The sequence below is a fragment of the Rhizobium sp. CSW-27 genome (assembly GCF_018760785.1).
GTDB lineage: Bacteria > Pseudomonadota > Alphaproteobacteria > Rhizobiales > Rhizobiaceae > Neorhizobium.
The window spans coordinates 56,062-112,952 of record NZ_JAHHZO010000012.1 but is presented as its reverse complement, the minus strand read 5'-3'; the positions used below and the strand labels follow the sequence as shown (position 1 = coordinate 112,952).

Genomic DNA, 56,891 nt, shown 5'->3' with positions numbered 1-56,891 from the left:
GATGAGCACCAGCGCGATCAGCGGGCCGCGAAAGGCCCAGTCGCGGGCGGCGCGGCTGGAGAGGAGGGCGGTGGTCATGCTTTCTCCTTGCTGATGCGAAGCTGGATGGCGGTCAGCACCAGCAGGATCAGGAACAGGACGGCCGATTGCGCGGCGGCGACACCGGCCTGGTTCGCCTTGGTGAAGGCGGTCTCGTAGATCGTCTGGATCAGGTAGACCGTGGAGCGGCCTGGGCCGCCGCCGGTCAGCGACACGACGAGTTCATAGACCTTGAAGGCCTCGACGGAGGAGAGGATGACGACCAGCGAGATGCTGGGCTTCAGAAGCGGCAGCGTGATGCGGGTGAAGATGCGCCAGGTGCTGGCGGCATCGACGCGGGCAGCCTCGTAGAGATCCTCGGAAATGGTGGTCAGACCGGCAATGAAGATCATCATGTAGAAGCCGGCGCTGGCCCAGACCCAGACGATGACGACGGCGATCTGCGCCATGGTGCCGTTGTCGAGCCACGGAACCGGTGCCACGTCGATCAGCGAGAGCAGATAGTTCATCAGGCCGGAATTGAGGCCGAACAGCCATTTCCACACCACGCCGGTAATCAGCAGGCTGATCATCGAGGGGAAGAAGACGATGGCGCGCACGGCGCCGACGCCGAAGAAGCGGTTCTTCAGAAGGATGGCAAGCCCGAGCGACACGGCGGTGACGGCCGGAACCGCGATCACCACGAAGCCGACGGTCTTTGCCAGCGTGTTGAAGAATTCGGGATCGTTGAACAGGCGGATATAGTTGTCGATGCCGACGAATTTCGGCCAGGTGGCCGGCGCCCGCTCCACGACGACGATGCCGCGCTTGAAGAAGGACATCCACAGGCCCTGGACCAGCGGATAGAGCGTGAAGATCGCCAGCAGGCCGACCGTCGGCGTCAGCAGCAGATAGGGAAACAGCCGCTTCGTCCAGGGCGTGTTGCCGGCAGCCTTGCCGGTGGACGCCGGGATTGCTCCCGGCGTCGCCTCGATGGTGGATTGGATGCTGCTCACTGTCCCGCTTCCGTCAAGGAGTCCTGTGCCGTCTTGATGATCTGGTCGATCGCCTGGCTGCTGGTGATCTGGCCGGTGGTGGCCTGGAACAGCGTCTGGCGCATCGGACCCCAGACATACTGCATGGCCGGGTTCGCCTGGTCGGTGGCGGCGTAGTTGGGGCTGGCGGCCAGCTCTTCCTTGAAGGCCTGCAGCGCGGCGGATGCCTTGGCGTTGCCGTAGTCGATCGGCGGCACCTTCAGGTTGGCCGGAATGTACATCAGCGGCTTGGTGTAAAGCTCCTGCGCCTTCGGATCGGTGGTCAGCCACTTGATGAAGGCATTGGCCTCATCGACATGCTCGCTGGTGTTGAAGCCGATCACGTAATCGCCGCCGACCATGCTGGACTTGACGGTGCCATAGGGGGTGGGGCCTGCCTGCCAGTCGAAGCTCGCATTCTGTGCAAGACCGCCGGCCTGCCAGTTGCCGGACATCCAGGCAACCGCCTGGCCGCTGGTGAACAGCTGCTTCGGATTGTCGGAGCTGGAACCGGACCACAGGCCCGGCGGCATGTGCGTCTTGGTCATGCCGATGAACTTGTCGAGGACGGCGGTGGCCTTGTCATGGTCGAAGACGACCTTGTAGGGCTCTTCTTCCGAGTAGATGTGGTTGCCGTACTGGAATTCCATGGTCAGCCAGCGGCTCTGGGACACGTCCCAGACAAGCGGATAGCGCACGCCGGCCTTTTCCGCCACTTCCTTGGTCTTGGCCAGGAACTCGTCCCAGGTCCAGGAAGTCTTGATGTCGGGAATGGCAATGCCGGCCTTTTCGAAGGCGGACTTGTTGATCAGCATGCCGGTCGCCGTCACCTGCAGGGGCGCTGCGATGATCTGGTCGCCGAGCTTGGCGCCGGCAGCCCAGCCGGGCACGAAGTCGTTCAGGTAGTCCTTGCCGAAGACCGGCGCGAAATCCGTCAGGTACGGGCGGATGAACGGGCGCATCGAGGAGGTCTTCGACAGATCCGGCAGCGTGCCTGCGGCGGCAAGCTGGGCGAAGCGGTTGTCGATGTCGTCATAGGGAACGATCTGCAGGTTGAAGGTCGTTTCCGGGTGCAGCTTGGTATAGGCGGCGAGCACATCCTTGATCGCCTGCTCCTCGGCATCCGTGCCGAGATACCACATGATCTTCAGCTCGGCGGCATGCGCGGGCGCGCCGGCGAGCAGGCCGGCTGCGATGAGCGAGCCGTACACAAACCTTTTCATTTCGGTCTTCCTTCTCTGGAGTTGGCATTTCTTGTCGTTCGCGGCCTGTCCTGGGAGGAGTGCAGGCGTTTTCCATCGGGCGCCAGCGGCCCGGGAAACGGGGGTGCCGCAAGGGCCAGGGGCCGGCGGCGCAGCAAGCGCTGCGGCGAGGACGCGCGGGACGGCCGGGCAGGCGGCGGCAGGCTGTCGCAAAGCCTTCTGCGCGCGTGCCTCTGTCGGCCTCTCCATGCCTCTCTCCACGCTCTCGTCCTCGTCCGGCGGAACCTGCGCCTAATTTGTTCGGCAACTTGACGAAGTATGGATTCGGAGATCGGATCTTGTCAAGGCCGCTGTGGGCCGGGCGGTACGCAGTCCCTGCGATAAGGACGGCCGGAGGCGCGGAGCGGGAAGGGCCAGGGGAGGGGCAAGGCGAGGGCCAAGGGGAGGGCCAGGGAGGGCCAGCTGATCGTCAGGGGAGGCGGACGCGGAGCGGCCAGGCGGCGGAACGCCGAAAGCGGTGCCGCAATCGCGACCGGTTTCAGAAGGCACGGTGCGTCGGCTCAGGACGCCGGAGCGTCACGAAAGCAGGGCAGGCGGATTTCGGCGCGCGCCCCGCCGCCGGGGGCATCGAGCAATCGCAGGCTGCCGCCATGCGCTTCCGCCAGCGTGCGCGCCACCGCCAGGCCAAGCCCGGCGCCGCCGGTCTTGCGCGCCCTTGAGGTTTCCAGCCGCACGAAGGGTTCCAGCAACAGTTCGCGCTGGTCTGGCGCAATGCCGGGTCCTTCGTCATCGATGGTGACGGTCAGGTGGTCGGTATCGCGGGTCAGGGTCACATGCGCCGTTTTTCCGTAGCAAAGCGCATTGTCGATAAGATTGGCGAAGATGCGTCTGAGCGCCAGGCGGTCACCGATCACTGGCGCGGCCTGATCGCCGCCGGCCGGCGGCGGTGCCGGGGCGGGGTCGCCGTAGGCGCGGGAAAACGAAACGGGCGCGCCTGCGCCATGGCGGTCGGCCACCTCCTGTTCGAGAAGCTCGGCAAGATCGAGCAGTTCCTCGTCGAGCGCGCCGACGCCGGCGCGGCCGGACAGAAGCGCATTGTCGAGAAGCTCGATCATGTCGGTGATGTCGGCCACCGCCTTCTCCCGCACCGCCTCGTCGGGAATGTGCTCGAGCCGCAGCCGCAGCCGCGTGGCGAAGGTGCGCACATCGTGCTGGATGCCGCCGATCAGCGCAAGCCTTGCCCTCAGGATGGCATGAAGCCGGCCCTGCAGCCGCTCGAAGGCCGTGACCAGCGCCCGGGTTTCCGGCGCCGCCCCCTTGAGGACCGGCAGCGGCACCGGCGCTCCGGTCGGGTCGATGCGGTCGACCGCCTCCGCCAGCCGGATCAGCGGGCGCACCTCGCGATGCAGAAGCACCAGCGCCACCACGCCGAACAGCGTGCCGAGCAGGCCGGCGCCGAAGCCTGCCGGCAGGCCGAGGCCGTTGAAGATGACGGGCGAGCGCGTCTCGATCACCAGCACCCGGCCGGGCTGCAGCTGCAGGCGGAACTGCACCGGGTTGCGCGCCCCCATATAGGGCCTCAGCCAGCGCCGGCCGCGATCGGGCGCGAGCAGGCGCACGGACAGAAGCTGCTCGCCCAGCATCCGGCGATAGGCGCCATAGTCGTCGAGCCCTTCCAGGTCGGTTGTGTTCCGCGGCGGCGGCCCTTCCGGGGTCACGCGCAGTGTAAGATAGGGCGTGGCCAGCGCATCGATCAGAAGCGGCCAGTCCTCCTCCGCCTGCTGGCGGAACAGCATGGCGATCGACAGGATCTGCCCCGGCGCCGGATCGACGCTGGCGCGGCTGTAGCCGTTGGCGAGATAGTAGAAGCCGAGCAGGCACAGCCACAGGGCCAGCAGGCTGGCGCCGCCAATGGCCAGCAGCCGGCGGGACAGACCGAGCGAGGCCATCACGTCACCGGCCGCACCGGCGCCGTCAGCAGATAGCCGCCATTGCGCACGGTGCTGATCAGATGGCTGTCCGGGCTTGCCGTTTCCAGCTTGCGACGCAGCCGCGAGACCAGCAGATCCACGGTCCTGTCGAAGGGATCGGCGCTGCGGCCATGCGTCCAGTCGAGGATCTGGTCGCGCGAGAGCACGCGGCGCGGACGCAGCACGAAGCAGGAGAGGAGATCGAACTCGCCGCTGGTCAGCCCCAGCAGGCCGGCGCCCTCCACCTCCACCTGCCGCGCATCGAGATCGACGACGAAACGGTCGAAGGCATAGCGGCGGCTCGGCGGGCGCTGCGTGCGCAGCGAGGCGCGGCGCAGCAGCGCCCGCACCCTTGCCAGAAGCTCGCGCGGGCCGAACGGCTTGACGAGATAGTCGTCCGCCCCCAGTTCCAGGCCGACGACGCGGTCCGTCTCGTCGCTCTTGGCCGTCAGCATCAGCAGCGGCAGGGCCGGCTGGCTGGCGCTGAGGCGCCGGCACACGGACAGGCCGTCCTCGCCCGGCATCATCAGGTCGAGGATGACGAGATCCGGCAGGTGGCGGGCCATGAGCAGATCCATGGCGGCGGCGTCCTCGGCGGTCTCGACCGCGTAACCCTCGCGCCGCAGCAGGTCGCCCACGAGCTGCCGGATCTCGGCATCGTCATCGACGACAAGAATGGTCTGCGAGGTGCGCTCCATGCGCGGACGATGGACAAGCCGGCCCGCGAAATCAAGCGCCCGCGGCGCGCCGATACAAATTGCTACAGACCGGCGACAAATCCCTGCACTTCGCGACATGCGCGACAAAGCCCGGCGACATGCGGGCGGCATTCTTCGTCCTGCGCCGGAGCCTCACCCCCGTCTGCGGCGTGCAACCTCAGATGCACAAGGATTATCCCCATGTTCAAGACCGTTTCCGCCGGCGCCTTCGCCGCCCTTCTGGCGCTTGCCGCCGGCGGCCAGGCCCAGGCCTTCAGCCGGCAGGGCAGCGTTTCCGGCCCGCATGGCACCGCCAGCCTGCATGCCGAGGGAGGCTGCAGCGCCGGCACCTGCGCCCGCTCCATCACCCGCACCGGGCCGGACGGTGCCACCCTGTCGCGCAGCGGCACGGCAAGCTGCGCGGATGGCCATTGCACCGGCAGCCGCACCACCACCGGCCCGCGCGGCCATTCCGTCACCCGCAGCGGCAGCCTTCAGCGCTATTGAGGAAAGGCAAGCGACCGATGCACGGATATCGCCTTCTCACGGCCGGCCTGCTGGCCGGCGGACTGATCAGCGGACTTGCGGGCGGACTGGCCGGCGAGGCAGCCGCCCAGATGCAGATGACGCCCGCCATGCGCGCCAAGGCAAAGACCATCGCCCGCGATTGCCGCACGGATATCGAGACGCTGTGCGCCCGTGTCGAGCCCGGCGAGGGGCGCATCGCCGCCTGCCTGCGCGACAACCGCGACAAGGTCTCGACGGCCTGCGACACCGCGCTCTCAAGCCTGATGCAGCGATAGGAGGCCGCCATGAGGATGATGGACCGGATGCTTTTTGCTGTGATGCTTGCGGCCCTACCGGCCGCGGCCCAGCCGGCTGCGGCAGCGACGACCCTGCGAGCGGTTTCGCTGGCGAGCGTCAACCTGAGGGCCGGCCCCTCGACCGTCTATCCGGTCGTCACCGTCATCCCGGCGGGCGTGGCGATCAGCCTCCATGGCTGTCATGCCGGCTACAGCTGGTGCGATGTCGCCTTCGGCGTCCATCGCGGCTGGGTCTCGGCCAGCTATGTGCAGGTGGTCCATGCCGGGGTGCCGGTGGTGCTGACGCCGGCGCTGGCGCCGAGCCTCGGCATCGTGGTCGTGGCCTATGACCGGACCTATTGGGAGCGTCACTATGTGCGCTATCCCTGGTATGCGCCCTGGCCCTATCGCCCGCCCTATGGCCGGCCTCCCTATCCGCCGCATCACCCGCCGGGACATCCGCCGCTGCCGCCGGGCACCAGCATCGAGCGCACGCAGCGCTGCGCCGACGGGGCCTGCACGACCGAACGGGTGGTGACCGGCCCCGCCGGCCGGCAGGCGAGCCGCGAAAGAACCTGCAGCCGGCCGGACCGCTCCTGCTCGCTGACCCGCACCGGCCCGCGCGGCAACAGCCACAGCCGCATCATCGAGCGCTGATGATCCCCTTTCCCTTCAACGAGGAGTTTTCGCATGGCATTTGCTTCCAGCCGGCCCTTTGTCCTGGCCACCCTTGTTCTGCTGTTCGCCACGACAACCGCCGGCGCCGGCGACAGCGGCTTCTATCTCGGCGCATCCGGCGCGCTGACCGGTGCCCGCACGGATTTTTCGCATGCCGGCGGCACCGACCAGGCGGAATACGACCTCGGTGCCGGTTTCTCGGGCTTTGCCGGTTACCGCTTCGAGAGCGGCCTGCGCACCGAGCTGGAGGTCGGCACGCGCCGCAACGACATTTCCAATATCGACACCTCGATCGCCGAAGCCGATGGCGGCAAGACGCGCGCCGAGACCGCCTTCATCAACGTGATCTACGATTTCGACAACAGCAGCCGCTTCACGCCCTATCTCGGCGGGGGCATCGGCGTTGCCCATGTCAGCCATGATCTCGTGCAGCGGGTGGCGGGCGATACGGTGCATGACGACGACACCATGCTTGCCGGCCAGGCGATTGCCGGCGTCCTGATGAAGATCGACGAGCGCTGGGATGCCTTTGCCGATTATCGCCATGTCTGGTCGGCCGACCAGTCGAGCGTCAATTCGGGCGGGGTTGCGGTGGAGGGCAGCTACAGCTCGCAGTCGGTCAATCTCGGCCTCAGGCGTCGCTTCTGACCCTTCCTCCGGCCGTCCGGCGGCGATGCGGCGCCGATGCCGCAAGCCTGCCGCAATTCTCGCATGGCTGTCTCTCTCTGCTGCGTCTGGCGCCTCCGCGATTGACTCAAGGGGCAGGCGGGATGCTATGGCGCAGGGCAGACGGGTTTGAACGGGCCGCAGGGTGCGGCCCGACGAGAAGGGAGCCGCCTTGCAGGGCGACATGGGTTTCGACAACAGCGGTGCGCCGGCCTCCGGGGGGATGTCGGCTGCCGAAAGGCGCGGGTCATGGCGCATAACAATGACAATGATGGTGGTGGTTGCTCTGGCGCTTGGCGCCTGCGGCCATCGCCCGGATGCGATGGTGCCGGTCGCCTTCGATCCGCCACCGGAAAAACGGGTGGACATGCTGGTGGCGACCACGCGTGCACCGTCCGACGATCCGGCCGTGCGCTACAGCGGCGAGCGCGGCGAGAGCTTGCGGCTCGACAATGTGGTCGTCTCCATCCCGCCGGTGCACGGGCGCGAGGTGGGCGCCATCGAACTGCCGCCCGAAAGGGGCAAGCCCGATCCGCAGAAATCCTTCGTGGTGACGCGGGTGCAGACGGTCGATGGCCCCGGCGCGCAGGCCTGGTTCAAGCGCACCGGCAACCGCTCGCGCCGCGTGCTGGTTTTCGTGCACGGCTTCAACAACAACTATACGGAAGCGGTGTTCCGCTTTGCGCAGATCGCCCATGACATCCGGGTGGATGCCGCGCCGGTGCTGTTCACCTGGCCCTCGCGCGCCAATGCGCTGGACTATGTCTATGACCGGGAAAGCACGATCTATTCGCGCTTCGGCCTGGTCGAGGGGCTGGAGAAGATCACCGCCTCGCCGGATGTCGCCGACGTGACCATCCTCGCCCATTCGATGGGCTCCTGGCTCACCATGGAGGCGCTGCGCGAACTGGCGATCCGCCACGGCCGCGTGTCGCCGAAGATCCACAACGTCGTGCTGGCCTCGCCGGACATCGATATCGACGTGTTCCGCCGGCAGGTGCTGGAACTGGGCGACAAGCATCCGCACATCACCATCTATTCCTCGCGCAAGGACAAGGCCTTGAAGATCTCCACCTTCATTGCCGGCGATGTGGAGCGGCTGGGCGGCGCGGATCTCAGGCCCTACGAGACGATCATGGCCGAGCATGGCATCTCCTTCATCGATGCGACGGATGCCAAGCAGCTCGACCCGCTCGGCCACAATGCCTTTGCCGAATCCTCCGAGATGCTGCAATCGCTGACGGCACGGCTTTCCGAGCAGAACCTGGAGACAGCGCCTGCCATCGGCCGCACGCTGATCGGCCGCGCGACGCTTGCACCGGTGCGCGCCATCTCCGCCATCGCCAACGCACCTCCCTGAGGCGGCGCAGGCCCGCTTGGGCGACGGATGAACGAAGGCGCCGGATCGCAAGAAACGATCCGGCGCCTTTGTTTTGCGGATGCGGCGGCGCGGGACATCCACGCTTCCGTGGGAGGAAGGCTTGTGTAAGCTTCACAAAACCTTTGCATAGGGGTCAACAAACTGTCTTGCAGCGGCCTTACATCGGCATTATGCAATTTAACTTGCAGAGGAGAGAGATGACACGCAAATTGCATTCCGTGATTGCAGCCAGCGTTTTCGCCCTGTTTGCGACCGTCGGCACGGCCGAGGCCGCCACCACCGTCAAGTTCTGGCACACGTTCAGCAAGACCAATGGGGAGGCGCTGAACAAGATCATCGCAAGTTTCGAGGCCGCCCATCCCGATATCGATGTCGAGCCGGAATTTGTCGGCAATTACAATGATCTGGTTGCCAAGCTTCAGGCGGCCATTCCGGCCCGTCGCGCACCGGATGCCGTGATCCTCGAGATCACCCGCTACGGGCTGTTTGCCAACAACAACATCCTGACCGATCTGACGCCCTACGTCGATGCCGATCCGCTGAAGGATGATCTTTACGACTTCGCCCGCGAAATCGGCGTCATCAACGGCAAGAACTATGTCGTGCCGTTCAACTCCTCGACGCCGGTCCTTTATCTCAACAAGGATATCTTTGCCCGCGCCGGTCTTTCCGTCGATACGCCGCTGAAGACCTATGACGACATCCTCAAGGCGGCCAAGACGATCCAGGAAAAGCTGGGCGCAGAGGGCATTTCCGGAATAGGCGCGCCCGGCCAGTTCGCCCGCTGGGGCCTGGTCATGGCCAATGACAGCGAGCTGATTAATCCGAAGACCAACGAGATCCTGCTCGACAAACCGAACACCATCGAGGCCTATCAGTGGATGGGCTCGCTGGTTAACGAGTACAAGGTCGCCTCGCCCGATGGCGTGACCGACGAGGACAAGGGCAATGCCGCCTTCATGGCCGGCAAGGTCGGCATGGACATGGATTCGACCGGCAGCTATGGCGGCCGCAGGAAGGCGCTGGGCGACAATCTCGTCGTGCGGCCCATGCCCTGCAACAAGGTCTGCTCGGTTCCGATCGGCGGCGCCGGCATTGGCATCATGGCGTCTTCCCCGAAGGAGGTGCAGGATGCGGCCTACAAGTTCGTAAGCTACGCCGCCTCGCCCGAAGCAAACGCCGCCTGGTTTGCCGCAACCGGCTATCTGCCTATCAACAAGAAGAGTGCTGCCCTTCCTGTCGCCGTCAAGGCGCTGGAAAGCCAGCCGGGCATCGATGTGGCGATCAATTCGCTGCCATATGCCCATGGCCGCGCCCGTTCCACCTTCGTCACCTGGATGCGCACCAATGAATACAAGGTGTGGCAGTCGATTGCGCTGGGTCAGCGCAAGGCCGACGAGGCGCTGAAGGACTTTGCCGAACAGACGCGCAAGGAAAGCCAGCGCGCCGGAAACTGATCGCTTCAACCTTCAGGGGCGCCGGTCGGGCAAAGGTCCGACCGGTGCAGACAAACAATGCTCCGCAAGCTGACGCCCTACTTCTTCGTTGCGCCGCTGATGATCTTCATCGCGGTGTTCACCTATGTTCCGATCCTGACGAGCCTGAACCTCAGCCTGCGCCAGTGGAATTTCCTCACCCCCGACATGCCCTTCGTCGGGCTTCGCAATTACGAGGAACTGTTCGCCTCGGCAGACTTCTGGAATTCGCTGTGGGTGACCACCCTGTTTGCCGTTTTTTCCGTGCCGCTGAGGCTGGGGGCGGCCCTTGCCATCGCCAGCTGGCTGGTGCGCGAAACGCTGCCCGCCCGCCTGCTGCGCGGCGCGCTGTTTCTGCCCTCCGTCACATCGACCGTTTCGATCGCGGTGGTGTTTTCCTGGGTGTTTTCCACCGATTACGGCATGGTGAACGCGGTTCTCGCGACACTGGGGCTCGGCCGACCGCAATGGCTGCAGGATCCGCATCTGGCGCTCTGGGTGCTGATCCTCGTCAACACCTGGAAGCAGATCGGCTATGACATCGTCATCTATATTGCCGGCCTGCAGGCGATCCCGCAGGAGCTTTACGATGCCGCGGCCGTCGATGGCGGGAGGCGCTTCCACGTCTTTCGCCGCGTGACGATGCCGCTGGTGATGCCCACCACCTATTTCCTGCTGGTCATCTCGGTGATCGAGGCCTTCCAGGTCTTCACCATCGTCAACGTGATGACGCGGGGCGGTCCGGCCGGCGCCACCGACATGCTGGTCAACCTGCTCTACGAGATCGGTTTCGAACTGTTCGACATCGGCCGCGGCTCGGCGCTTGCCGTCATCCTCTTCGTTCTGCTCGTGGCGCTTGCCATTCTCAAATCGCGCATCATCGGCCGCAAGGTGCATTATGAAGCCTGAAAACCCCATCCTGACGATGCTCTCGCTGGCGGCCGGCCTGCTGTTCCTCGCGCCGGTTCTCTACTCGGTCTGGATGTCGTTCCAGACGGCCGATGCCTTCTATGCCGGCCGTGTCAGCTTCACGCTGGACAATTACGAGCGTGCCATCACCCAGTTCAGTTTCGCCCGCTACCTGATCAACAGCCTGATCGTCTCCGGCCTCGTCACCGTTCTCGGCATCACGGTGGCAACGCTTGCCGCCTTCGCCTTTGCCCGCTTCCGGTTTCCCGGCGGCGACCTGATGTTCGGCGCGACCGTTGCGACGCTCATGATCCCGAGCCATATCAGCCTCATCCCGAATTATCTGACTCTTGCGAAGGCAGGCCTGCTCGACACCTATGCGGGGCTGATCCTGCCGGCGATTTCCAACGGTTTCGCGGCCTTCTTCCTGCGGCAATATATTCGCGGCATCCCGAAGGCGCTGGACGAGGCGGCCTATATGGATGGCGCAACGCATCTGCAGGTGCTGTGGCGCATCATCGTGCCGCTCTCCAAGCCGGCGATCTCCTCCATGGCGCTCTACATCTTCATCACCGAGTGGAACAACTACATCTGGCCGCTCGTCGCGGTAGGCAAGCAGGATCTGTACACCCTGCAGATCGGCCTTGCGCGGCTCTACCGCATCAATCCGGGCGAGGGGCTGATTGACTGGCCGCTTGTCATGGCCGCCTCCACCATCACCATCCTGCCGGTGCTCGTCGGTTTCCTGGCTGTGGAGCGCCATCTCGTGCGCGGCATCACCATGGGTGCCGTGAAATGAACCTCTCAAAAGACGAAACGGGGAAGACCAGACTGATGACACGCATCGCATCCCATCGCGGCGGCACGCTCGAATATGGCGACAGCACGCCGCGCGGCTTTGCCGCCACCGCTGCCATGCCGCTGGAGGAAGTGGAATTCGACGTCCACCCGACAGCCGACGGCGCGATCGTCGTCCACCACGATCCGACGCTCGAAGGGACGACCGATTGCTGCGGCGCGATTGCGGGCCTCACGCTGGCCGAGGTGAAGGCCGCCACCATCCATTACAGCGCAGGCGGCCATCCGCTGACGCTTGAGGAACTCTGCAGCCTCTATGCCCCCTCCGGTGTCGATTTCCGCTGCGAAATCAAGCCGGGCGCCGATGGCCGGCCGTATGCGGATTTCGTGCCGAAGGTGATCGACCTGTTGGCCCGCCACGCCATGCTGGCGCGCACCACCTTTTCCTCCTTCCTGCTGGCCTCGCTGGACGAGCTTGCGGCAGCGACGGACCGGCCGCGGCTCTGGCTGGTCAGCCCGCCGGTGCTGAAGCAGGTTGGCGTCCAAGGCGTGATCGAACTGTGCAAGGCGCATGGCGTGCCGGAAATCGGCGTGCATGTCGACACCGCCGATGCAGAGGTCGCCGCTGCGGTGTGGACTGCCGGGCTCGATTTCGGCTGCTGGGCCGCCCACACGCCGGCGCAGATCGACAGGGCGCTGGCGCTCGGCGTCAAGGTGTTCACCACCGACCGGCCGACGCTGGCGATTGCGCGCCGCGATGCCTTTCGCCAGAAGGAGGCAGCGGCATGAGCGGCATTGCCCTTCGCAACATTCGCAAGGCCTATCCGGGCGGGCCGACTGTGCTGCACGATGTGTCGATGGAGTTCCATCCCGGCGAGTTCATCGTCATTGTCGGCCCCTCCGGCTGCGGCAAGTCCACGCTGCTGCGGCTGATCGCCGGGCTGGAGCGTGCCGATGCGGGCGAGATCGAGATTGCCGGCATTCGCGCCAATGATCTGGCGCCGCAGGATCGCGACATCGCGATGATCTTCCAGAACTATGCGCTCTATCCCCATATGAGCGTGCGCGAAAACATCGCCTTCGGGCTGGAACTGCGCGGCATGCCGAAGGCCGAACGCAACCGGCGGGCCGAGGAAGTGGCGCGCATGCTGCAGCTGGAACCCTATCTGGAGCGCAAGCCTGGCGCGCTGTCCGGCGGCCAGCGCCAGCGCGTCGCCATGGGCCGTGCCATGGCCCGCAACACCTCCACCTTCCTGATGGACGAGCCGCTGTCGAACCTCGACAACGCGCTCAGGGTGGCGATGCGCACCGAGATCAAGGATCTGCACCGCCAGCTCGGCGCCACCATCGTCTATGTCACGCATGACCAGACGGAGGCCCTGTCGCTGGCCGACCGGGTGGCTGTCATGAAGGATGGCCACCTGCAGCAGTTCGACCGGCCGGAGGTGATCTACGACCGCCCCGCCAACCGCTTTGTCGCCGGCTTTCTCGGCGTGCCGCCGATCAATTTCGTCGCCGCAGACAAGCTGCCGGGCTGGCAGGGCATGCAGGGGCTGACGGCGGGCCTGCGTCCGGATATCCTGACCGTGCATGCGCAGGCGCCGAAGGGCCCATCGCTGCCGGTGCGCCTGGTGATGTCGGAGATGACGGGCTCGGATCTGTTGCTGCATTGTGACAGTCCGGCCGGTCGCCTGACGGCAATCGCCCCGCGTCGCGACCTGCAGGGCGGGACAGAGAGCCTGTGGATATCCTACGATCTTGACCGGGCACTGTTTTTCGATAACCAGAACGGAGAGCGGGTAGAGCTCACGCGCTGAGCGCAGGCAACCGAAGACGGAAGATCGAGGACCGATGGACAGGCAGGACGCGATACCGCAGGCATTGGGCGATCTGATCAGCCGTCATTCCGGCCGGCTCACCGATGCCGACACGCGGCTTCTCGACGTTCTGATTCAGGATCCGATCCGCGGCGCCATGGAAAACGGCAAGGATGTCTCCTTCCGTGCCGGCGTGCATCCGGCCTCTGCCGTGCGGCTGGCGCGCCGCCTCGGCTTCAAGGGCTATCCGGAATTTCGCAGCTTCCTGCAGGCCAGCCTGATCGAGGGCGCCGGCGATTTCGAAAGCCCCGCCGCCCGCATGGCCGCCCGTCTGGTGCGGGCGGAGGAGGGGGGCTTGCTCGCCTCCATGCTGGACAGCGAGATCGCCGCGCTCAACAATGTGCGCACCAGCGTCTCCGATGCCGATATCCGCGCCTTTTCCACCACGCTCAGGGACTGCCGGCGTATCTTCGTGTTCGGCCGCGGCCATTCCGGCAGCCTCTCGGCACTGACGACGCTGAGGCTGACGCGCTCCGGCTATGAGGCGGTCGATCTCGGCAGCCAGATGCACCAGCTGCCGGAGGCGCTGTGGCGCCTCGGCGCCGAGGACGTGCTGTGGCTATTCGCCTTCCGCCGGCCCTCGCCGCTGTTGTCCGAAGTGCGCCAGATCGCGGCCGAGCGCGGCACCCGGGTTCTGGCCCTGACCGATCTCAACGCCGCCCGCATGGACCCGGCGCCGCATCATCAGATCGCGATCTCGCGCGGCAGCGCCGGAGAATCGCAGTCGCTGGTCGTGCCGATGACGATTGCCAATGCCGTCATCCTCGACCTTGCCGCCATCGACGACGGCCGCTCGCTGCGCGCCCTCGGCGGCTTCAAGGCCTTCCGCGCCGAGGCCGGGCTGTCGCCGTCTCTGCTTTGAGGCTATGTCCGGGGGCGGACGCGCGCTCGCGCTCCGTCTCGGTGGCGCGATATCTTGGCATGTTTCCCTGGCAGACACGGAGCGCGATGCAGTCTCCATGCATATGATAACCCATTGGTATCATTGGCAGGTCGCACTTCATCCTTGAACCCACCCGGCTACAAAATCTTGGTAGGTAATCTGTATTATGGAACGCTTGGCCGTGCCTGGTGCGCTGCTGCCCGTCGCGGGCCGCAGCGGATGCCAAAGGAAAGGCCGCGAAACCTTGCGGTCTCGCGGCCTTTCGTCAGGTCGGAACGCTTGGGAGGATGCTCAACGACGCTGGTTGTAGACGTCCACGCAGACGGCGCCGAGCAGCACGAGGCCCTTGATGACCTGCTGGTAGTCGATGCCGATGCCGAGAATGGACATGCCGTTGTTCATCACGCCCATCAGGAAGGCGCCGATGACGGCGCCCGTCACCTTGCCGACGCCGCCATAGGCCGAGGCGCCGCCGATGAAGCAGGCCGCGATCACGTCCAGCTCGAAACCGGAGCCGGCCTTCGGGGTGGCGCTGTTGAGGCGCGCGGCCACCACCAGGCCGCCGAGTGCCGCCAGAACGCCCATGTTGGCAAAGGTCCAGAACACCAGGCGCTGCGTCTTGATGCCGGACAGTTCCGCCGCGCGGGCATTGCCGCCGACCGCATAGATCTGCCGGCCGATGATGGTGCGGTTGGTGAAGAAGCCATAGGCGGCGATCAGCACCGCCATGATGATCAGCACGTTCGGCATGCCGCGATGCGAGGCAATCAGATAGGCAATGTAGCTGACGGCGGCCAGAACGACGATGTTCTTGCCGATGAAGAAGCCGAACGGCTCCGTCTCGACGCCATGCGACATGCGGCGTGCCCGGCTTCTGACATTCTGCCAGACCAGGAAGGCGGCAAGCGCCACGCCGAGGATCAGCGAGGTGAAGTAGACGCCGCCTTCGGACGAGATGAATTCCGGGATGAAGCCGGACGACAGCTTCTGGAACGTTACGTCGAACGGGCCGATGGAGCGGCCGCTCAGCACCGCGATCATGAAGCCGCGGAACACCAGCATGCCGGCCAGCGTCACGATGAAGGACGGGATCTTGAAATAGGCGACGAAATAGCCCTGCACGGCGCCGATCAGGCCGCCGAGGACGAGGCAGATGATGCTCGCCGTGACGAAGTCGAAATTATACTGCACCATCATCATCGCCGCGACGGCGCCGATGAAGCCGGCGACCGAGCCGACCGACAGGTCGATATGGCCGGTGACGATGATCATCAGCATGCCGAGCGCCATGATGACGATATAGCTGTTCTGCAGGATGATGTTGGTCAGGTTCAGCGGCTTCAGGAGGATGCCGCCGGTGGCGAGCTGGAAGAAGATGACGATGACGACGAGCGACATCAGCATCCCGTATTCGCGCAGATTATCCTTGAGGAACGCCGTCGCCGACTGGGGCGCGGGCGCGGAGGTTTCGGTCGTGGTCATTCTTCTCTCCCCTTGCGGCGCATGATGGCGCGCATGATGTTCTCCTGGGTGGCGTCCGCGCCGGCCACTTCGCCGACGAATTCGCCCTCATGCATGACCAGGATGCGATCGCAGATCCCGATCAGCTCCGGCATTTCCGAGGAAATCACCACGACTGCCTTTCCGGCATCCGCGAGTTCGTTGATGATGGAATAGATTTCATACTTCGCACCCACGTCGATGCCGCGGGTCGGCTCGTCGAGGATCAGCAGGTCCGGATTGGTGAACAGCCATTTCGACAGCACCACCTTCTGCTGGTTGCCGCCGGACAGCTTGCCGGTTTCCTGATAGACATTGTGGCTGCGGATGCGCATGCGCGCCCTGAATTCCTGCGCGACCTTCATCTCCGAAATGTCGTCGATGACATTGCTGCGCGACACGCCCGGCAGGTTGGCGAGCGAGATGTTCTTGCGGATGTCCTCCGCCAGGATGAGGCCGAGCTGCTTGCGGTCTTCCGTGACATAGGCAAGGCCGGCGCCGATCGCCTTGGTGACGGTCGACACGTCGACCGGCTTGCCGTGCATCTTCACCGTGCCGGTGATGTTGCGGCCCCAGGAGCGGCCGAACATGCTCATGGCGAATTCGGTGCGCCCGGCACCCATCAGGCCGGAAATGCCCACCACTTCGCCGGCGCGAACCTTCAGAGACAGGTTCTTCACCACCTGGCGATGCGTGTGCTGCGGATGGTAGACCGACCAGTCCTCGACCTCGAAGATCACCTCGCCGATCTTCGGCGTGCGCTTCGGGTAGCGGCTTTCCATGTCGCGGTCGACCATCTTGCGGATGATCTCGTCTTCCGGCACCTCGCCGGCATGACAGTCCATGGTGTCGACGGCGCGGCCGTCGCGCAGCACGGTGATGCGGTCGGCCACTTCGGAAATTTCGTTCAGCTTGTGGCTGATCAGGATCGAGGTGATGCCCTGGTTGCGGAATTCCTTGAGCAGTTCCAGCAGGGCGGCGCTGTCCTTCTCGTTCAGCGATGCGGTCGGCTCGTCGAGGATCAGCAGGCGCACGTCCTTCGACAGCGCCTTGGCGATTTCCACCAGCTGCTGCTTGCCGACGCCGAGATTGGTGATCAGCGTGTCGGGCTGTTCGCTCAGGCCCACCTTGGCGAGCAGCGCCTTGGTGCGCTCGTGTACGGCGGAACGGTCGATCACGCCGAAGCGGGAGGGTGCATTGGCGAGAAAGATGTTCTCGGCAATGGACATCAGAGGGATCAGCGCCAGTTCCTGGTGAATGATGATGATGCCGAGGGCTTCGGTATCGTTGATGTCGCGGAAATGCCGCTCCTCGCCCGCAAACAGGATGGAGCCTTCGTAGGATCCGTGCGGATAGACGCCGGACAGAACTTTCATGAGGGTCGATTTGCCGGCGCCGTTTTCGCCGACCAGCGCGTGGATTTCCCCTTCGCGCACGGTGAAACTGACCTCGGACAGAGCCTTGACCGCGCCGAACGACTTGGAAATGCCGCGCATTTCCAGGATCGGCGGGCGTTCGGCCGCAGTGACGGGTGCGAGCATGCCATCTTCTCCGATGGGGATTCTGGAACGTGCGGCGGCGTTGCCGCCGCCGCACCGGTTGAACTTACTTCAGCTGGTCTTCCTTGTAGTAGCCAGAGCCGACCAGAACTTCCTTCCAGTTGCTCTTGTCGACGGCAACCGGCTTCAGCAGGTAGGACGGAACGACCTTCTTGCCGTTGTCGTAGGTCTTGGTGTCGTTGACGGTCGGTTCCTTGCCGCTCATGACGGCGTCAACCATGTCGACGGTGACCTTGGCCAGTTCGCGGGTGTCCTTGAAGATCGTCGAATACTGTTCGCCGGCAATGATCGACTTGACCGAGGGAACTTCAGCGTCCTGACCGGATACGAACGGCATCGGCATGTCGCCGGAACCGTAGCCGACGCCCTTCAGCGACGACAGGATGCCGATGGAGATGCCGTCATAGGGCGACAGAACGGCATTCAGCTTCTTGTCGGCATAGTAGGCCGAGAGGATGGCGTCCATGCGGGCCTGGGCGGTTGCACCGTCCCAACGCAGCGTGGAAACCTTGTCCATGCCGACCTGGCCGGAACCGACCTTCAGCACGCCCTTGTCGATCAGCGGCTGCAGCACGCTCATGGCGCCGTTGTAGAAGAAGAAGGCGTTGTTGTCGTCCGGAGAGCCGCCGAACAGTTCGATGTAGAACGGGCCCTTCTCGGTGTCGGCCTTGAGAGCCTTGACGAGCGTGGTGGCCTGCAGGACGCCGACCTGGAAGTTGTCGAAGGTGGCGTAGTAGTCGACGTTCGGCGTGTCGCGGATCAGGCGGTCATAGGCGATGACCTTGATGCCCTGGCCGGCAGCCTGCTGCAGAACGTCCGACAGCGTGGTGCCGTCGATGGAGGCGATCACGAGGACCTTGGCGCCCTTGGTGACCATGTTCTCGATCTGCGAAAGCTGGTTCGGAATGTCGTCTTCCGCATACTGCAGGTCGACGTCATAGCCGCGCTCCTTCAGAACCTTCACCATGTTGTCGCCGTCGGCGATCCAGCGGGCGGACGACTTGGTCGGCATGGCAACGCCGACGAGGCCCTTGTCAGCGGCGCCGGCCGGTGCGGCAAAGGCCATGGCTGCGAAGACGGCAGCCGTGGTGAGAGACTTCAGAAATTTCATGTTTACTCCTCCTGAGTGGCGAGGCTCCCTTCGAACCCGCCCGTAAAATCCCCCGTGGGCGGCGAAACCGTCGCCCACATGTTCTCTTGAGCCTGAAGGCACCTCCCGGACCCGGGCCGCACGGCCCTGCGCCGGATCTGGCGCCCCCTCTCAGTGGTTGTCGCGCGGAACACCCTGGGTTTGCGCGATCCGCTGATACTTCACGGCCGGTTCCAGAACCGCGCCGGTTTCCATCTGCCCCACGATGCCGCGCTGGATTTCCTGCCACGGCGTCTGGTGCTTCGGATACTGGTATCCGCCCTTTGCCTCAAGCTCGGCATAGCGGGCGGCGATCTCTTCCTCGGAGATCAGGATGTCGGCCTTGCCGCGACCCACATCGATGCGCACGCGGTCGCCGGTCTTCAGGATCGCAAGGCCGCCGCCGGCAGCTGCTTCCGGCGAGGCATTCAGGATCGACGGGCTGCCGGACGTGCCGGACTGGCGGCCGTCACCGATGCACGGCAGCGAGGTGACGCCCTGCTTCAGCAGATAGCTCGGCGCGCGCATGTTGACGACTTCGGCCGCACCCGGATAACCGATGGGGCCGGCGCCGCGCATGAAGAGAACCGTGTTGGCATCGATGCCGAGCGACGGATCGTCGATGCGGTGATGGTAGTCCTCCGGACCGTCGAACACGACGGCCTTGCCTTCGAAGGCTTCCGGATCATCCGGGTTGGACAGGTAGCGGTCGCGGAACTCCTTGGAGATCACGCTCGTCTTCATGATGGCCGAGGAGAACAGGTTGCCGCGCAGCACGCGGAAGCCGGCCCGCTCCTTCAGCGGCTGGTCATAGGGACGGATGACCTTCTCGTCCTCGATCACGGCGCCACGGCAGTTTTCGCCGATGGTCTTGCCGTTGACGGTGAGCGCATCTTCCTTGATGAGGCCCTTCTGCATCAGCTGGTTGACGACCGCCGGAACACCGCCGGCATGATAGTAGTCCTCGCCCAGATATTCGCCGGCCGGCTGCAGGTTGACGAGCAGCGGAATCTCCTCGCCATAGGTCTGCCAGTCGTCGACCGTCAGCTCGACGCCGAGATGGCGGGCAAGGCCGTTGAGATGGATCGGCGCATTGGTGGAACCGCCGATGGCCGAGTTGACGCGGATGGCGTTGATGAAGGCGTCCTTCGTCATGATGTCGGACGGCTTCAGGTCTTCCTTGACCATCTCGACGATGCGAAGGCCGGTCAGATAGGCCATTTCCTGGCGATCGCGATAGGGCGCCGGGATGGCGGCCGAACCGGGCAGCTGCATGCCGAGCGCTTCGGCCAGCGAGTTCATCGTGGTGGCCGTGCCCATGGTGTTGCAATAGCCGGTCGACGGCGCCGAGGAGGCAACGAGCTTCACGAAGCCGGCATAATCGATCTCGCCCTTGGCCAGCAGTTCGCGTGCCTTCCAGACGATGGTGCCCGAGCCGGTGCGCTCGCCGCGGAACCAGCCGTTCAGCATCGGGCCGACCGAAAAGGCGATCGACGGAATGTTGACGGTGGCCGCGGCCATCAGACAGGCCGGCGTCGTCTTGTCGCAGCCGATGGTCAGGATCACGCCGTCGAGCGGATAGCCGTAGAGCACCTCCACGAGGCCGAGATAGGCAAGGTTGCGGTCGAGGCCGGCCGTCGGGCGCTTGCCGGTTTCCTGGATCGGATGGACCGGGAATTCGATGGCGATGCCGCCGGCCTCGCGAATGCCGTCACGAAGGCGGTTCGCCAGTTCCAGATGGTGGCGGTTGCAGGGCGACAGGTCCGAGCCGGTCTGGGCAATGCCGATGATCGGGCGGTCGGACTGCAGTTCCGCCTGGCTGAGGCCGAAGTTCATGTAGCGCTCCAGGTAGAGCGCGGTCATGTCGGCATTGGCCGGATTGTCGAACCAGGCGCGCGAGCGCAGCTTGCCGTTCGGTCCGGTGGTGGTGGGCAGTGTGTCGTTGCTCATGAGCTTGTCTTCTTCTGCAAAAGCGTGAACGGGATGGCCGGCTCCGGATCAGTCCTCGAAGGTTTCGACCACGTGGCGCCGGCCCAGCATGAAGGCATCGGCCACATGCACCAGCGGCGAGAAATCCGTATCCGACTGACCGGCATTCACCAGAGACACGAAATGTTTGTAGAGATTGCGGTATTCGCGGTCTTCCTCGACGATCTGTGCTGCACCGTCAACGAAGAGGCGGCTGCCGCCATGTGTCAGCACGACCGGTCCCTCTTCCGTCTCGACGCGGATATCCCAGGTCTGCGGCCCGGTCTGGCGCCAGTCGAAGGCGGCGGTCAGCGTCAGGCCGCCGGCGCTGCGGAATTCGAGGTCCGCGGCAATCGGCGCTGCGCGGTTGGCCGGGAAAGACAGATCCGAGGCGACCAGATGGAAGCTTTCCGGCATGATGCGGGTGACGATGGACAGCGCATTGATGCCCGGATCGAACACGCCAAGGCCGCCCGGCTCCCAGATCCAGTCCTGGCCCGGATGCCAGTGGCGCACGTCTTCCTTCCATTCCACATGCACGGATTTCACCTTGCGTTCGGAAAGAAGCTTGCGGGCCGGCTCCACGGCGGCCGCTTCGCGCGAATGCCAGGTGGCGTAGAGGCTGCGGCCCTGCTGGCCGGCAAGCCGGTCGAGCGCGAAGACTTCCGCAATGGTGGCGCCCGGCGGCTTTTCCAGCATCACATGCTTGCCGGCGAGAAGGGCGGCGCGCGCCTGCTCGAAACGGCCCTGCGGCGGCGTGCACAGCGACACCGCGTCGATCTCCACGCCGGAGGCGAGAAGCGCATCGATGTCGGTGAAACAGTGGACGCCGTCCAGCTTCGCATTGCGGCTGGCGACAGCCACCAGCTCGATGCCGTCGGTGGCGGCGATCGCCTGGAGATGCTGGTCGCGGGCGATCTTGCCGAGACCGACGATGGCGAGACGAATGGAGGACATGATTGACGCGAGACCTCTCAGAGCGGACGGATTGCGACCGGCGCGTCCTCGGCGACGGCCAGGCGGTTGACAAGCGTCAACTTGAACGGGGCGGCGGAAATCTCGAACCGGTCGCCGGCCTCGGTCTTCACGCCGGCCGTGAAGGACAGCGTCGCCGTGCCGAAGAAGTGCACGTGCAGGTCGCCCGGGCGGCGGAACAGCTCGTACTTGAAATTATGATGCTCGAGGTTGGCGATGGTGTGCGACATGTTCGCTTCGCCGGACAGGAAGGGCTTTTCGAAGATGACTTCGTCGCCGCGACGGATCAGCGAGGTGCCTTCCACATGCTCAGGCAGTTCGCCGACCAGAAGTTCCGGGCCGAGCGAGGCCTGGCGCAGCTTGGAATGGGCGAGCCACAGATAGTTGCCCTTTTCCGTGACGTGGTCGGAGAATTCGTTGGCAAGGCAGAAGCCGAGACGATAGGGCGTGCCGTCTTCGCCGATCAGGTAGATCGCCGCCAGCTCCGGCTCCTCGCCGCCATCCAGCGCGAAGGCGGGCGAGACGAGATCCTCGCCGGTGGCCTTCAGCTGCGAGCCGTCGCCCTTGTAGAACCATTCCGGCTGCACGCCCGTTTCGCCGGCCTTCGGCTTGCCGCCTTCGACGCCCATCAGGAACATGCGCATCGAATCGGTCGGCTTCTCTTCCGACTGCGCGGCCTTGTGCATCTTGTCGCGACCATCGGCGGAACCGAGATGGGTGAGACCCGTGCCGGCGACGATGAAATGGGCGGGGTCGGCATGGGTGACCGGCAGCAGCAGGCGGCCTTCGGCCTCGGCTGCGGCAAGATCCACCACGGCGCCGGCCGGAAGGGTTGCAATATAATCGGCAAAGCCCTGGCCGGCGGCAATCGCCTTGCTCGCCAGCTCGTAGGTGGAGGAAACGCCCTCGACAACCCGTGCCTCGCCCTCGCCATCCCAGGCAACAACGCGCACCTGGCCATCGACCGCAACCTGCAGAAGTCTCAACATGATTTTATTGCACCCGTCTCACGATTCGGCATGGCGCCCGTATCCGGCCATGCCCTCCTCCCCGCGCCGTGGGACGCGGTCTTGTCAATAATATGACTATTTGCCCCAAAGCCCTGTTGTCAAGCAACCTAGCACCGTTTCTTCTGCATGCACAACAGGCAGGCACTGGGGAAAATGCCGGCAGACGCCTCAAATTGTAACGATTTAAGCCGATTCTGTGCCGGTTTCTTCGCAAAACCGTCAAAAACTCCGTTTTCAAAAGTCATATTATATGATCCTTATTGCCCGGAGATCTGTCATCATCCGGGGGAGGACACGATGCGACGGATGCGAAGGGGCAGGCAAGGCGGCGGCGTGCCCGCCGGCTGCGGCCCTGAAAATACTGGGGATTTTCGCTTGCGGGGCGACGCGCAGGCCCCGATGGCGGCCTTGCCAGAGCCCACCGGCAGGACATACACCAATCTGAAACCATGGGCGGCACAACTGGCTGGACCGGGCTGCGGCCCGCAGCCGCTGTGGACGACGGGTCGATCTGAAGGAGAGTTTCGTGGGGCTGCTTGAAACGACCATCGCCGGCAGGAAGCGCGGCAGCAGCCATGCGCATGTGGTGGCGGAGCTTGGCAGTGCCATCGTCTCCGGCGCCATTGCCGAAGGGGCGATCCTGCCGGGCGATGCGGACCTGTCGCAGCGATTCGGCGTGTCGCGCACGGTGCTGCGCGAGGCGATGAAGACGCTGGCCGCCAAGCGGCTGATCGAGCCGAAGGCCAAGGTGGGCACCCGCGTTCTGCCGCGTTCCAGCTGGAATTTCTTCGATCCGGACGTGCTTGGCTGGCGCTGCGACGCGGGGGTCGATCTGGATTTCATCGAATATCTCGCCGAGATGCGCATGGCGCTGGAGCCGGCGGCGGCGGCGGCGGCGGCGGAACGGGCAACCAGCGACGACATCGTGGCGCTCTATGCGATCGCCGCCAAGTTCGACGACCTGTCGCACACGCCCGAAAGCATTGCCAAGGTGGATCTCGAATTCCATCTCGCCATTGCCCGCATGTCCGGCAATCCCTTCATGCGCTCGGCAAGCGCGCTGATCGAGGCGGCGCTGGCGATTGCCTTCCGCCTTTCCTCGCCGGCCGCCTCGCCGGAGATGCTCGACGAGGTGGCGGCGAATCACCTGCGGATCGCCCATGCGATAGCCTCCCGCGACCCGGAACGGGCGGTGGCGGCCATGCGCCACGTCATCGAGATCGGCCGCGGCCGCATCGAGAAATCGCTGGCGCCGGCGGGCTGAGGCGAGCGCCGGGCGGATGCGTCTTCGCCGCCTCCCCTCCCCCTGCCAGGCGGGGGGTGGGACGGGCGGTGGAACCGAAGCCGGTGCGCGACGGTTTGGGGGGCAATAGGATCCCCCGCGAGAAACCGTTCCATGACAGCCTCCCCTCCCCCCGCCGGTTCGCCGACCTCTCGCCGTGTGGAACGCGGCAAGGATGCGCTCAGCCGCACGCTGGACCGCAACATCTCCACCCTCGTCGAGCGCACCCGCAGCGATGCCGCCACCGACAGCCTGGCGGACCGCATCTCCGACCGTGTGACCGGCTTTGCCGGCAGCATGGGGTTCGTCCTTCTGCATCTCGTGCTGTTCGGCGGCTGGATCCTGATCAATACCGGCGTGCTGCCGCTGGTGGCGCCCTTCGATCCCTCGCTGGTGGTGCTGGCCATGGCGGCGTCGGTGGAGGCGATCTTCCTCTCCACCTTCGTGCTGATCAGCCAGAACCGCATGGCCGCCGCCGATGACAAGCGCGCCGACCTCAACCTGCAGATCTCGCTGCTGCACGAGCACGAGACGACGCGGCTGATCGCGCTGGTGCTGGAACTTGCCCATCGGCTCGACGTGCAGATCGACATCGATCAGGACCTCGAGGAACTGAAGCGCGAGGTGCGGCCGGAAAAGGTGATGGACCATATCGCCAAACGCAAGGGAGAGAACGGCTAGGCTATCTCCGGCCGGCACTTTGCGCGCATGCGCCGGCGCCCCTCCGTTCAGCGCTTTCTGCGCCGGGGCCCGTCTGTCTGACCGCCCGCCATACACGCGCACGCGGCCATCCCTGCCCTCGTCATGCTGCGCGTGCCGGTTCAGGCGCATTGAACCAAAGGCGTCGCCCCGCGTTCATGCCCCTGAACCGGCTCGGCGCCGCCGCACCGCAGCCATCCTCCTCGATGCATTCACAAGGGGCCTTCCGTGGACATCATCCGTCTTCTCTTCGCCATCCTGCTGCCGCCGGTCGGCGTCTTTCTCCAGGTCGGCATCGGCCTGCATTTCTGGCTGAACATCCTGCTCACCCTCTGCGGCTACCTGCCCGGCATCATCCATGCCGTCTGGGTGATCGCGCGCAAGTGACGGGATCCTGAAAGGGGCAGTGCCGGGCCTGCCCCCTTCCCCCTTCCCCCTTCCCTTTTTGCCCGCCGTCTCAGGCGCGCGCCCGGCGGTGTCTGGCCAGCCGCAGGAAGAGCGTGTCGAGCGCCAGCAGCAGCACCAGCGAGGCGCCCACCAGCGGGAAGATCAGGCCGCCGATGACGAGGATGGCGAGAAGGCCGCGAAACACCCGCGGATCGGATGGCATCGGCGGCACGCCGAGCGCGCCTTGCGGGCGCCGCTTCCACCACATGACGCCGGCCGAGACGGCCAGCAGGATAATGGCCATGCAGGCGATCGTCAGCACGATCTGGTTCGCCAGCCCGAATTCCTGGCCGAGATGCACGTTGATGCCCCATTCCAGCGCGCGGCCGAGCGGGCCGTAATCGGCATAGCTCATGTCGACGAGCGGCTTGCCGCTATACTGGTCGAGATGCACGACGCGCTGTTTCGACAGGTCATCCGGATAGACCGAACCGCTATAGACGCCGCTTGCCTTCTGCGGCAGCGCCACGGAATAGCCGTGCGTGAGCCCCAGCGCGTCGAAGGTGGCAATGGCGCGGTCGAGGCCGATCGGCTGCATCCCCTGCCCGGCCCCCGGTGCAGCTTGTGGTGACAACGGCACCTTCGCCTGTTCCAGCGACCAGGTGGTTTTCGCCACGTGATCCAGATGCTCGCCGGACATCGGAACGGCCACCCGCACGCCGGCCGGATAGCCGAAATTGCTGCCGTTCGCCCATTCGTTCACCTTGGCGCCCCAGACGCCCGACCAGGGCATGCCGGTGACGGCGAGGAAGACGATCACGGCGCCGACGAAAAGGCCGGTCACCGCATGCAGGTCGCGCCAGAAGACGCGCCGCACCGGCGTGCCGCGCACGGACAGCACGCCGCCCCGCTGCTGGCGCGGCCACCACAGATAGATGCCGGTGCCGACCAGCAGGATCGACCAGCCGGCGGCGATCTCGATCAGATACCGTGCAGAGGTGCCGAAGTATTTGAGGCTGTGCAGATAGCGGATCGTCCACATCACCGTGCCGCGATCCGGCAGCGCGCCCAGCACGTCCGCCGTATAGGGATTGACGTAGACGGCAAGGCGGGCGGTCTCTGTCACCACCGTCACCTCGGTGGAGGCGGTCGGCGTGGCGGGCGTGGTGAATTTCACCGCCTTGCCGGGAAAGGCGGCGAGTGCCGCCGTGACCTGCGCGGAAGGTGTCGCGCGCGTCTCCTCCACCACCACTTGCTTGAGATCGCGGTGGATGAGGTTGTCGAGTTCGTCACGGAAAAGATAGAGGGCGCCGGTCAGCGCCAGCGTGATCATGAAGGGCAGGACCAGCAGCCCCGCATAGAAATGCCAGCGCCAGACGGCGCGGTAGAGATCGGCGGCGCGCGTCTGGCTCGACGCGGCGCTTCGCCCGAAGGTGATGTCGGACATGGTGTCATCCTGAAGAAATGGGCAAGGCGGGCCGGCGCAGCTCGTGCGGCCGGCGGTTCAAGGGAATGCGCTTCAGGAAAGGAAGGGCGGGGCGCGGGCGGCGCCGCTCAGGCCGCGCAGCAGCACCTGCGGGCGGGCATTGGCCGGAATGGCAAAGATCCGGCGCTGCGGCGCCGCGGCAAATGTCAGGCCGTCGGCATCGGGCGGCGCCAGCATGGCGACCGCAAGGCCGGCTGCCAGCCGACAGAGCGGGCCGCAGCAATCCGGCAGCAGCCTACCGTGGTCGGTGTGGCCGGTGCCGTCATCCTGCCCCGCATGGGCGCCATGCGATGTGGCGGCCGGCGGCATGGCGGGGCCGAGGGTGGTACAGAGCGTGCCCTGATCGGTCAGCAGGGCGGCCGCCATCATGCTGCGGCTGTAATCGCCGACGGCGGCCTGCAGCAGCAACAGATAGCCGAGCACCAGCGCAAGCGCGCCGGCCAGCATCCTGTCCCGCATGATCTGCCGCATCACCCGCATGGCTGTGGCGTCGTCCCTCGTCTGGGTGACCGAAAGATCGGTCGCCTTCTGGCGTCCGCCCCCGCGAACGCATACCCTGCCCGCTGCGGTCACATGTCTGCATCCCGCGTGGGCTGACATCTTCTTTACCGGCTTGTGGCAGCGGTTCAAGCCAAGTTGAGTTTCCCTATTGTCGCACCGCCCTACATTGAGGGCGGTTTGCGGCGGCACGGACTGACTTGGGGGGCGGAATTCGCCGCGGTGTCTTCGGAGCCAGCCCCCTCGCCCGGACTGAACACAGCGGCCCCGCGCCGCAGCAGGAGATGACGACATGCGCCTTGCCCCTTCCCTTGCCCTTCTGGGTGCCTGCCTCGTGGCGGTGCCGGTGGCGGCTCCCTGCCTTTTTGCCCCGCCCGCTCTTGCCCAGCAGGCCGGCGGCGGGGGTGCCGGTGGTGACGAGCATGCGGGCGGTCCCGACCATCCGCAGCGCAGTGGCGGGTCGGAGCGCAGCGGTGGCCTGCTCGATCTCCTGCCGGCCGATGCGGTGAGCGCGCATGTGCTGGAAACGCCGACCGGCCCCCTCCCCTATTCGGCCACCGCCGGAACGCTTGCGCTGCGCGGCCAGGACGGCAAGGTGACGGCGAAGATCTTCTATACCGCCTACCGCGCAAAGGATCGCACGCCGGGGCGCCCCGTCACCTTCGCCTTCAATGGCGGGCCGGGTGCCGCCTCCGCCTATCTGCATCTCGGGCTGGTCGGCCCGAAAATCCTGCCGTTTTCCGGCGATAATGCCGATGGAAGCCGGCCGGTACTGCGCGACAACCCGGAGAGCTGGCTGGCCTTTTCCGATCTGGTGCTGATCGATCCGGTCGGCACGGGCTGGAGCCGCGCCTTGAGCGACGAGGCGGCCGGCCGTTTCTATTCCGTGCGGCAGGATGCCGAGAGCCTTGCCAAGGCGATTGCGCTTTACGTGCGCGACAATGCCGATCTCTTGCCCGCCCCCAAATATCTGCTCGGCGAAAGCTATGGCGGCTTTCGCGCCGCCAAGGTGGCGCTGGCGATGAAGAACAGCCAGGGCCTGATTCCGTCCGGTATCGTGATGATTTCGCCGCTGATGGAAGGCCGCTTCGTGTTCGGCAATGACAATGATCCGCTGGCGGCGGCGCTGCAGTTTCCCGCCCTTGCCGCCGCAGAACTGGAACGGCAGGGCCGGTTCGACCGGGAAAAGGTCGGCGAGGCCGAACGTTTTGCCATGACGGACTATCTCGCCACGCTGGCCGGACCCTGGCCGCAGGGCGAGGCGGCGGCTGCCTTCTACCGGACAATTGCCGGCTGGACGGGGCTTTCGGAACAGGCCATTGCGCCGACCCGCGGCTTTGTCGGCGATCTCTATGCGAAGCAGGCCGGCGGGCCCGGCCGTATTCTCAGCCCCTACGATGCCGGCGAAACCCATGTCGATGCCTATCCGGAATCGGTCTTCGTGCGCAATGACGATCCGGTGCTGGAAGGTTATACCCGCGCCTATGCTGCGGCGTTTTCGGCCTATGCCCGCGACAGCCTCGGCTTCCGCACCGAGATGACCTACACGCTGCTGAACGAGGAGGTGAACCGGCGCTGGGAATGGAACGGCGGGCGCGGCGGCGACAGCCGGGTGACCGCCAGCATCGCCACCGACCTGCGTGACCTTCTCTCCACCATCCCCTCCTTCCGGCTGATGGTGGCGCATGGCTATTCCGACATCCTGACGCCGTTCGGCGCCAGCCGCTACGTGCTGAACCACCTGCCGCCGACGCTTGGCGAGGGGCGCACGCAGCTCAACCTCTATCGCGGCGGCCACATGTTCTACACCCGCGACGACGACCGCCGGCAGATTTTTCAGGATGCGCAGGCGTTTTATCGGTAAGGCAGGGGTGACAATACGGGTGAGCGGCGCGCAGGCTCGACCTTCCCTTCGTGTGGCGAGGATCGCTGGCCTCCCCTCCTGCGTCGCCCTTCTTTCTGCGCCCTCCCCTCCCGCGTCATCCTCGCCTTCCGCCGTCATCCTCGGGCTTGACCCGAGGATCCATGGCGCCACGCTCCGTGGCATCTCGCGGCTGCGGTTCGCGCAGGACTGGATCCTCGGGTCAAGCCCGAGGATGACGCAGGGGAGTGCGAGGATGGCGACGGAGGGGGCCGAAGATGACGACGGCGGGGGGGGGCGGGAAGGCGAAGGGAAGTGCCGTGGAGACGGAGCGGCGTGGCGAGGGATACCCGAGCGGAAGCGCAGGCAGGGCCAAAGGAAACGCATGGATGGGCGGCATGGCGCCGCCGGACAAGGGCAGCACCATGCGTCTCTGTGCGGTATCCTTATACCCGTTCCAGCGCCACGGCGATGCCCTGCCCCACGCCGATGCACATGGTGGACAGCGCGTAGCGGCCGCCGGTGGCCTTGAGTTCCAGCGCGGCGGTGCCGGCGATGCGGGCGCCGGACATGCCGAGCGGATGGCCGAGCGCGATGGCGCCGCCATTGCGGTTGACGCGGGCATCGTCATCGGCGATGCCGAGATCGCGCAGCGTTGCGATGCCCTGGCTGGCGAAAGCCTCGTTCAGCTCGATCACGTCCAGCTGGTCGACCGTCAGACCCAGGCGGGCGAGCAGCTTCTTCGAAGCCGGTGCCGGGCCAAAACCCATGATGCGCGGCGGAACACCGGCCGTCGCGCCGCCGAGAATGCGGGCAATCGGCGTGAGGCCGTGCTTCTTCGCCGCCGCTTCCGAGGCGATGATCAGGGCGGCCGCGCCATCATTGACGCCGGAGGCATTGCCGGCGGTGACGGTGGCGCCGTCCATGCGGTTGACCGGCTTCAGCTTGGCAAGCGCCTCCAGCGAGGTGGCGCGCGGATGCTCGTCGCGATCGACGATCAGCGGATCGCCCTTGCGCTGGGCAACGCTGACCGGGGTGATTTCGGAGGCCAGCCGGCCATTGGCCTGGGCCTCCGCAGCCTTGGCCTGGCTGCGCACGGCAAAGGCATCCTGATCCTCGCGGCTGATGTTGAAATCGATCGCCACGTTGTCGCCGGTCTCCGGCATCGAATCGACGCCATACTGCTTCTTCATCAGCGGGTTGACGAAACGCCAGCCGATGGTGGTGTCGTAGATTTCCGCATTGCGTGAAAAGGCGGTCTCGGCCTTCGGCAGCACGAAGGGGGCGCGGCTCATGCTTTCCACGCCGCCGGCAATCATCAGCTCCGCCTCCCCTGCCCGGATGGCACGGGCTGCGGTGACGACGGCATCCATGCCGGAGCCGCACAGCCGGTTGATGGTGGTGCCGGTGACGGAAACCGGCAGGCCGGCAAGCAGCGCCGACATGCGCGCCACGTTGCGGTTGTCTTCGCCCGCCTGGTTGGCGCAGCCGAAGATCACGTCTTCCACGGCCTCCCAGTCGAGCCCGGCATGGCGGGCAATCAGCGCCTTCAGCGGCACGGCGCCGAGATCATCGGCGCGGACGGAGGACAGCGAGCCGCCGAAGCGGCCGATGGGCGTGCGGATGTAATCGCAGATAAAGGCTTCTGTCATGATCTGTTCCTCAGACGGCCGGCACGGTGAGATCGGCCACCGGTCCATCGGTGTGAAGGGGAGCGCCGGTCATCGCCTGCAATTCGTCCATGCTCATGGCGGCTAGCTTTTCACGCACCACGAAACGGCGCTCGCGGATATCGATGACCGCATGGCTGGTATAGACGCGGGTGATGCAGCCGACGCCGGTCAGCGGGAATGTGCATTTCTCCACCAGCTTCGGCTTGCCATCCTTGGTGACATGTTCGGTGATGACGAAGACCTGCTTGGCGCCATGCACCAGATCCATCGCGCCACCGACGGCCGGAACGCCCTTGGAGCCGACGCGCCAGTTGGCGAGGTCGCCGTTTTCCGCCACCTGATAGGCGCCGAGGATCGCCACATCGAGATGGCCGCCACGCACCATGGCAAAACTGTCGGCATGGTGGAAGAAGGCGGCGCCCGGCTTCAGCGTCACCGCCTTCTTGCCGGCATTGATCAGGTCCCAGTCCTCCTCGCCGGCGGGCGGCGCCTCGCCGAAATTCAGGATGCCGTTTTCGGTGTGGAAGATCGCCTGTCGGCCGGGCGGCTGGAAGCGGGCCACCATTTCCGGAAAGCCGATGCCGAGGTTCACATAGGCGCCGTCCTCGATGTCCTGCGCGGCGCGCCAGGCGATCTGGGCGTTGGAGAGCTTGATGTCCTCGCGGGTGTTGATCGTCGTGTCGGTCATACGTGGGCCACTCCGGCTCGGATGAGCACTTCTTCCTGTTGCGGGTTTTCGACTTCGACGACGCCATTGACGAAGATGCCGGGGGTGATGACCTGTTCCGGATCGATGCCGCCGGCCGGGACGATCTTCGACACCTGGGCAATGGTGGTGGCAGCCGCCATGCACATCAGCGGATTGAAGTTGCGGCCGGCCTTGTTGTAAGTCAGGTTGCCGTAAGTGTCGCCGAGCTGTCCCTTGACGATGGCGAAATCGGCCTTCAGCCAGCGCTCCTGCACATAGGCGCGGCCATCGAATTCGGCGATCACCTTGCCCTCGGCCAGTTCCGTGCCATAGCCGGTCGGCGTGTAGAAGGCGGGGATGCCGGCGCCGCCGGCGCGGATCCGCTCGGCAAGCGTGCCCTGCGGCACCAGTTCCAGCTCGATTTCGCCGGCCAGATATTTGTCGGTGAAGGCGCGCGGATCGGACGAGCGCGGGAAGGAGCATACCATCTTCCTGACCATGCCGGCATCGATCATGGCGGCGATGCCGATGCGCCCGTTGCCGGCATTGTTGTTGATGACGGTGAGGTTCTTCGGGCTGCCGGTGGCAAGGAACCGGTCGATCAGCGCGTGGATGAGTTCGATGGGTGCGCCGGAGCCGCCGAAGCCGCCGATCATGACGGTTGCGCCGTCATGGATGGCGGAGACGGCCTCTGCCACGCTGGCAATGGTCTTGTCCATTCTGTCTCTCTCCCAGGGACATTCGAGGTGGCGGCAGTTAGCGCCTTCGAGTTGCCAGCCGTCAACTTTTTTGTGCGTTATTTGACTTTTGTTCATATATCGCACAAAGTTCCGGCCAGACGGCGGAGGCAGGGAGCGGCAGCCATGCGCGAGACGGATTTCATCGGCGGCCTGGCCAAGGGGCTGCGCGTCATCGAGGCCTTCGGCGAGGCGGAGCCGCGGCTCTCCATTTCCGATGTGGCAAAGCTGACGGGGCTTGATCGCGCCACCGCCCGCCGCTGCCTGCTGACGCTCGCCGAACTCGGCTATGCCGATTACGACGGGAAATTCTTCACGCTGACGCCCCGCATCCTGCGGCTTGGCCATGCCTATCTCTCCGCCACGCCCTTGCCACACATCGTGCAGCCGTTTCTGGACCAGGTGTCGGAGGCGGTCGGCCAGAGTGCCTCGGTCAGTGTGCTGGACGGGGCGGAGATCGTCTATGTGGCGCGTGCCTCGCAGCGCCGGGTGATGTCGATCAACCTGATGCCCGGCAGCCGCCTGCCCGCGGCCTGCGCCTCCATGGGCCGCGTGCTGCTGGCGGCGCTCCCCGAGGCCGAGGCGCGCGCGCTGATCGGCCCCGGCCCGCTGAAGGCCTATACGCCGCATACCCGAACCGACCCCGAAGCGGTGATGGCAGAGCTGGCGCGGGTGCGGGCGGCGGGTTATGCAGTGATCGATCAGGAGCTGGAACTCGGCCTCTGTTCCATCGCCGTGCCGCTTGCCGATGCGCGAGGCAGGGTGGTGGCCGCTCTCAACATCGGCGCGCCGGCTGCCCAGGTGCCCGCCGCGCGCATGGCCGAACAGTACCTCCCCGCCCTTCAGGCCGCCGCCCGGCAACTGCGCCCGCTGCTCAGGCAGGGATGAGGCGACTCACGGCAGGACTCTGTCTGTTGACAGCTGTCAACTGATTCGTTGACGGGTGCACCGGCGGGGTGATGGAGGGTCAACGGGCTCTCCTTGTTGCTCCTGGGTTCGCTTTCTCCCCATCGAGGCTGGGCAGACGCCGGGCGTTTGCCCGTCGTGCCTCGCCGCTTTCGGGTGAGGTCATGGATCCTCGGGCTTGACCCGAGGATCCATGACCGCTGCCACGCTCTGCCACCTTGCGCGCCGCGCCGAAACATTCAAGGATGGCGGCCCCTTCATCCCGCAATCCGGTTGCCGCTCATGACATCGTCCTCACCCGCCTTTTCCGATCATTCCGCCACCGTCGAATCCGCCGCCGCGGCGCTGAAGGAGGGGCTTGTCACGGCCCGGCAGCTGACGGAGGCGGCGCTGGCGCGGATCAACGATCCGGAAGGGGAGGGCGCGCGGGTCCATGTCCGGCGCAACGATCAGCGTGCCCGGAAACTGGCGGAGGCCTCCGATGCCATCCGCGCGGGCGGCCATGTGCGGTCAGCGCTGGAGGGCCTGCCGATCTCGGTGAAGGATCTGTTCGATCTGGCCGGCGAAACGACGCTGGCGGGGTCCGTGGCGCTGAAAGACCATCCGCCGGCTGCTGCCGATGCGCCGGTCGTGCAGCGGCTGATCGCGGCGGGCGCGGTCATCACCGGCACCACCAATATGAGTGAGTTCGCCTTTTCCGGCATCGGCATCAATCCGCATTACGGCACGCCGAAGAACCCCTTCGACCGTGCCACCGGCCGCGTGCCGGGCGGCTCTTCCTCGGGTGCCGCCGTCTCCGTGACGGATGGCATGGCGATTGCCGCGATCGGCACCGATACGGGTGGTTCGATCCGCATTCCGTCTGCGCTGTGCGGCCTGACGGGCTTCAAGCCGACGGCGCGGCGCGTCTCGACGGCGGGCGTGGTGCCGCTCTCCACCTCGCTCGATTCGATCGGGCCGCTGGCGCGCAGCGTCGCCTGCTGCGCGCTGATCGACGCGGTGATTTCCGGCGAAGGGCAGGGGGTGCCGGCACCGCTGCCGATCCGCGGGCTCCGTCTTGCCGTGCCGCAGACCGTCGTGCTGGACGCCATGGACGCGACGGTCAGTGCCGTCTTTGCCCGCACGCTGTCGCGCCTTGCTGCGGCCGGCGCCATCCTCGCCGAGATCGAGGTGCCGGAATTTTCCGAAGTGGCCGGCATCTATGGCCGCGGCGGTCTGGTCGCGCCGGAGGCCTATTTCTGGCACCGAGAACTGCTGGAAAAGGCTGGCGATACCTATGATCCGCGGGTCAGGGCGCGCATCCTGCGCGGGCGCGAACTTTCGGCCGCCGATTACCTGGAGGCGCTTGCCGCGCGCGCCGACTGGCAGGCGCGGGTGATGCGCCGCCTTGGCGGATACGATGCGGTGATCCTGCCGACCGTGCCGGTGATTGCGCCGGAAATCGCGCCGCTACTCGCCGATGATGCCGCCTTCTTCGCCGCCAACGGTCTGGTTCTGCGCAATTCGACCCTCATCAACTTCCTTGATGGCTGCGGCCTGTCGCTGCCCTGCCAAGCGCCGGGCGAAGCTCCGGTCGGCCTGATGGTGGCGGGCCTGCCGATGCAGGACCGCGCCATCCTTGCCGCGGGCCTTGCCATCGAGGCGGTGCTTGCCGACGGGCAGCGCTGAGGCGCCGCCCGGACGACGGGACGGGAGCGGATAAAGGTGGGGCGGCGGCTCCCGGGCGCGGGAAGAGGGAAGGGGCCTCTTCTGTGGTGCGCTGCCACCGCGCCGTCGCCGCGGCAGGGGAGGGGCCCCTCTGTTCCCCGCCGTAAAGGGCTGCGGCAGGTGGCCGCGTCGCCGCGGTGTAAAGATTGCATTCAGCATTTTACGGTAAAACTCTGTTAGCATTTGCCGCGGGCGATCCATGCGGGATCGCGTCGCGGCGAGACACGCGCGTAAAGAGTTCTGGGTCCCATGCGTCTTTCTGCCCTTTCGTCCATCCTGCTCGCCTGCCTCGTGATCGGCGGATGCCGCGCCAGCGGCACCGAAGACGTGCTGTCGATCGGTCCCTCCGACGAGACGACCGGCGCCATTGCCGCGATGACGCCGCCGGCCCCCGTCGCTTCGGTGGGGGAGGGGCCTTCGGTGGCCGCGCCGCTGCCGCCGGCGGCGATGCCGCAGGCCGCCGCACAGATGGCACAGGCAAAGAAGGGGCGACTTCCGCAGGCAATCTCCACGCCGGGCTTTGCACAGGTTGAAGGCGAGCTGACCGGACCCGCCGGCGACATGAACCGGCCGGCCCGGCCGGTGGAGGTGGCGGATGCCTCGCAGCATCCGGATGCGCTGGCCTGGGCGGGTGCCGTGCCGCAGCCGCGCGCATTCCAGGGCGGGGTGCCGGCCACAGGCATGCCGGTGCCTCTGGAACGGCCGGTCGCCTTTGCCGTGCCCTCGGTTCCGGCCCAGCCGGCCATCGTGCGCGAAAGGATCTATCGCCACCGCTTCAAGGATGCCAAGCCGATCAATTTCGGTCGCGCCTCGCCCCGCAATCATGCCGTGCACGGCGTGGACGTTTCGCGCTGGCAGGGCGAGATCGACTGGCCGACGCTGCGCACCCAGGGCGCCAACTTTGCCTACATCAAGGCGACCGATGGCGGCGATCACCTGGATCCGATGTTCCGCGACAACTGGCGCGGCGCGCATGCGGCCGGCATCAAGCGCGGCGCCTATCACTTCTTCTACTGGTGCCGCGTGGCAAGCGAGCAGGCGGAATGGTTCATCCGCAACGTGCCGCGCGATCCGTCCGCGCTGCCGCCGGTGATCGATGTCGAATATAATGGCGACTCCGCCTGCAAGCGCCGGCTCAGCACCGCGCTGGTGCGCGAAAAGATGCAGGTGTTCATGGACCGGCTGGAGCGCCATTACGGCAAGCGGCCGATCATCTACACCGCCCCGGACTTCTACGAGGACCATCTGCGCGGCGCCTTCCCGAACCATCACTTCTGGCTGCGCTCGGTGGCGGCGCATCCCTCCAAGGTCTATCCGGGCCGCAACTGGCTGTTCTGGCAATATTCCGGCTCCGGCCTGTCGCAGGGTGTCGACGGCAAGATCGACCTCAACGTGTTCCGCGGGTCGGAGGAGGAATGGCATCGCTGGGTGGGCAATGGCCGCTCCGGCTGACGGCCGCGCCGTCGCGTCGGCACATGCCATGGCCGCCCCGGTTTCCGGGCCGCCGGCACGCGCATGACAGCTTCGTGCAAGCTTCGCCTGCCATGATTCGCCCAGTCCACGAGGACGGCGGTGATTCGAGGCGGACGAATCACCGCAATTCCCTTTGCGCAAAATGCCCGCAGTGCCTGCATTACCCTGCGGAAAATCGCGCAAAGCGCGAATTTTTAATGTCCGCAGGCGTCGGATGCATCGCGGAGGCAGATCCGGCCTCGTTGTCGTGACAACCACTGCAACGTGTATTGCGGCCTTTCGCCACCTCTGTCCGGCGCCCTGCATGTCGCACCGGTTCGGCTCGGATAGCAGGCTATTCATCGTGCCAAAATGGACAGACTACCCGCAGCCTGTCGCAGGCCCGCTGCCCCCGGCTGACGAAACGTCCCATCCCGATTCAACTCTCGCCGCATTAGCGTCTCATTTTGGTCCGAAGACCGCTTTCTATTGTCTTGTGCCCGCTTCGCCAGAGTCAGGAGAGGCTGCCATTCCTGCCTTCATTCGCTGTGTCGGCAGCGGCTGCGTGGATTTACTTTGCGTTTACTGATATCGCCGCCAAGTAATTCTCCGGCGAGACTCTGTTTCGGGCAGGGCGCGTCGAGGACAGAGTCGCCGCGCCAAGGTATAGGCCACGTCCTGCGCGCGCATCGGAGCGATCCATATGGTCCTTCCCGTCCCGGCCCTCGCCAATCGCCGCAAAAATGGCTTTTCAATCGGATTCCGATGCTGTAGACCGCCGCCAGTTCCGAATAAGTGTGTCGTTGCGAACGCATTGACCCTATTGAATAATTCTAAATTAGTGCGCGATAGGCCTGCAAAGGATCTGTTAACGATTCCTGAAGGAGTTACGGTATAGAAAAGTCCGAGGAACCGGTGCGCGACAGGCCGGTTCTTGCCGAACGGGGCGGAGTTTCTGCTTTGTCGGCAGGATTTGGACTTGCCTTTGCATTGCCCATGGAGTGTTCAACGTCGATTTTTTGTTCAGATACTGCCTTGCGAATATAGTTGCGACCATTGACAATAAACGACGCGGTCTTGTACAAAATAGTCAGGTTTTTTGATTGATCTGCTGACGCAAAAAGGATTGGAAATCTAACAGTTTCCTGATTGAAATCACCGACGGAAAAGGATCCCTTGATGCAGGGTGAGATCAGCTATGATGGCTGTGATCCGGGGTATGGTGAAAGTGCAATGTTTCGGCACAAGCCCTACTCGGACCGGAAAGCGGTCAACTTCTCTGGTACGTTGAACGGCGTCTTCAGACCGTTCGCCAATGAAGTAAACGGCGCTGTTTGCTATGCCGGTGGCGTGTCCGGCAGCGTCTACATGATCAGCTGGAGCCGCTCTTCATGAACGCGTCCGGTTCTGTTTTCATTGTCATTGACAATCTCGACGACATCTCCTCGCATTTCGGTGAAGGTGTTGCCGCCCGCGTGCTGGCCGAGGTGTCGCGCCGGATGGAGCGTGCGCTGCACGTGCCTTTCGCCGTCGAACCCTGGGGCCTTGCCGCCTCGCCCTTCGATTTCGCCGATGGCATGCCCATCTGGTCGCGCGTCGACGAAGCGATCTGCAGCGTCGCGAGCCTGCCGATCGCGGTGGGCAACAACCGCATCGTCGTGGCGCTCAGCCATGCCACCACCCTTCCGGACCTTGCCGCCGAGCGCCGCACCGCCTCGCAGAACAGCGCGCAGGATTACCGCATCGACATGAGCGCCGCCGCGCTTGCCTATGATGCGCTGTTCAATGCCCGCTTCGCGCTGGTGGAGCAGCCCGTCTGCCGCGCCGGCGACGAGAGCGATGTTCTCTACAGCGAATGCGTCGTGCGCCTCAGCGACGAGGACGGCCGCGTTGTGATGCCTGCCGTCTATGGTCCGGCGCTGGAGCGTCTCGGCCTCACCCGCGTCTTCGATCGCAAGATCGCCGAAGCGGTGATCGAGGAGCTGCGCCGCCGTCCGGATGCCGTGCTCGGCTGCAACATGTCGGTCCTGTCCGCCTCCGTCGATCTGTGGTGGCGCGTCACCTTCCCGCGCATCCTCAGCGATGCGGGTATCGGCCACCGGCTGGTGATCGAAATTTCCGAAACGGGCCGCCCCTACAGCTTCGAGACGGTCATCGATTTCGTCGGGCATGTGCAGCAGGCCGGCTGCCGCGTGGCGCTTGATGATTTCGGCACGGGCTTCAGCTCGATCGGCTATGCGCGCCATACGCGTTTCAACATCATCAAGATCGATGCCGGCCGCATCCGCACCCGCGGTTCCGATGCGCCGCAGCTGCTCGGCCATCTGATTTCGCTCGCCCGCCATGTGGCTGACCAGGTGGTGGTCGGCGCGGTGGAATGCGATGTCGACCTGGCGGGTGCCAGGGCTGCCGGCGCCGAATGGGTGCAGGGTTTCCTGTTCGGCCGGCCGCATATCAATGCCGCGCCGCTGGAACGGCGCCTGCCGCCGCTTGAGCCGCGCATGGAACCCCGACGGGTTCTGGCCCGGGCAGGGGCCGCCCGATGAAAAGCCCAGCGGCCGTGCTTCTTCTTGTCGCGGCCGTCTTCGAGGTCGCATTCGTTGCCGCCGTGGTCACCGGTCAGTATCAGCTGGCGCTGGAAACCATCGTGTGCGGCAGCCTCGTCCTCTGGGCGGTGTTTGCCTTTGTCGGGCGTGATCTGTTTGCCACACGCCGCGAGACCGATCAGGACCGATATCGCGAGCATGTGGCGGGCCGCTATGCCCGTTATGGCGTACATGCCGCACCGGTCGTGCGGCGCAGCGGCGCCTTGCCGCCGCTGTTCCTGCAGATGCTGTTTGCCACCGTCGCGGCAGCCACCGTCATCGGCGCCGCCTTCGGTTTCGCCATGGCCGGCGATATCGCAACGGCCGGGGCGATTTCGGGCGCCGCTGCCCTTGGCGGCCTTGCCGTCTATTGCGCCCAGACCCAGAAATCCGACGCGCAGGGCGCAGGCCGCCACGTGCAGCGACCGCTTCCGCGCCGCCGCTGAACATTGCCGCCCGGGCGAGTGCGCCGTTGCCGCGTTCGTCTGACGCGGGGGCGTCCGGATCGCCGCCATGCTCGGGGGGGCCATATTGCATCCGTCAGGCAGCCATGGCCGGCCTCGCGCCTGCGTCAGGTTGGGGGGGCTTCTGCCCTGCCTGTGCTGTCGGATCGGTTTGGCGTCCGGGTGAAATTTCCGGTATTTTTCCGGTAATTTTGCCGGCAATTACCGGTCGCAGGCGGTGCTTGCCGCAGCCGATGCTGTGGAAGGCATCACGATCGTGCGAAACAATCGTGGATTTCGGTCGCGAAAACCCATGAGTTCTTCAGGGTTTGCATGGTGTTACCTGCATTTCGCGCGTCTGGCCAACTTGCCATTTGCCATCGCACGCCGCAAGCTGTCGCCATGAGCGATGAAAACCGTTTCGCACCACCGATCAGCGGCCACAGGCCAATCCGGCGGCGCGGTCTGCTGCAGATGTTGCAGCGGTCCGGCCCGCGCCGTCTGACGACCGTGGTGGCCTCGGCCGGCTATGGCAAGACCTCGCTTGGCCAGCAGTGGTATGAGGCGCTCTCGGCCAAGGGGATTGCCTGCCTCTGGGTGGCGCTCGACCAGGAGCATGCCGACCAGCAGCAGTTCCTGCTGACCCTGCTGGAGGCGCTGGAACAGGTGCTGCCGGAGGATAGCCGCGGGCTCGATGCCAGCAGCCTGCCGGTCGCCTCGATGCTTGCCATTCTCGCGACACGCCTCAAGCGCATCACCCGGCCGCTGGTGCTGTTCCTGGACGATTATCATCTGGCGCAGAACGACGCCACCGAGGCGCTGATGGCCAAGATCCTCGCCGATCGCAGCCTTGATCACCTGAAGCTGGTGCTGATCTCGCGCAGCCCGCCGCGCTTTCCGCTGTCGCAACTGCGCCTGCATGGCGAGCTGAAGCAGATCACGGTGGCCGATCTAGGCTTTTCCAGCGACGAGGCCCAGGAATTCTTTGCCGAACGCAGCCTGGGCCTGACGCCCGCCCAGGTGGAGGAGCTGAACCGGCGCACCGAAGGCTGGGCGGTGGCGCTGCAGATGGTGCGCCTGCTGGTCAGCGAACAGCCGCAGGCGGAAGCGGTGCTGTCCTCCTTCGACGGCAGCAATGTCGAGATGGGCAATTATCTCTCCGAGCAGGTGTTCCAGCAGCTGCCCGGCGATATCCAGCACTTCCTGCTGCAGACGGCCGCGCTGCCGGCTTGCAGCCGGGAGCTGGTTACCGCTATCATTGACGAGCCGGATGTGGCGGCGGTGATGGAACGGCTGGGCCAGCATGCGCTGCCGATCACGCATCTGGCCGGGCAGGGGGGCTTCATGCGCTCCCACCCGGTGTTCAACACCTTCCTGAAGCAGATGGCCGAGCGGCGCGGCTATGACACGCTTTCGCCGCTGCGCCGCGCGGCGCGCTGGTACGAGCGGCAGGGCGATTGCGACCAGGCGGTGCGGCATGCGCTGTGGGCCGGCAGCGCCGATCTTGCCGCCCGCATCGTCGAAACGGCCGGCGGCTGGCGGCGCGTCTATGCCACCACGCGTGGCGGCACCATGCTGTTCCAGAACATCAGCGCCCACGCCTGCGAGATCGATCTGGAGCGCTTTCCGCTGACGACCCTCGGTCTTTCTGTCGTCAGCGCGAAGGCGGGGCAGCTGGAGGCGGCCAACCATTATCTGGCGATTGCCGAGCGCGCGGTCGGCAGTTCGCCCGCCTATGCCGCGGATCTGCGCGTGGTGAAGGTGCTGCTGTCGCTCTATTTCGACCATTTCGCCAGCGCCGCCGATCTTGCGGCGCTGGAAGACGATCTGATGCGCCAGGAGGGGCTGGAGCTGATCCACCGGGCGCTGGCGCTCAACATGCTCTCCTACAATTTCCTGATCCGCAGCGATCTGGAGCGGGCGCGCCATTACGGCCAGCTGGCCATCCGCACCTTCCGCGATGGCGGCGCGGATTTCGGCGCCATGCATCTCTACACCCATGTCGGGCAGGCGGCCTTCTTCGGCGGCGATGCGGCCGAGGCGGAAGAGGCCTATGACCGGCTGATCGAGGAGGCGCAGAGCAATATCGGCGCCGGCAGCGATCTCGATGCCGTCGGCCAGGTGCTGAAGGCCGAACTGGTCTCGATGCGTGGCGATCTCGCGGCGGCGGCCGAGCGGCTGGCCTGGGCGCTGCCGCATCTGGAGCGGCACGATACCTGGTTCGACCTGCTGGCCGCCGGCTTCATGGCCCAGCAGCGCGTGCTGCGGCTCAGCCGCGATGCGGTGGGCGCGCATGCCTCCATCGACCGCGTGCGGGCGGCCGCCAAGCGGCGCGGCTTCGAGCGGCTGATCCGGCTGGTGGATGGCGAGCGCTGCATGCTGCTTCTATGCACCGGCGATGTGGAACAGGCGGCCCGCACCGCCGAAGGCACCGGTTTTGGCCGCGTCTTCATCCAGTCGGAGCGGTTGAACGCCCTGCCGATCCACCTGCGCGGCACCACGCCAGCGCTTTTGTGGACACGGCTCTATCTGGCGCAGGGCCAGCCTCAGCGAGCCCGCGAATGTCTGGACTGGCTGCAGACCCACCAGCAGCAGAAGCCGCATCTGCTGCGCGGCGTGGAACTGTCGCTGGTCGGCATCCGCCTTCTCGCCGCCGAGGGGCGGCAGGCGGAGGCGGCGACGGCGCTTTGCGATCTGATGATGACGGCGCCGCTTGCCGATTATCCGGCCGTGCTCAGCGTGGAGGGCGAGGCCTTCCTGGATCTTCTGCGCGCGCTGTCTGCCGATGCCGCCTTCCCGATGATTGCCCGTCAGAGGCTGGACCAGTGCCTGAGGCACTGCGCGGCGCCGCGCCGGCCGCTCGATGCGACCCTGTCGGAAATCGCCATTCCCGGCGGGGCGCTGACCGATCGCGAGCGTGGCGTGCTGGAACTGCTTTCCGCCGGCCTCAGCAACAAGGAAATCGGCCGCAGACTCGATCTCAGCGACAATACGATCAAGTTCCACCTGCGCAACATCTTCACCAAGCTGAATGTCAGCACCCGCACCGCCGCCGTCACCACGGCGCGGGAAAAAGGTGTGCTGCGCCGCTGATGCAACCCACCCGAACGGGTGGGGCGGGTGGAGGGATGGCCTACCCTTTTGGCAGGCTGTTCACGCCATGCCATTGCGCCTTAGCATCCCTGCCGTGCAGAAAAGGCAAAGGGCAGGCGAAGCATGCTGGCAACCGGCGGTTATGTCGATCCCGTGACGCAGGAGATCATCGAGGGCAAGCTGCTCGCGACCGTGGACGAGATGGGCATCGTCATGGCCCGCACCAGCATGAGCCCGGTGATCTACGAGGTGCTGGACTTTGCCTGCGGGGTGCTGACCGCCGAGGGCGAGCTGGTGGCGCAGATGAACGGCATCACGCTGTTTACCGGCACCTTCGGCACGCAGGTGAAGGGCCTTCTCGCCCGCTTCGGCGCCGATCTTGCCGAGGGCGACGTGCTGCTCACCAATGACCCTTACGCCGGCGGCACGCATGCCTGCGACTTTGCCGTGGTCAAGCCGATCTTTTACGAGGGGCGGCTTCTCGCCCATGCCATCAACGTGGCGCATTATCTCGATGTCGGCGGCTCCGTGCCGGGAAGTCTCGCGCCGAATGCCACCTCCGTCTTCCAGGAGGGGTTGCGCCTGCCGGGTGTCCGGATTGCCCGTGGCGACCGCTTCTGCGACGATATTCTGGCGATCATCCGCGAAAACGTTCGCCTGCCGGAGATTGCGCTCGGCGACCTCACCGCGCAGATGGCGACCGTGCGGGTGGCGGCGCGCCGCATCGGCGAGATCGCCGGCAAATACGGGGCGGAAACGCTTGGCAATGCCTTCGAAAACCTGCTGGCCGCCAGCGAGAGGCTGAGCCGCGCGGCAATCGCCGCCCTGCCGGATGGCACCTACAGCGCCGAGGACGTGATCGACGGCGATGGCGTGAGCGCAGACCCGATCCCGGTCCGGGTTTCGGTAACGATTGCCGGCGACAGCATTACCGCCGATTTCACCGGCTGCCCGCCTTCGGTGGCCGGGCCGATCAACTGCGCGCGCGGCGCGCTTCAATCGGCGGTGCGCACCATTGTCAAGGCGCTGGTTGGCCCGCAGGCGCCCTCCAATGAGGGCTGGTTCCGGCCGCTGACGGTAATTGCGCCGCCCGGCACGCTGTTTACCGCCGAAAAGCCGGCGCCGACCGGCTGGTATTACGAAGGCTCGGTGCATGCCTCCGAACTGGTGTGGAAGGCGCTGGCGCCGCTGATGCCGTCGCGGTTTTCCGCCGGCTCCTATTCCAGCCTCTGTGTCGTCTATATCTCCGGCACGGACGAGGCCGGCCAGCCCTTCATCCATATCGAGCCGCAGCATGGCGGCTGGGGCGCAAGCCAGGCGCGCGACGGCGCCAATGCGCTGATCGCGCTGACCGATGGCGACACCTACAACTATTCGGTGGAAGCCATCGAGGCGCGCTTTCCGGTGCGGGTGCGCCGCTATGCGCTGAACGTCGAGGGCGGGGTCGGCGCGGGGCGCCGGCGCGGCGGCTTCGGCATCATCCGCGAATACGAGATTCTGGGCGAAACCGCGTCGGCCTATTGCAGCTTCGGCCGCACCGAGACCGCGCCCTGGGGCATCGATGGCGGCGCCGACGGATCGCCGAACCGGCTGGAGATCCTGCCCGCCAATGGCTCCGACCCGCGCCATCTCGCCCGCGAGCCGCATATTCCGCTGACGCAGGGCGACGTGGTGCGCATCGTCACCGGCGGCGGCGGCGGCTGGGGACCGCCGGCCGAGCGCGAAACCGATCTTGTGAAACGCGATATCACCCATGGCCTGCTGACCGAGGCGGCGGCACGGCACATCTACGGCTATCAGGGAGAGACCCCATGATCAGGCTTGCAACCGATGTCGGCGGAACCTTTACCGATCTCGTCGGCTATGATGAACGCACCGGCGAGGTGTTTACGGCCAAAAGCCTGACGACGGTCGATGACCAGTCGCTCGGCGTGCTCGATGCCATTGCCATGGCCGAACGCAAGGATGGCCTGCGCCGCCGCGACGTGACCTTTTTCGCCCATGGCGGCACGACCGTCATCAACGCAATCACCGAGCGCAAGGGCGTGCGCACCGCGCTCGTCACCACCGCCGGCTTCCGCGACGTGCTGGAGATCGGCCGCGGCAATCGCCCGGATCTCTACAATCTGCAGTTCCACAGCCCGGAACCCTTCGTGCCGCGCAACCTGCGCTTCGAGGTGCGCGAGCGCATCGATGCCAGGGGCCGGGTGGTGGCGCCGATGGAACTCGACGACCTGAAGCCGATCATCGCCGCCTGCATGAAGGAGGAGGTGGATGCGGTCGCCATCCTCTTCCTGCACAGCTATGCCAATCCGGAGCATGAGGCGCTCTGCGCCGACATTCTTGCCGATGCGCTGCCCTTTGCCACCATCTGCGCCAGCCACGAAGTGTCGCGCCAGTGGCGCGAATACGAGCGCTCCAATACCGTTGTCATGAATGCCTATGTGCAGCCGATCATCCAGTATTACTTCGAGAGGCTGGAAGAATCGCTGGCCGACCAGGAACTGACCTGTCCCTATTACGCCATGCAGTCGAATGGCGGGATTGCCACCTTCGACCAGGTGGTGAAGAGCCCGCTGACGCTTGTGGAATCCGGGCCCGCCGGCGGCGTGGCGGGGGCAGCCCGCATCGGCGCACTGATCGGTGAAACCGAGGTGCTGTCGCTCGATGTCGGCGGAACCACCGCCAAATGCTCGCTGATCCATGACAGCCGCCCGACGCTGGATGCCGAATACCGGCTGGAGCGCAGCCGCATCAATCCCGGCTATGCCGTGCAGGTGCCGGTGGTGGACATTGTCGAGATCGGCTCCGGCGGCGGTTCGATCGCCCGCATCGACGAGCGCGGTGCGCTGACCGTCGGCCCGGAAAGCGCGGGCTCCATGCCCGGCCCCGCCTGCTACGGTCGCGGCGGCGAAAAGCCGACCATGTCGGATGCGCTGGTGACGATCGGTGTCTTCGATCCCGCCACCTTTGCCGGCGGCACCATGACGCTTGACGTGGAGAAGGCGCGTGCGGCGATCGCCACGGTTGCCGAGCCGCTCGGGGTGAGCATCGAGGATGCGGCGTTGTCGATCATCGAGATCGCCCATGCCAACATGATCAATGCGCTGAAGCTCGTCACCGTGCAGCGCGGCCACGATCCGCGCGATGCGGCCTTCGTGATCAGCGGCGGCGCGGGCCCGGCGCTTGCCGCAAGCCTGGGGCGCGAACTGAAGGTGAAATCCACCGTGGTGCCGCTGCATCCCGGCATCTTTTCCGCCTGGGGCATGCTGGCGGCCGAACCGCGCGCCGATTTCCGCGCCAGCTGGTTTTCCGCCCTCGATGCCGGGGCGCTCTCCGGTGCCGACAGCCGCCTTGCCGGGCTGGAGCGCGAGGCCATCGATTATTTCGCCAAGGGCGACCAGGCCGAGATCCGCTTCACCCACCGCATCGAGGCGCGCTACCGGGGCCAGGAGCATGGCGTCTTCACCCTGCACGAGAAGGGCGAAAGCATGGAAGCCTTTGCCGAGCGCTTCCACGCCGCGCATGAGAAGGCCTATTCCTTCCGCCTGCCGCATTCGGCGATCGAGATTACCATGCTGCATCTGGAAGCGGTGCTGAGCGGGCCGGTGATTGCCGTGCCGAAGCAGAAGCCGGCGCCGGATGCCGCCGATGCACGCCCCGCCAGCCACAGGAACGTCTATTTTGGCGGGCTGGATGGCTGGGTCTCCTGCCCGGTCTGGGAGCGCGGCCGACTGACGCAGGGGATGACACTCAATGGCCCATTGATTGTGGAGGAATCTACCGCCACAACTCTGGTGCTGAGGGGCCAGCAACTCGATCTGACGCCGGAGGGCATCATGATCATCCGCGAGACCGGCGACGCACAGGGTGGAGAACACTGATCCATGGCCATATCGATCCAGATCGAGACCGTCACGCGCGCTTTCGGCCCCGTCCGGGCCGTGGACGACGTCTCGCTGGAGATCCGGGCCGGCGAGTTCTTCACCCTTCTCGGCTCGTCCGGCTGCGGCAAGAGCACGCTGCTCAAGCTGATCGGCGGCTTCGATGCGCCGACCGGCGGGCGCATTGCCTTTGACGGGCGCGACATGGCGGGCATTCCGGCCAATCGCCGTCCGGTCAACACCGTGTTCCAGAGCCTCGGCCTCTTTCCGCACATGACGGTGGCGGAAAACGTGGGCTACGGGCTGCGGCTGAAGGGCCTGCGCGGTGCAGCCCTTTCCGCCCGCATTGATTCCGCCCTCGAAATGGTGGAACTGGGCGGGTTCGGGCCGCGGGACGTGAACCTTCTTTCCGGCGGCCAGCGGCAGCGCGTCGCGCTTGCCCGCGCGCTCGTCATGGAGCCCGGCATCCTGCTGCTCGACGAGCCGCTGACCGGCCTTGACGAGCGGCTTCGCCAGCAGATGCGCGACGAATTCGGCCGGCTGCACAAGCGCACCGGCGCCACCTTCATTCTGGTGACGCATAACCAGGACGAGGCACTCAGCCTTTCCGACCGCATGGCCGTGATGCATCGCGGCCGGCTGGAGCAGATCGACGCCCCGGCGCGCTTCTTCGAGGCGCCGGCCAATGCCTTCGTGGCGCGCTTCGTCGGCATCGACACGCTGCTGACGCATCAGGGTGTTATCCGCGAGGGCGATGCAACCCATGCCCTGATTGCGGGTGAGAAAGTGCCGGTCCGGATCGGCGGACCCGCGGAGCCGGCGGAGAGCGTCGTTGCCCTGCGACCGGACCGGCTGCTTCTTCACCCACATTCTGAAATCGAGTTGAAAAATGCGCTTGCCTTGCGCCTCAAGGTGGTGGAAACCCGCTATCGCGGTCTCCATCACGATGTGACGCTTGCCTTTGCCGACGGGCAGCGGGTGGTCGTGTCGCTGGAGGCTGACCAGCCGGTTCCGGCTCCGGGCGATCTCGTTTCGGTGGGGCTGAAGCCGGGTGGCGCCATGCTGATTTCCAATGCGGGGCTTCCTGCCGCCGCGTGACCTTTCATTGCCGGGGGCGCCATGCCCCTGATCCTTGGTTGATAAAAAAGGGGAATGACATGAGAGACATTTTGAAAACACCCTCTTCGGCGCTGGTCAGCAATCTGGGGCGGCGCGATCTCCTGAAGCTGATGGGGGCCGGCACGGCCGCTGCGACGCTTTCCGGCCTCGCAGCGCCCGCGGCACGCGCGGCCGGCACCGGCAGCGTCGCCTTCTGGGCCACTGCAACGCTCGACATTGCCGACAAATGGCAGGAATTTGCAAAGCAGACGGGCGTGATGCCGGAATTCACCGACAACGGCAACGATGTCGGCCCGGTCATTGCCCGCCTCGTGGCCGGCAATGCCAATGATCTCTTCGATGTCGGCGGCTTCCAGGGCGGCGCCGAGAAGGAACTGGCCCGCCAGGGCGCCATCATTCCCTGGGACCTGTCGAAGATCCCGAATTACGAGAGCGTGTGGCAGTGGGCCAAGGACATTCCGTATCTGCGCCACGAGGGCAAGCAATACGGCATTCCGACCGTCGTCAATGCCGACTCGATCATCTACCGCCCCGACAAGCTCGGCAAGGTCGACAGCTACGGCGTGATCTTCGACAAGAAGCTGAAGGGCCGCGTCGCCATGGAAGACGCCTGGATCAACAGCGCGATCTTCACCGCCATGTATCTGAAGGAATCGGAAAACCAGCCGATCAAGGATCCGGGCAACCTCTCCGAATCCGAACTCGGCCTCGTGATGGAATTCCTCATCAAGCACAAGAAGGACGGCCAGTTCCGCACCTTCTGGAACGGCTGGGAACAGGGCGTGCAGCTGGTGGCGAACGAGGAAGTCGACGCCATGACCGGCTGGGAGCCGATCGTCTACGAGGGCCGCAAGCGCGGTCTGCAGGTGGAATATGCCGCTCCCGTCGAAGGTTACGAGGGCTGGGGCAACAACACCGTGCTTCTGAAGGGTGCCGGCGAGCGCGGCGTGACCGATGCAGCGCATGCCTTTGTCAACGGCCTGCTGGCCGGCTTCTACGGCTGCGAACTCGGCCAGCTGCGCGGCTATCTGGTGCCGACCGACAACAACGTGGCCTATGCCCGCAAGAATCCCTCGGCCTACAAGCCGGAGGCGGTCGAGGCGCTCGGCAACCACGTGAAGGCCAAGTTCGGCGGCAAGGTCTACTGGCAGAATTGCCGGCCGGACAATTTCCAGATGTATGAGGAATGGTGGCAGAAGCTGCGCAACGCGTGAGGGGTTGCGGGGCCTTCGCCAAGGGGCGGAGAACCTCCCGATGCCGCCTTGCACGGGTGATCATGGACGAGGGGTTCTGCCGCGTGGCACCTCCTCTGTCCTGCCGGATTGCCGGGCAGAGCCGCGCGTCTCTGCCCTTCCTTCAAGCCCGGCCACAAGGGGGAGATCGGCAGGCGGCAGCGCTTCCTCACGGCTTCCCGGTGCGTGGCGGCTCTTGTTTTGCGGTCAGAACCTCTCCGTCGTCATCCTCGGGCTTGACCCGAGGATCCACCGTCAAGCCCACGAGCAGAGATGATGAATTACTGTCCGTGTCGTCGGATGCCACTGCAATGACCCGATGGTGGCGGCCCTGGATCCTCGGGTCAAGCCCGAGGATGACGACCGGTGGGGGTGTGCGAGAGGGGGAAACCTATCCGGCAGGGCGGAGGAGGTTCGTCGCGAAGCGACGTCTAGTCGTGCCCGGTTTCGTCGTCGCGCCAGCCCTTGCCCGCCAAAGCCCCTCGCGCCAAGAGCGCTCTCCGGAAGCCACGCCATGAACCGCCCCGATCCGCCTCCAGCCCGCAAGGTTTGCCGCCCATGAACCGAAGCCTCCTTCCCGCGCTCGGCCTTGCCGCCCTGCCGCTTCTGGCGATTCTGGCGCTTGGTTTCGTGCCGCTGATGGTGGTGGTGGTGTGGAGCTTCTGGTCCTGGGATCCGGTGACCTACTGGATACGGCCGGACATGAGCCTTGCCGCCTATGTGGCGATCCTTGATGCCGGGCGCTGGACGGTGATCCTGTCCACGCTTGCGAAAGCCCTTGTCACCGCGCTTCTCTGCCTGCTGATCGGCTGGCCGACGGCCTATGCGGTGCATTTTCTCGCCGGGCGGCGGCTGTCGCTGGTGCTGCTGGCGCTGATGACCATCCCCTTCTTCACCTCCTATCTGATCCGCTCCTTTTCCTGGCGGCTGGTGCTGGGGCGCACGGGCGTCATCAACACGCTGCTGATCGAGGCGGGGCTGATCGCCAAACCGCTCGACTGGCTGCTGTTTTCCGATTTCGCCGTGGTCATCGGCCTTGTCGCCTCCTATCTGCCGTTTGCCACCTTTCCGCTCATTCTTTCGATGCGCCGCGTCGATCCGGTGACGATGCAGGCGGCGCGCGATCTCGGCGCCGGTTTCTGGACCATGCTGCGCACCGTGCTTGTGCCGCTGACCTTTCCCGGCCTGTTTGCCGGTTTCCTTTTCGTTTTCGTGATGGTGGCCGGTTCTTCCACCGAGGTGCAGATGCTGGGCGGCGCCGGCGCCAGCATCGTGACCGTGATGATCAACGACGTGATGCGGGTTGCCAATTATCCGCTGGCCTTTGCCATTTCCACCGTGGTGCTCGTCGTCATCTTCGGGCTGGTGCTGGCCGGCAATGCGCGCTTCGGCCTTGCCCGCCTGTTCGGGGAGGGCGGCGCATGATGCAGGCGGAAGGTACCCTGTCGCGGCTGGCGATCTGGACGATCACGGCGCTCGGCCTGATCGTCATCTACGCGCCGCCGCTCTATCTGCTCGGCGTTTCCTTCAATCCGGCGCTGCAGCCCGGCCTGCCGCATCTCGCCGATCTCACCGTCAAATGGTATCTGGCGCTGTCGGGCGAGACGCAACTCGTTGCAGCGCTCGAACAGTCGCTGCTGATTGCGCTGGTGACGGCCATTCTGGCGACGCTGCTCGCGCTTTTCGCCGCGCTCGCGCATATGGAACTGCACCAGCGCCGCACGGCCTGGTTCCTCACCGTGCTTCTGCCGATGTTCGTGCCGGGCGTCATCCAGGGTCTGGCGCTCTCGGCGGTGTTCCAGCGCGCCGGCATCAAGGCCTCGATGCTGACGGTGATCGGCGGGCACCTGCTCTGGGCGTTGCCCTTTGCCTTCATCGTCATCCTGACCAGCCTGTCGGTGGTCAAGCGCAGCTATCTGATGGCGGCGGCCGATCTCGGCGCCGGGCGGCTGCGCCAGTTCCTCGACATCACCCTGCCGCTGATCCGCCCCGGCCTCGTCAGCGCCTTCATCTTCGCCTTCCTGCTGTCGCTCAACGAGTTTACCCGCGCCTTCTATCTGGCCGGGCGGCAGAACACGCTGCCGGTGGTGCTGTTCGGCAAGATGAATGCCGGGGCCTCGCCGACGATCTATGCCATGTCCGGGGCGATCTTCCTTGTCTCCGTGCTCTGTGTGGCGCTGGTGGCGGGGCCGGCACTGCTGCGCCGCCGCGCCGGGCCTGCCGAATGAGGTGGTTTGCCCAATCGACAAGCGGCCGCGCGCGGCCTATCAAGGCGCCATGAGCGCTGCAAAGAAAGAAGAGACGCTGGCGGTTCGCATCAGCCGCACACTCGCCGACCGGATCGTCGCGGGCGTGATCGCGCCCGGCACGCGCCTGCGGCAGGATCACATCGCCGAGGAATTCGGGGCGAGCCACGTGCCGGTGCGCGAGGCTTTTCGCCGCCTGGAGGCGCAGGGACTTGCCGTCAGCGAGCCGCGCCGCGGCGTGCGCGTTGCCTCCTTCCAGCTCTCCGAGGTCAAGGAAGTGGCGGAAATGCGCGCCGCGCTGGAAGTGCTGGCGCTGAAGCACGCCGCACCCCACCTGACGCCCGCCATTCTCGATGCCGCCGAGGAGGCGACCCGCGCCGGCGATGCCTCGCGCGACGTGCGCAGCTGGGAGGAGGCGAACCGCCGCTTCCACCGGCTGATCATCACCCCCTGCGGCATGCCGCGTCTGCTGGCTTCCATCGACGACCTGCATCAGGCAAGCGCCCGCTTCCTGTTCGCCGCCTGGCGTTCCAACTGGGAAGCCCAGACCGATCACGACCATCAGGCGATCCTCTCCGCGCTGCGCCAGGGCCAGGTCGAGACGGCCTGCACCATCCTTTCCCGCCACGTCCAGTGGATCGGCCGCCGCCCGGTTGCCACCGCCGGCGGCGCGACGCGGGATGCCTTTGCGATCATCGGCTGAGATTTTATAGATAATTTTGGATTTGGTAGAGGTGAGCCTTGGTCGTGCTGCCTGCAGGTTTGGCTCCGGCAGTCCTGATCGGTTTCGGGTGCCGCCCCCTCATCCGCCTGCCGGCACCTTCTCCCCGTAGGGGAGAAGGGATGTGTGGCGGCCTTGCCACCCTGGAGTCACAGCGGTTCGAATGGCTGTCACCATACAATACTGTTGAAAAAGAAGCGCTTAAGGGAATGTAGCGAGCGGTATCCTCCCTCCCTTCTCCCCTCGGGGAGAAGGTGCCCGAAGGGCGGATGAGGGGGATGCACCCACCGAGCGGGCCGTTATCCTTTCCAGCGCGCTCTCCCGCCGCCGCCATCATCTCTCACCCAAATTTCCTGCTCGCCGCACATCCGCCCGGCACGTGCGCAGGCCTGCCTCCCGCCGCCGTCTTCCCGTACTTTGTCTGATTTCTGAAATTATCTATAAAATGTCCTTGCGACTCTCCCTCACATCTGGAATCCTCGCCCTGCACTGCAGAATTATCTATAATTTACGAGGTGACCCATGTTGCAATCCACTCCCGCGCCGTACTGGCGCACCCTGTCTCGTCAGGCCGCGCTTGCCGTGGCCGGTGCCGCGCTGATCACGCTGGCGGCCAAGCTGCAGATTCCGTTCTGGCCGGTGCCGATGACGCTCCACACGCTGGCGGTGATGGCGATTGCGGTGGCCGCCGGGCCACGGCTGGCAATGGCGACGCTTGCCGCCTATCTGGCGGCCGGGGCGGCGGGATTGCCGGTGTTTTCCGGCACGCCGGAGCGCGGCATCGGCATCGCCTACATGATGGGGCCGACGGGCGGCTATCTGGCCGGCTATCTGCTCGGCGCCGGCTTGACCGCCTGGCTGGCGCAAGGGCGTGGCACGCTCGGCCGCATCGGCGCGATGCTCTCCGGCCTTGCCGTCATCTATGCGCTCGGCCTTGCCTGGCTGGCGCAGTTCGTGCCCGCCGGTCAGGTGCTGTCCGCCGGTCTCTTCCCCTTCCTGCCGGCCGATCTGGTGAAGGTGGCGCTGGTGGCGGCAGGGGCGACGCTGCCCTGGCATCGGCTCGGCGGGACGGCGAGCCGATGAGCGCGGCGTCCATGGCAACCGGTCCGGCGCTTCGCCGGACCACCCCGCCGCTGGCCGGGACGGAGGCTGCGACCGCCGCCGCCCCGATGTCGGCCCACGCGGCGGCCGGGGCCGCATCCGGCACCGCTGCGCCCTGTGATCGGCAGCACGCCCCACAGCACGGCCTGCGCTTCGACTGGAGCGAGGCGGAGGCCCGCGCCCTTTATGACCTGCCGTTTCCGGAGCTGCTGTTTCGCGCCCAGACCATCCATCGCGCCCATTTCGACCCGACGGTGATCGAAACCGCCACGCTGCTCTCCATCAAGACCGGCGGCTGCCCGGAGGATTGCGGCTACTGTTCGCAGAGCGCGCATCACAAGACGGGCGTGAAGGCGACGAAGCTGATGGCGGTGCAGCGGGTTCTTGAGGAGGCCCGCCGCGCCAAGGCGGCCGGCGCCACCCGCTTCTGCATGGGCGCTGCCTGGCGCTCGCCGAAGGATCGCGATCTCGACAGCGTCTGCGCCATGATCGAGGGCGTGCGCGATCTCGGCCTCGAAACCTGCGTCACGCTCGGCATGCTGAGCCCCGGGCAGGTGGCGCGGCTGGGGGAGGCGGGCCTCGACTACTACAACCATAATATCGATACTTCGCGCGACTTCTATTCGCAGATCGTCACCACCCGCACGATGGACGATCGGCTGGAGACGCTGGCAGAGGTTCGGCGCGGCGGCATCAAGCTCTGCACCGGCGGAATTGTCGGCATGGGCGAGACGGTGGAGGATCGCATCGCCATGCTGGTGATCCTTGCCGGGCTTGATCCGCATCCGGAAAGCGTGCCGCTCAACATGTGGAACGAGATTGCCGGCACGCCGGTGATGGACAAGGCGAAACCCGTCGAGCCGATCGCCTTCGTGCGGCTGGTGGCGCTTGCCCGGATCCTGATGCCGGCGAGCGTCGTGCGGCTTTCGGCCGGCCGCCACGCGATGAGCGACGAACTGCAGGCGCTTGCCTTCCTTGCCGGCGCCAATTCGATCTTTACCGGCGATGTGCTGCTGACCACGGGCAATCCGGAACGGGCCCGCGATGCGGACCTGATGCAGCGGCTCGGCATGCGTTTTGCGACTGCCGGTATTTCCCCCTGAAAATCGAGGGGCCACCGGAGCCTCGCGCTCCGGTGGCAAACCATGACGCCCAGATGACAAAAATGGAAACAGGACGGAAAGGCCTGTTACGCGGCTGACAACAGCGGCCACTATGACCTCTGCCGATGAAGAGCCGGGCGGTAAGCCCGGCGCCCCCGCATCGGAGTTGTGCACGTGAAGGTCATCCAGATTACCGATACCCATTTCAGCCCGTCGAAGACGCATTTCAACGGCAACTGGGCGCCCCTGCTGGACTGGCTGGAGGCCGAAAAGCCGGACCTCATCATCCACACCGGCGACCTGACCGTCGACGGTGCCGACAAAGCGGACGATATCGCCTTTTGCCTCGACCTGATGCGCCAGGCCTCCGCGCCGATGCTGATCGTGCCCGGCAATCACGATGTCGGCCATCTGCCGGGCTCGCACCAGCCGGTCAATCGCGAGCGGCTGGACCGCTGGAACGGCCTCGTCGGCGCCGATCGCTTCATCCACGATATCGAGGGCTGGCGGCTGATCGGCTTCAATTCGCTGCTGCTCGGCATGGGCGATGCGACGGAGGAGGCGCAGCTCGACTGGCTGGCCGAGGCCATGGCGGAGGCCGGCGCACGCCGGATCGCGCTTTTCACGCACAAGCCGCTGTTCGTCGATGAGCCGCATGAGGGCGATACCGGTTACTGGAGCGTGCGGCCTGCACCCCGTGCCCGCCTTTACGACCTGATGAGCCGCCACGATGTCGGCCTCGTCGGTTCCGGCCATCTGCACTGGGCCTGGGCGGGCGAGTGGAACAATACCCGCTTCGTCTGGGGTCCCTCCGCCGCCTTCATCATCGATACGCTGGAGCGCGAAATGCCGGGCGAGCGGCTGATCGGCGCCGTCATCCACACCTTCGATGCCGCCAGCGTGTCGAGCGAGATCGTCGCCGTGCCGGGCATGGTGGCGCATGTCATCGACGACGTGATCGACGAGGTCTATCCCAAGCCGGCGGTGCCTGACGCTGGAACATCGGGGGAGGCGGCCGAATGAGCGCGCTGCATCTGGAAAACATCACGAAATCCTTTGGCGACAACGCCATCCTGAAGGGCATCACGCTTCAGGCGGAAGCCGGCGAATTCATCGCGCTGGTCGGCCCCTCCGGCTGCGGCAAGAGCACGCTGCTCCGCATCGTCGCCGGTCTCGAACAGGCGACCACCGGTTCGGTGAAGGCGGGCGGACGCGAACTGACCGTGCTGCCTGCCGCCGAGCGCAATGTGGCGATGGTCTTCCAGTCCTATGCGCTTTATCCGCATCTGACGGCGGGGCAGAATATCGCGGTGCCGCTGGCCATGCGCCAGTTGTCGCGGCTTGGACGCACGCCGCTTCTCGGCGCGCTGGCGCCGGGCCAGAAGGAGATCCGCAAGACCATCCAGGGCCAGGTGGCCGAGATGGCCCGTGCGCTCAAGATCGAGCACCTGCTCGACCGCAAGCCCGGCCAGATGTCCGGCGGCCAGCGGCAGCGCGTGGCGCTCGCCCGCGCCATGGTGCGCCGTCCGAGCCTGTTCCTGATGGACGAGCCGCTCTCCAACCTCGACGCCAACCTGCGCGTCCATGCCCGCGGCGAGATTGTCGATCTGCATCGCCGCGCCGGCGTTCCCACCCTTTACGTGACGCATGACCAGGCCGAAGCGCTGTCGATGGCGGACCGGGTTGCCGTGATGATCGGCGGCAACCTTCTTCAGCTCGCTTCGCCCGAGGCCATCTACGAGGATCCGCGCCATATCGAGGTGGCGCGGTTCCTCGGCCAGCCGCGCATCAACAGCGTTGAAAGCCGGGTGGGCGCCGATGGCCGGATCGCCTTCGGTCCCGTCACGCTCCAGCCGCGAGAGGCGCTCGCGCCCGGCTCTACGGTCACGCTCGCCATCCGCCCGGAGCATGTGGGCGTGGTGCCGCGCGCAGCCTCCGGACCGGCTATGGGTCTGCCGGGACAGGCGGAACGGCTGGAATTCTTGGGCTCGGAAGTCATCGTCTCGGTGCGGCTCGACGGCATGGGCGAGGGGATGCTCGCCAAGCTTTCGCCCGCCGAAGCGCAGCGCATCTCGACCGGCATGCCGGTCGCCGTGCTGCCCGAGCCGGAGCGCATGCTGGTATTTGCCGCGACCGGCGAACGGCTGGAGGCGGAACTGGCGTCCGAGACCGTGCGGGAGAGCGTCCATGGCTAGTCTTGCCGCGACAGCCTCGCTGTCCGCTCCGGCCCCGATGATCGACGTACAGGCACGCCGCCAGTCGCGCACCGCCTGGCTGCTCGTCGCACCGGCGGTGATCCTGATCCTCGCCTTCATCGTCGCGCCGCTTGCCGCCGTCGTCTTCCTCGGCTTCACCGATTTCGAACTCGGCTATGGCAGCTTCCGCTTCGTCGGTTTCGAGAACTATGCGGAACTGTTTTCCGACCGCACCTTTCTGAAATCGCTGTCGAACACGGCGCTCTATACGGCGATCGTCGCCCCCGTCTCGCTGCTGCTCGGGCTCGGACTGGCGCTTCTGATCGAAAGCGAGAAGATCGGCCGCTCCTTCTTCCGCACCGCCTATTTCCTGCCGGTCGCCTCGCTGCTGGTGGCCATGGCTACCGTCTGGCAGTACCTGTTCCACCCCTCCATCGGGCCGATCAATGCGGGGCTGCGCATGATCGGGCTTGCCGGGCCGAACTGGCTCGGCGCCTCCGACATGGTGCTCTACAGCCTCGCCATCATCGGCATCTGGCAGAGCGCCGGCTTCAACATGGTGCTGTTTCTCGCCGGCCTCACCGCCATTCCGCGCGACCTCTATGCGGCAGCCGAAGTGGACGGCGCGAAATCCGCGCTCGACCGCTTCCTTCTCGTCACCTGGCCGATGCTGGGGCCGACCACGCTCTTCGTCATCACCATCAGCATCATCAATGCGGTCAAAGTGTTCGAAACGGTGAAGACGCTGACCGAAGGCGGCCCGAACAAGGCTTCCGAAGTGCTGCTCTTCACCATCTACCAGGAAGGCTTCGTCTATCTGCGCGTCGGCTATGCCTCGGCCATGACGGTCGTTTTCCTCGCCGTGCTGGTGGTGCTGATGGTGCTGCAATATCGCCTGCTCGACCGGGAGGTGCATTACGCATGACCGCTGCTCCCTTCACGCTCGGCCGCGCCTTCCGTCTCGGCCTTCTCATCCTCGGTGCGCTGGTGTTTCTCGCACCCTACATCTTCATGGTCTCGACCTCCGGCAAGGCGCAGAGCGAGATCTTCACTTCCTCGCTGTCGCTGATCCCGGACCGGTTCTATTTCGTCGAGAATTTCGCCAAGGCCTTTTCGCGCGTCTCGATGCCGCAGCTTCTGTGGAATGGCGTCGTCGTCTGCGCGCTGATCCTCGTCTTCCAGGTGGTGATCGCAGTTCCTTGCGCCTATGCGCTGGCCAAGCTGAAGTTTCCCGCCGCGAAGCTGATGATGGCGCTCGTG

51 protein-coding genes (2 of these 51 only partly in view) are annotated in these 56,891 nt (G+C 65.7%); 35 read left to right on the top strand and 16 right to left on the bottom strand.

Annotated features, from left to right (window positions below):
- The 5 genes from KLP42_RS20640 to KLP42_RS20620 all read right to left on the bottom strand — a co-directional run.
- Window positions 1-78, bottom strand: partial view of a carbohydrate ABC transporter permease gene (locus tag KLP42_RS20640; protein ID WP_215568874.1) — the start only. The gene continues 765 nt to the left of window position 1, outside the view; 78 of the gene's 843 nt are visible here — the first part of the coding sequence; it begins with the start codon at window positions 76-78; its stop codon lies beyond the left edge, outside the window.
- Window positions 75-1,034: a carbohydrate ABC transporter permease gene (locus KLP42_RS20635; RefSeq protein ID WP_353844901.1), complete on the bottom strand. Its 960-nt coding sequence runs from the start codon at window positions 1,032-1,034 to the stop codon at window positions 75-77. Before KLP42_RS20635 ends, KLP42_RS20640 begins: the two co-directional genes overlap by 4 nt.
- The gene (locus tag KLP42_RS20630) at window positions 1,031-2,275 is read right to left on the bottom strand and encodes an ABC transporter substrate-binding protein (RefSeq protein WP_215568872.1); all 1,245 of its coding nucleotides are present in this window, start codon (window positions 2,273-2,275) and stop codon (window positions 1,031-1,033) included. The genes KLP42_RS20635 and KLP42_RS20630 overlap by 4 nt, the downstream gene beginning before the upstream one ends.
- A gap of 539 nt (window positions 2,276-2,814) precedes the next feature.
- Window positions 2,815-4,203 carry a sensor histidine kinase gene (locus KLP42_RS20625; protein WP_215568870.1) on the bottom strand — a complete coding sequence of 463 codons (1,389 nt, stop codon included), beginning with the start codon at window positions 4,201-4,203 and terminating at the stop codon, window positions 2,815-2,817.
- Window positions 4,203-4,922: a response regulator gene (locus KLP42_RS20620; protein WP_215568868.1), complete on the bottom strand. Its 720-nt coding sequence runs from the start codon at window positions 4,920-4,922 to the stop codon at window positions 4,203-4,205. The genes KLP42_RS20625 and KLP42_RS20620 overlap by 1 nt, the downstream gene beginning before the upstream one ends.
- Before the next feature lie 201 nt (window positions 4,923-5,123).
- Here KLP42_RS20620 and KLP42_RS20615 point away from each other — a divergent pair, with 201 nt between their 5' ends.
- The 11 genes from KLP42_RS20615 to KLP42_RS20565 all read left to right on the top strand — a co-directional run bounded on the left by KLP42_RS20615 (window position 5,124) and on the right by KLP42_RS20565 (window position 14,371).
- Window positions 5,124-5,429 carry a hypothetical protein gene (locus KLP42_RS20615; RefSeq protein WP_215568866.1) on the top strand — a complete coding sequence of 102 codons (306 nt, stop codon included), beginning with the start codon at window positions 5,124-5,126 and terminating at the stop codon, window positions 5,427-5,429.
- A gap of 17 nt (window positions 5,430-5,446) precedes the next feature.
- Window positions 5,447-5,725, top strand: a complete 279-nt coding sequence (locus tag KLP42_RS20610; RefSeq protein ID WP_215568864.1) for a cysteine rich repeat-containing protein — start codon at window positions 5,447-5,449, stop codon at window positions 5,723-5,725.
- A gap of 9 nt (window positions 5,726-5,734) precedes the next feature.
- On the top strand, window positions 5,735-6,382 hold the full coding sequence (locus KLP42_RS20605; RefSeq protein WP_252193127.1) for an SH3 domain-containing protein: 648 nt from the start codon (window positions 5,735-5,737) through the stop codon (window positions 6,380-6,382).
- A 33-nt stretch (window positions 6,383-6,415) separates the two neighbouring features.
- Complete coding sequence (locus KLP42_RS20600; RefSeq protein ID WP_215568862.1) at window positions 6,416-7,051, top strand: outer membrane protein; 636 nt, start codon at window positions 6,416-6,418, stop codon at window positions 7,049-7,051.
- A 280-nt stretch (window positions 7,052-7,331) separates the two neighbouring features.
- Complete coding sequence (locus KLP42_RS20595) at window positions 7,332-8,429, top strand: alpha/beta hydrolase (RefSeq protein ID WP_215568860.1); 1,098 nt, start codon at window positions 7,332-7,334, stop codon at window positions 8,427-8,429.
- 218 nt (window positions 8,430-8,647) lie between these two features.
- Entirely contained in the window at window positions 8,648-9,907 is a 1,260-nt protein-coding gene (locus KLP42_RS20590; RefSeq protein ID WP_215568858.1) for an ABC transporter substrate-binding protein, read from the top strand.
- Window positions 9,908-9,964: 57 nt separating this feature from the next.
- A complete protein-coding gene (locus KLP42_RS20585; RefSeq protein ID WP_215568856.1) occupies window positions 9,965-10,834 on the top strand; it encodes a carbohydrate ABC transporter permease in 870 nt (289 codons plus the stop codon).
- Window positions 10,824-11,633, top strand: coding sequence for a carbohydrate ABC transporter permease (locus KLP42_RS20580; protein ID WP_215568854.1), 810 nt, complete (start codon window positions 10,824-10,826; stop codon window positions 11,631-11,633). Before KLP42_RS20585 ends, KLP42_RS20580 begins: the two co-directional genes overlap by 11 nt.
- 35 nt (window positions 11,634-11,668) lie before the next feature.
- Window positions 11,669-12,421: a glycerophosphodiester phosphodiesterase family protein gene (locus KLP42_RS20575; RefSeq protein WP_215568852.1), complete on the top strand. Its 753-nt coding sequence runs from the start codon at window positions 11,669-11,671 to the stop codon at window positions 12,419-12,421.
- Window positions 12,418-13,449 (top strand): ABC transporter ATP-binding protein, encoded by a 1,032-nt coding sequence (locus KLP42_RS20570; protein ID WP_215568850.1) that lies wholly within the window; start codon window positions 12,418-12,420, stop codon window positions 13,447-13,449. Before KLP42_RS20575 ends, KLP42_RS20570 begins: the two co-directional genes overlap by 4 nt.
- Window positions 13,450-13,483: 34 nt before the next feature.
- Window positions 13,484-14,371, top strand: coding sequence for a MurR/RpiR family transcriptional regulator (locus KLP42_RS20565; protein WP_215568848.1), 888 nt, complete (start codon window positions 13,484-13,486; stop codon window positions 14,369-14,371).
- A 312-nt stretch (window positions 14,372-14,683) separates the two neighbouring features.
- On the opposite strand, the gene mmsB is transcribed toward KLP42_RS20565, so the two are convergent.
- The 6 genes from mmsB to araD1 all read right to left on the bottom strand — a co-directional run bounded on the left by mmsB (window position 14,684) and on the right by araD1 (window position 22,512).
- Window positions 14,684-15,874 (bottom strand): multiple monosaccharide ABC transporter permease, encoded by a 1,191-nt coding sequence (gene mmsB, locus KLP42_RS20560; protein ID WP_215568846.1) that lies wholly within the window; start codon window positions 15,872-15,874, stop codon window positions 14,684-14,686.
- Window positions 15,871-17,433, bottom strand: a complete 1,563-nt coding sequence (gene mmsA / locus KLP42_RS20555; protein WP_215568844.1) for a multiple monosaccharide ABC transporter ATP-binding protein — start codon at window positions 17,431-17,433, stop codon at window positions 15,871-15,873. Before mmsA ends, mmsB begins: the two co-directional genes overlap by 4 nt.
- A 64-nt stretch (window positions 17,434-17,497) precedes the next feature.
- Window positions 17,498-18,562 (bottom strand): multiple monosaccharide ABC transporter substrate-binding protein, encoded by a 1,065-nt coding sequence (gene chvE, locus KLP42_RS20550; RefSeq protein ID WP_215568842.1) that lies wholly within the window; start codon window positions 18,560-18,562, stop codon window positions 17,498-17,500.
- Window positions 18,563-18,712: 150 nt separating this feature from the next.
- On the bottom strand, window positions 18,713-20,530 hold the full coding sequence (locus KLP42_RS20545) for an IlvD/Edd family dehydratase (RefSeq protein ID WP_215568840.1): 1,818 nt from the start codon (window positions 20,528-20,530) through the stop codon (window positions 18,713-18,715).
- Between the two features lie 48 nt (window positions 20,531-20,578).
- Window positions 20,579-21,505 (bottom strand): Gfo/Idh/MocA family protein, encoded by a 927-nt coding sequence (locus tag KLP42_RS20540; RefSeq protein ID WP_215568838.1) that lies wholly within the window; start codon window positions 21,503-21,505, stop codon window positions 20,579-20,581.
- 17 nt (window positions 21,506-21,522) lie between these two features.
- Window positions 21,523-22,512 carry an AraD1 family protein gene (gene araD1 / locus KLP42_RS20535; protein ID WP_215568836.1) on the bottom strand — a complete coding sequence of 330 codons (990 nt, stop codon included), beginning with the start codon at window positions 22,510-22,512 and terminating at the stop codon, window positions 21,523-21,525.
- A gap of 547 nt (window positions 22,513-23,059) precedes the next feature.
- Here araD1 and KLP42_RS20530 point away from each other — a divergent pair.
- The 3 genes from KLP42_RS20530 to KLP42_RS20520 all read left to right on the top strand — a co-directional run bounded on the left by KLP42_RS20530 (window position 23,060) and on the right by KLP42_RS20520 (window position 24,901).
- Complete coding sequence (locus KLP42_RS20530; protein WP_215568834.1) at window positions 23,060-23,797, top strand: FadR/GntR family transcriptional regulator; 738 nt, start codon at window positions 23,060-23,062, stop codon at window positions 23,795-23,797.
- Between the two features lie 132 nt (window positions 23,798-23,929).
- The gene (locus tag KLP42_RS20525) at window positions 23,930-24,496 is read left to right on the top strand and encodes a DUF1003 domain-containing protein (protein WP_215568833.1); all 567 of its coding nucleotides are present in this window, start codon (window positions 23,930-23,932) and stop codon (window positions 24,494-24,496) included.
- 246 nt (window positions 24,497-24,742) lie between these two features.
- A complete protein-coding gene (locus KLP42_RS20520) occupies window positions 24,743-24,901 on the top strand; it encodes a YqaE/Pmp3 family membrane protein (protein ID WP_215568831.1) in 159 nt (52 codons plus the stop codon).
- 70 nt (window positions 24,902-24,971) lie between these two features.
- Here the strand turns inward: KLP42_RS20520 and KLP42_RS20515 are convergent, their stop codons facing one another.
- The gene (locus tag KLP42_RS20515; protein WP_215568829.1) at window positions 24,972-26,348 is read right to left on the bottom strand and encodes a PepSY-associated TM helix domain-containing protein; all 1,377 of its coding nucleotides are present in this window, start codon (window positions 26,346-26,348) and stop codon (window positions 24,972-24,974) included.
- Between the two features lie 72 nt (window positions 26,349-26,420).
- Entirely contained in the window at window positions 26,421-26,960 is a 540-nt protein-coding gene (locus KLP42_RS20510) for a hypothetical protein (protein ID WP_215568827.1), read from the bottom strand.
- A 217-nt stretch (window positions 26,961-27,177) separates the two neighbouring features.
- Between KLP42_RS20510 and KLP42_RS20505 the strand changes: the two genes are divergently transcribed.
- Window positions 27,178-28,749 (top strand): S10 family peptidase, encoded by a 1,572-nt coding sequence (locus tag KLP42_RS20505; protein ID WP_215568825.1) that lies wholly within the window; start codon window positions 27,178-27,180, stop codon window positions 28,747-28,749.
- 443 nt (window positions 28,750-29,192) lie between these two features.
- Here the strand turns inward: KLP42_RS20505 and pcaF are convergent, their stop codons facing one another.
- Genes pcaF through KLP42_RS20490 form a run of 3 tightly spaced genes read right to left on the bottom strand, consistent with a single transcriptional unit; the run spans window position 29,193 to window position 31,826 of the window.
- Window positions 29,193-30,398 carry a 3-oxoadipyl-CoA thiolase gene (gene pcaF, locus KLP42_RS20500; RefSeq protein WP_215568824.1) on the bottom strand — a complete coding sequence of 402 codons (1,206 nt, stop codon included), beginning with the start codon at window positions 30,396-30,398 and terminating at the stop codon, window positions 29,193-29,195.
- A 10-nt stretch (window positions 30,399-30,408) separates the two neighbouring features.
- On the bottom strand, window positions 30,409-31,107 hold the full coding sequence (locus KLP42_RS20495) for a 3-oxoacid CoA-transferase subunit B (RefSeq protein WP_215568822.1): 699 nt from the start codon (window positions 31,105-31,107) through the stop codon (window positions 30,409-30,411).
- On the bottom strand, window positions 31,104-31,826 hold the full coding sequence (locus KLP42_RS20490; RefSeq protein WP_215568820.1) for a 3-oxoacid CoA-transferase subunit A: 723 nt from the start codon (window positions 31,824-31,826) through the stop codon (window positions 31,104-31,106). Before KLP42_RS20490 ends, KLP42_RS20495 begins: the two co-directional genes overlap by 4 nt.
- A gap of 144 nt (window positions 31,827-31,970) precedes the next feature.
- Between KLP42_RS20490 and KLP42_RS20485 the strand changes: the two genes are divergently transcribed.
- From KLP42_RS20485 to KLP42_RS20390, 20 genes are all read left to right on the top strand, one after another.
- The gene (locus KLP42_RS20485; protein WP_215568818.1) at window positions 31,971-32,732 is read left to right on the top strand and encodes an IclR family transcriptional regulator; all 762 of its coding nucleotides are present in this window, start codon (window positions 31,971-31,973) and stop codon (window positions 32,730-32,732) included.
- A 300-nt stretch (window positions 32,733-33,032) separates the two neighbouring features.
- A complete protein-coding gene (locus tag KLP42_RS20480; protein WP_215568816.1) occupies window positions 33,033-34,418 on the top strand; it encodes an amidase in 1,386 nt (461 codons plus the stop codon).
- A gap of 507 nt (window positions 34,419-34,925) precedes the next feature.
- Window positions 34,926-35,909 carry a glycoside hydrolase family 25 protein gene (locus KLP42_RS20475; protein ID WP_502941330.1) on the top strand — a complete coding sequence of 328 codons (984 nt, stop codon included), beginning with the start codon at window positions 34,926-34,928 and terminating at the stop codon, window positions 35,907-35,909.
- A gap of 1,179 nt (window positions 35,910-37,088) precedes the next feature.
- On the top strand, window positions 37,089-37,304 hold the full coding sequence (locus KLP42_RS20470) for a hypothetical protein (RefSeq protein WP_215568812.1): 216 nt from the start codon (window positions 37,089-37,091) through the stop codon (window positions 37,302-37,304).
- A complete protein-coding gene (locus KLP42_RS20465; RefSeq protein ID WP_215568811.1) occupies window positions 37,301-38,455 on the top strand; it encodes an EAL domain-containing protein in 1,155 nt (384 codons plus the stop codon). Before KLP42_RS20470 ends, KLP42_RS20465 begins: the two co-directional genes overlap by 4 nt.
- Window positions 38,452-38,940, top strand: coding sequence for a hypothetical protein (locus tag KLP42_RS20460; RefSeq protein WP_215568810.1), 489 nt, complete (start codon window positions 38,452-38,454; stop codon window positions 38,938-38,940). Before KLP42_RS20465 ends, KLP42_RS20460 begins: the two co-directional genes overlap by 4 nt.
- Before the next feature lie 399 nt (window positions 38,941-39,339).
- Window positions 39,340-42,030, top strand: a complete 2,691-nt coding sequence (locus KLP42_RS20455; RefSeq protein WP_215568809.1) for a LuxR C-terminal-related transcriptional regulator — start codon at window positions 39,340-39,342, stop codon at window positions 42,028-42,030.
- Window positions 42,031-42,153: 123 nt separating this feature from the next.
- Window positions 42,154-43,845 (top strand): hydantoinase B/oxoprolinase family protein, encoded by a 1,692-nt coding sequence (locus tag KLP42_RS20450; protein ID WP_215568808.1) that lies wholly within the window; start codon window positions 42,154-42,156, stop codon window positions 43,843-43,845.
- Window positions 43,842-45,914: a hydantoinase/oxoprolinase family protein gene (locus tag KLP42_RS20445; protein ID WP_215568807.1), complete on the top strand. Its 2,073-nt coding sequence runs from the start codon at window positions 43,842-43,844 to the stop codon at window positions 45,912-45,914. The genes KLP42_RS20450 and KLP42_RS20445 overlap by 4 nt, the downstream gene beginning before the upstream one ends.
- A 3-nt stretch (window positions 45,915-45,917) precedes the next feature.
- A complete protein-coding gene (locus tag KLP42_RS20440; RefSeq protein WP_215568806.1) occupies window positions 45,918-47,012 on the top strand; it encodes an ABC transporter ATP-binding protein in 1,095 nt (364 codons plus the stop codon).
- A 59-nt stretch (window positions 47,013-47,071) separates the two neighbouring features.
- On the top strand, window positions 47,072-48,247 hold the full coding sequence (locus KLP42_RS20435; RefSeq protein ID WP_215568805.1) for an ABC transporter substrate-binding protein: 1,176 nt from the start codon (window positions 47,072-47,074) through the stop codon (window positions 48,245-48,247).
- 576 nt (window positions 48,248-48,823) lie between these two features.
- Window positions 48,824-49,690, top strand: coding sequence for an ABC transporter permease (locus tag KLP42_RS20430; RefSeq protein ID WP_215568804.1), 867 nt, complete (start codon window positions 48,824-48,826; stop codon window positions 49,688-49,690).
- Entirely contained in the window at window positions 49,687-50,493 is an 807-nt protein-coding gene (locus tag KLP42_RS20425) for an ABC transporter permease (RefSeq protein WP_215568803.1), read from the top strand. Before KLP42_RS20430 ends, KLP42_RS20425 begins: the two co-directional genes overlap by 4 nt.
- Before the next feature lie 49 nt (window positions 50,494-50,542).
- On the top strand, window positions 50,543-51,214 hold the full coding sequence (locus KLP42_RS20420) for a GntR family transcriptional regulator (protein WP_215568802.1): 672 nt from the start codon (window positions 50,543-50,545) through the stop codon (window positions 51,212-51,214).
- A 540-nt stretch (window positions 51,215-51,754) separates the two neighbouring features.
- A complete protein-coding gene (locus KLP42_RS20415) occupies window positions 51,755-52,315 on the top strand; it encodes a biotin transporter BioY (protein ID WP_215568801.1) in 561 nt (186 codons plus the stop codon).
- Window positions 52,312-53,436 (top strand): biotin synthase BioB, encoded by a 1,125-nt coding sequence (bioB, locus tag KLP42_RS20410; RefSeq protein ID WP_252193126.1) that lies wholly within the window; start codon window positions 52,312-52,314, stop codon window positions 53,434-53,436. The genes KLP42_RS20415 and bioB overlap by 4 nt, the downstream gene beginning before the upstream one ends.
- A 174-nt stretch (window positions 53,437-53,610) precedes the next feature.
- Window positions 53,611-54,459 (top strand): metallophosphoesterase family protein, encoded by an 849-nt coding sequence (locus tag KLP42_RS20405; RefSeq protein ID WP_215568800.1) that lies wholly within the window; start codon window positions 53,611-53,613, stop codon window positions 54,457-54,459.
- Window positions 54,456-55,631 carry an ABC transporter ATP-binding protein gene (locus KLP42_RS20400; RefSeq protein WP_215568799.1) on the top strand — a complete coding sequence of 392 codons (1,176 nt, stop codon included), beginning with the start codon at window positions 54,456-54,458 and terminating at the stop codon, window positions 55,629-55,631. Before KLP42_RS20405 ends, KLP42_RS20400 begins: the two co-directional genes overlap by 4 nt.
- A gap of 37 nt (window positions 55,632-55,668) precedes the next feature.
- Window positions 55,669-56,556, top strand: a complete 888-nt coding sequence (locus KLP42_RS20395) for a carbohydrate ABC transporter permease (protein ID WP_252193132.1) — start codon at window positions 55,669-55,671, stop codon at window positions 56,554-56,556.
- Window positions 56,553-56,891, top strand: partial view of a carbohydrate ABC transporter permease gene (locus KLP42_RS20390; protein ID WP_215568797.1) — the 5' portion only. 498 nt of this gene lie beyond the right edge of the window; the window shows 339 of its 837 coding nt (coding positions 1-339); the start codon lies at window positions 56,553-56,555; its stop codon lies off the right edge, out of view. The genes KLP42_RS20395 and KLP42_RS20390 overlap by 4 nt, the downstream gene beginning before the upstream one ends.

What these genes read in the sequence shown, in the direction of transcription:
- KLP42_RS20475 (WP_502941330.1), top strand. Translation starts at nt 34,926, where the DNA reads ATGGCACAGGCAAAGAAGGGGCGACTTCCGCAGGCAATCTCCACGCCG.
- KLP42_RS20495 (WP_215568822.1), bottom strand. Translation starts at nt 31,107, where the DNA reads ATGACCGACACGACGATCAACACCCGCGAGGACATCAAGCTCTCCAAC.
- bioB (WP_252193126.1), top strand. Translation starts at nt 52,312, where the DNA reads ATGAGCGCGGCGTCCATGGCAACCGGTCCGGCGCTTCGCCGGACCACC.
- KLP42_RS20400 (WP_215568799.1), top strand. Translation starts at nt 54,456, where the DNA reads ATGAGCGCGCTGCATCTGGAAAACATCACGAAATCCTTTGGCGACAAC.
- KLP42_RS20565 (WP_215568848.1), top strand. Translation starts at nt 13,484, where the DNA reads ATGGACAGGCAGGACGCGATACCGCAGGCATTGGGCGATCTGATCAGC.
- KLP42_RS20580 (WP_215568854.1), top strand. Translation starts at nt 10,824, where the DNA reads ATGAAGCCTGAAAACCCCATCCTGACGATGCTCTCGCTGGCGGCCGGC.
- KLP42_RS20610 (WP_215568864.1), top strand. Translation starts at nt 5,447, where the DNA reads ATGCACGGATATCGCCTTCTCACGGCCGGCCTGCTGGCCGGCGGACTG.
- KLP42_RS20465 (WP_215568811.1), top strand. Translation starts at nt 37,301, where the DNA reads ATGAACGCGTCCGGTTCTGTTTTCATTGTCATTGACAATCTCGACGAC.
- KLP42_RS20615 (WP_215568866.1), top strand. Translation starts at nt 5,124, where the DNA reads ATGTTCAAGACCGTTTCCGCCGGCGCCTTCGCCGCCCTTCTGGCGCTT.
- KLP42_RS20415 (WP_215568801.1), top strand. Translation starts at nt 51,755, where the DNA reads ATGTTGCAATCCACTCCCGCGCCGTACTGGCGCACCCTGTCTCGTCAG.
- KLP42_RS20480 (WP_215568816.1), top strand. Translation starts at nt 33,033, where the DNA reads ATGACATCGTCCTCACCCGCCTTTTCCGATCATTCCGCCACCGTCGAA.
- KLP42_RS20585 (WP_215568856.1), top strand. Translation starts at nt 9,965, where the DNA reads ATGCTCCGCAAGCTGACGCCCTACTTCTTCGTTGCGCCGCTGATGATC.
- chvE (WP_215568842.1), bottom strand. Translation starts at nt 18,562, where the DNA reads ATGAAATTTCTGAAGTCTCTCACCACGGCTGCCGTCTTCGCAGCCATG.
- KLP42_RS20435 (WP_215568805.1), top strand. Translation starts at nt 47,072, where the DNA reads ATGAGAGACATTTTGAAAACACCCTCTTCGGCGCTGGTCAGCAATCTG.
- KLP42_RS20425 (WP_215568803.1), top strand. Translation starts at nt 49,687, where the DNA reads ATGATGCAGGCGGAAGGTACCCTGTCGCGGCTGGCGATCTGGACGATC.
- KLP42_RS20600 (WP_215568862.1), top strand. Translation starts at nt 6,416, where the DNA reads ATGGCATTTGCTTCCAGCCGGCCCTTTGTCCTGGCCACCCTTGTTCTG.
- KLP42_RS20540 (WP_215568838.1), bottom strand. Translation starts at nt 21,505, where the DNA reads ATGTCCTCCATTCGTCTCGCCATCGTCGGTCTCGGCAAGATCGCCCGC.
- KLP42_RS20395 (WP_252193132.1), top strand. Translation starts at nt 55,669, where the DNA reads ATGATCGACGTACAGGCACGCCGCCAGTCGCGCACCGCCTGGCTGCTC.
- KLP42_RS20445 (WP_215568807.1), top strand. Translation starts at nt 43,842, where the DNA reads ATGATCAGGCTTGCAACCGATGTCGGCGGAACCTTTACCGATCTCGTC.
- KLP42_RS20590 (WP_215568858.1), top strand. Translation starts at nt 8,648, where the DNA reads ATGACACGCAAATTGCATTCCGTGATTGCAGCCAGCGTTTTCGCCCTG.
- KLP42_RS20440 (WP_215568806.1), top strand. Translation starts at nt 45,918, where the DNA reads ATGGCCATATCGATCCAGATCGAGACCGTCACGCGCGCTTTCGGCCCC.
- mmsB (WP_215568846.1), bottom strand. Translation starts at nt 15,874, where the DNA reads ATGACCACGACCGAAACCTCCGCGCCCGCGCCCCAGTCGGCGACGGCG.
- KLP42_RS20515 (WP_215568829.1), bottom strand. Translation starts at nt 26,348, where the DNA reads ATGTCCGACATCACCTTCGGGCGAAGCGCCGCGTCGAGCCAGACGCGC.
- pcaF (WP_215568824.1), bottom strand. Translation starts at nt 30,398, where the DNA reads ATGACAGAAGCCTTTATCTGCGATTACATCCGCACGCCCATCGGCCGC.
- KLP42_RS20505 (WP_215568825.1), top strand. Translation starts at nt 27,178, where the DNA reads ATGCGCCTTGCCCCTTCCCTTGCCCTTCTGGGTGCCTGCCTCGTGGCG.
- KLP42_RS20620 (WP_215568868.1), bottom strand. Translation starts at nt 4,922, where the DNA reads ATGGAGCGCACCTCGCAGACCATTCTTGTCGTCGATGACGATGCCGAG.
- KLP42_RS20455 (WP_215568809.1), top strand. Translation starts at nt 39,340, where the DNA reads ATGAGCGATGAAAACCGTTTCGCACCACCGATCAGCGGCCACAGGCCA.
- KLP42_RS20485 (WP_215568818.1), top strand. Translation starts at nt 31,971, where the DNA reads ATGCGCGAGACGGATTTCATCGGCGGCCTGGCCAAGGGGCTGCGCGTC.
- KLP42_RS20490 (WP_215568820.1), bottom strand. Translation starts at nt 31,826, where the DNA reads ATGGACAAGACCATTGCCAGCGTGGCAGAGGCCGTCTCCGCCATCCAT.
- araD1 (WP_215568836.1), bottom strand. Translation starts at nt 22,512, where the DNA reads ATGTTGAGACTTCTGCAGGTTGCGGTCGATGGCCAGGTGCGCGTTGTT.
- KLP42_RS20545 (WP_215568840.1), bottom strand. Translation starts at nt 20,530, where the DNA reads ATGAGCAACGACACACTGCCCACCACCACCGGACCGAACGGCAAGCTG.
- KLP42_RS20570 (WP_215568850.1), top strand. Translation starts at nt 12,418, where the DNA reads ATGAGCGGCATTGCCCTTCGCAACATTCGCAAGGCCTATCCGGGCGGG.
- KLP42_RS20595 (WP_215568860.1), top strand. Translation starts at nt 7,332, where the DNA reads ATGACAATGATGGTGGTGGTTGCTCTGGCGCTTGGCGCCTGCGGCCAT.
- KLP42_RS20625 (WP_215568870.1), bottom strand. Translation starts at nt 4,203, where the DNA reads ATGGCCTCGCTCGGTCTGTCCCGCCGGCTGCTGGCCATTGGCGGCGCC.
- KLP42_RS20575 (WP_215568852.1), top strand. Translation starts at nt 11,669, where the DNA reads ATGACACGCATCGCATCCCATCGCGGCGGCACGCTCGAATATGGCGAC.
- KLP42_RS20420 (WP_215568802.1), top strand. Translation starts at nt 50,543, where the DNA reads ATGAGCGCTGCAAAGAAAGAAGAGACGCTGGCGGTTCGCATCAGCCGC.
- KLP42_RS20450 (WP_215568808.1), top strand. Translation starts at nt 42,154, where the DNA reads ATGCTGGCAACCGGCGGTTATGTCGATCCCGTGACGCAGGAGATCATC.
- KLP42_RS20630 (WP_215568872.1), bottom strand. Translation starts at nt 2,275, where the DNA reads ATGAAAAGGTTTGTGTACGGCTCGCTCATCGCAGCCGGCCTGCTCGCC.
- KLP42_RS20470 (WP_215568812.1), top strand. Translation starts at nt 37,089, where the DNA reads ATGCAGGGTGAGATCAGCTATGATGGCTGTGATCCGGGGTATGGTGAA.
- KLP42_RS20460 (WP_215568810.1), top strand. Translation starts at nt 38,452, where the DNA reads ATGAAAAGCCCAGCGGCCGTGCTTCTTCTTGTCGCGGCCGTCTTCGAG.
- KLP42_RS20430 (WP_215568804.1), top strand. Translation starts at nt 48,824, where the DNA reads ATGAACCGAAGCCTCCTTCCCGCGCTCGGCCTTGCCGCCCTGCCGCTT.
- KLP42_RS20605 (WP_252193127.1), top strand. Translation starts at nt 5,735, where the DNA reads ATGAGGATGATGGACCGGATGCTTTTTGCTGTGATGCTTGCGGCCCTA.
- KLP42_RS20525 (WP_215568833.1), top strand. Translation starts at nt 23,930, where the DNA reads ATGACAGCCTCCCCTCCCCCCGCCGGTTCGCCGACCTCTCGCCGTGTG.
- mmsA (WP_215568844.1), bottom strand. Translation starts at nt 17,433, where the DNA reads ATGCTCGCACCCGTCACTGCGGCCGAACGCCCGCCGATCCTGGAAATG.